Annotated in this window: 34 protein-coding genes and 1 tRNA gene; 17 read left to right on the top strand and 18 right to left on the bottom strand. The window is 29.6% G+C overall.

Going from position 1 to position 41,053, the window contains the following annotated elements:
- The 4 genes from GFU93_RS04945 to GFU93_RS04930 form a co-directional block, all read right to left on the bottom strand.
- A partial coding sequence (locus GFU93_RS04945) for a peptidase domain-containing ABC transporter (RefSeq protein ID WP_160567718.1) occupies nucleotides 1-1,969 on the bottom strand: 1,969 nt, incomplete at its 3' end.
- Entirely contained in the window at nucleotides 1,956-3,281 is a 1,326-nt protein-coding gene (locus GFU93_RS04940) for a radical SAM/SPASM domain-containing protein (protein WP_160567716.1), read from the bottom strand. The genes GFU93_RS04940 and GFU93_RS04945, both read right to left, overlap by 14 nt.
- Nucleotides 3,282-3,697: 416 nt before the next feature.
- Nucleotides 3,698-3,880 (bottom strand): hypothetical protein, encoded by a 183-nt coding sequence (locus GFU93_RS04935; protein WP_160557336.1) that lies wholly within the window; start codon nucleotides 3,878-3,880, stop codon nucleotides 3,698-3,700.
- Between the two features lie 80 nt (nucleotides 3,881-3,960).
- Nucleotides 3,961-6,348: a TonB-dependent receptor domain-containing protein gene (locus GFU93_RS04930; RefSeq protein WP_160567714.1), complete on the bottom strand. Its 2,388-nt coding sequence runs from the start codon at nucleotides 6,346-6,348 to the stop codon at nucleotides 3,961-3,963.
- A 478-nt stretch (nucleotides 6,349-6,826) separates the two neighbouring features.
- Between GFU93_RS04930 and GFU93_RS04925 the strand changes: the two genes are divergently transcribed.
- The 3 genes from GFU93_RS04925 to dtd are packed head-to-tail and all read left to right on the top strand — an operon-like array spanning nucleotide 6,827 to nucleotide 9,018.
- Nucleotides 6,827-7,612 carry an exodeoxyribonuclease III gene (locus tag GFU93_RS04925; protein ID WP_160567712.1) on the top strand — a complete coding sequence of 262 codons (786 nt, stop codon included), beginning with the start codon at nucleotides 6,827-6,829 and terminating at the stop codon, nucleotides 7,610-7,612.
- A 15-nt stretch (nucleotides 7,613-7,627) separates the two neighbouring features.
- A complete protein-coding gene (locus GFU93_RS04920; RefSeq protein WP_160567710.1) occupies nucleotides 7,628-8,548 on the top strand; it encodes an OmpA family protein in 921 nt (306 codons plus the stop codon).
- A gap of 17 nt (nucleotides 8,549-8,565) precedes the next feature.
- Nucleotides 8,566-9,018 carry a D-aminoacyl-tRNA deacylase gene (dtd, locus tag GFU93_RS04915; RefSeq protein WP_105297229.1) on the top strand — a complete coding sequence of 151 codons (453 nt, stop codon included), beginning with the start codon at nucleotides 8,566-8,568 and terminating at the stop codon, nucleotides 9,016-9,018.
- Nucleotides 9,019-9,176: 158 nt separating this feature from the next.
- On the opposite strand, the gene GFU93_RS04910 is transcribed toward dtd, so the two are convergent.
- From GFU93_RS04910 to GFU93_RS04885, 6 genes are all read right to left on the bottom strand, one after another.
- Entirely contained in the window at nucleotides 9,177-10,427 is a 1,251-nt protein-coding gene (locus GFU93_RS04910; protein ID WP_105297230.1) for a pyridoxal phosphate-dependent aminotransferase family protein, read from the bottom strand.
- A gap of 23 nt (nucleotides 10,428-10,450) precedes the next feature.
- Entirely contained in the window at nucleotides 10,451-11,479 is a 1,029-nt protein-coding gene (locus tag GFU93_RS04905; RefSeq protein WP_160567708.1) for a PLP-dependent cysteine synthase family protein, read from the bottom strand.
- Nucleotides 11,480-11,626: 147 nt separating this feature from the next.
- On the bottom strand, nucleotides 11,627-12,787 hold the full coding sequence (locus GFU93_RS04900) for a GlmU family protein (protein ID WP_160567706.1): 1,161 nt from the start codon (nucleotides 12,785-12,787) through the stop codon (nucleotides 11,627-11,629).
- Between the two features lie 145 nt (nucleotides 12,788-12,932).
- Nucleotides 12,933-13,622 (bottom strand): Sir2 family NAD-dependent protein deacetylase, encoded by a 690-nt coding sequence (locus tag GFU93_RS04895; RefSeq protein WP_160567704.1) that lies wholly within the window; start codon nucleotides 13,620-13,622, stop codon nucleotides 12,933-12,935.
- Nucleotides 13,623-13,684: 62 nt separating this feature from the next.
- Nucleotides 13,685-15,748: a thioredoxin family protein gene (locus GFU93_RS04890; RefSeq protein WP_160567702.1), complete on the bottom strand. Its 2,064-nt coding sequence runs from the start codon at nucleotides 15,746-15,748 to the stop codon at nucleotides 13,685-13,687.
- A 275-nt stretch (nucleotides 15,749-16,023) separates the two neighbouring features.
- The gene (locus GFU93_RS04885) at nucleotides 16,024-19,386 is read right to left on the bottom strand and encodes a hypothetical protein (protein ID WP_160567700.1); all 3,363 of its coding nucleotides are present in this window, start codon (nucleotides 19,384-19,386) and stop codon (nucleotides 16,024-16,026) included.
- A 271-nt stretch (nucleotides 19,387-19,657) separates the two neighbouring features.
- Between GFU93_RS04885 and trxA the strand changes: the two genes are divergently transcribed.
- Nucleotides 19,658-19,954 carry a thioredoxin gene (gene trxA / locus GFU93_RS04880; RefSeq protein WP_160567698.1) on the top strand — a complete coding sequence of 99 codons (297 nt, stop codon included), beginning with the start codon at nucleotides 19,658-19,660 and terminating at the stop codon, nucleotides 19,952-19,954.
- Here the strand turns inward: trxA and GFU93_RS04875 are convergent.
- Nucleotides 19,951-20,406 (bottom strand): regulatory protein RecX, encoded by a 456-nt coding sequence (locus tag GFU93_RS04875; RefSeq protein WP_160567696.1) that lies wholly within the window; start codon nucleotides 20,404-20,406, stop codon nucleotides 19,951-19,953. The two genes, trxA and GFU93_RS04875, sit on opposite strands and share 4 nt — an antisense overlap.
- A 104-nt stretch (nucleotides 20,407-20,510) precedes the next feature.
- Between GFU93_RS04875 and GFU93_RS04870 the strand changes: the two genes are divergently transcribed.
- Entirely contained in the window at nucleotides 20,511-20,900 is a 390-nt protein-coding gene (locus GFU93_RS04870; RefSeq protein WP_160567695.1) for a hypothetical protein, read from the top strand.
- A 276-nt stretch (nucleotides 20,901-21,176) separates the two neighbouring features.
- Here GFU93_RS04870 and tssD read toward each other — a convergent pair whose 3' ends face one another.
- Nucleotides 21,177-21,569: a type VI secretion system tube protein TssD gene (tssD, locus tag GFU93_RS04865; protein WP_160567693.1), complete on the bottom strand. Its 393-nt coding sequence runs from the start codon at nucleotides 21,567-21,569 to the stop codon at nucleotides 21,177-21,179.
- A gap of 942 nt (nucleotides 21,570-22,511) precedes the next feature.
- Between tssD and GFU93_RS04860 the strand changes: the two genes are divergently transcribed.
- From GFU93_RS04860 to GFU93_RS04850, 3 genes are all read left to right on the top strand, one after another.
- The gene (locus tag GFU93_RS04860) at nucleotides 22,512-23,354 is read left to right on the top strand and encodes a hypothetical protein (RefSeq protein ID WP_160567691.1); all 843 of its coding nucleotides are present in this window, start codon (nucleotides 22,512-22,514) and stop codon (nucleotides 23,352-23,354) included.
- Nucleotides 23,355-23,978: 624 nt separating this feature from the next.
- Nucleotides 23,979-24,335, top strand: coding sequence for a YciI family protein (locus tag GFU93_RS04855; protein WP_160567689.1), 357 nt, complete (start codon nucleotides 23,979-23,981; stop codon nucleotides 24,333-24,335).
- Entirely contained in the window at nucleotides 24,325-25,530 is a 1,206-nt protein-coding gene (locus tag GFU93_RS04850; RefSeq protein ID WP_160567687.1) for a sigma-70 family RNA polymerase sigma factor, read from the top strand. Before GFU93_RS04855 ends, GFU93_RS04850 begins: the two co-directional genes overlap by 11 nt.
- A 323-nt stretch (nucleotides 25,531-25,853) precedes the next feature.
- Here the strand turns inward: GFU93_RS04850 and GFU93_RS04845 are convergent.
- Nucleotides 25,854-25,927: transfer RNA gene (locus tag GFU93_RS04845), tRNA-Asn, on the bottom strand.
- A gap of 190 nt (nucleotides 25,928-26,117) precedes the next feature.
- Between GFU93_RS04845 and GFU93_RS04840 the strand changes: the two genes are divergently transcribed.
- The 4 genes from GFU93_RS04840 to GFU93_RS04825 are packed head-to-tail and all read left to right on the top strand — an operon-like array spanning nucleotide 26,118 to nucleotide 29,490.
- Nucleotides 26,118-26,627 carry a hypothetical protein gene (locus tag GFU93_RS04840; RefSeq protein WP_160567685.1) on the top strand — a complete coding sequence of 170 codons (510 nt, stop codon included), beginning with the start codon at nucleotides 26,118-26,120 and terminating at the stop codon, nucleotides 26,625-26,627.
- 12 nt (nucleotides 26,628-26,639) lie between these two features.
- Entirely contained in the window at nucleotides 26,640-27,317 is a 678-nt protein-coding gene (gene radC, locus GFU93_RS04835; RefSeq protein ID WP_160567683.1) for a DNA repair protein RadC, read from the top strand.
- Nucleotides 27,318-27,332: 15 nt separating this feature from the next.
- Nucleotides 27,333-28,583, top strand: coding sequence for a polysaccharide deacetylase family protein (locus GFU93_RS04830; protein WP_160567681.1), 1,251 nt, complete (start codon nucleotides 27,333-27,335; stop codon nucleotides 28,581-28,583).
- Nucleotides 28,573-29,490 (top strand): hypothetical protein, encoded by a 918-nt coding sequence (locus GFU93_RS04825; RefSeq protein WP_160567679.1) that lies wholly within the window; start codon nucleotides 28,573-28,575, stop codon nucleotides 29,488-29,490. The genes GFU93_RS04830 and GFU93_RS04825 overlap by 11 nt, the downstream gene beginning before the upstream one ends.
- 135 nt (nucleotides 29,491-29,625) lie before the next feature.
- On the opposite strand, the gene GFU93_RS04820 is transcribed toward GFU93_RS04825, so the two are convergent.
- On the bottom strand, nucleotides 29,626-31,662 hold the full coding sequence (locus GFU93_RS04820) for a M3 family metallopeptidase (protein WP_160567677.1): 2,037 nt from the start codon (nucleotides 31,660-31,662) through the stop codon (nucleotides 29,626-29,628).
- A gap of 79 nt (nucleotides 31,663-31,741) precedes the next feature.
- Nucleotides 31,742-32,434, bottom strand: coding sequence for a metal-dependent hydrolase (locus tag GFU93_RS04815; protein WP_160567676.1), 693 nt, complete (start codon nucleotides 32,432-32,434; stop codon nucleotides 31,742-31,744).
- An 84-nt stretch (nucleotides 32,435-32,518) separates the two neighbouring features.
- On the opposite strand from GFU93_RS04815, the gene GFU93_RS04810 reads away from it, so the two are divergent.
- Together GFU93_RS04810 and GFU93_RS04805 are read left to right on the top strand one after the other, a co-directional pair.
- Nucleotides 32,519-33,121 (top strand): outer membrane beta-barrel protein, encoded by a 603-nt coding sequence (locus tag GFU93_RS04810; protein ID WP_160567674.1) that lies wholly within the window; start codon nucleotides 32,519-32,521, stop codon nucleotides 33,119-33,121.
- A gap of 49 nt (nucleotides 33,122-33,170) precedes the next feature.
- A complete protein-coding gene (locus tag GFU93_RS04805) occupies nucleotides 33,171-34,577 on the top strand; it encodes a hypothetical protein (RefSeq protein WP_160567672.1) in 1,407 nt (468 codons plus the stop codon).
- 123 nt (nucleotides 34,578-34,700) lie between these two features.
- On the opposite strand, the gene GFU93_RS04800 is transcribed toward GFU93_RS04805, so the two are convergent.
- Together GFU93_RS04800 and tilS are read right to left on the bottom strand one after the other, a co-directional pair.
- Nucleotides 34,701-36,017: a YihY/virulence factor BrkB family protein gene (locus GFU93_RS04800; protein ID WP_160567670.1), complete on the bottom strand. Its 1,317-nt coding sequence runs from the start codon at nucleotides 36,015-36,017 to the stop codon at nucleotides 34,701-34,703.
- A gap of 99 nt (nucleotides 36,018-36,116) precedes the next feature.
- Nucleotides 36,117-37,406 (bottom strand): tRNA lysidine(34) synthetase TilS, encoded by a 1,290-nt coding sequence (tilS, locus tag GFU93_RS04795; protein WP_160567668.1) that lies wholly within the window; start codon nucleotides 37,404-37,406, stop codon nucleotides 36,117-36,119.
- A 215-nt stretch (nucleotides 37,407-37,621) separates the two neighbouring features.
- Between tilS and GFU93_RS04790 the strand changes: the two genes are divergently transcribed.
- From GFU93_RS04790 to GFU93_RS04780, 3 genes are read left to right on the top strand one after another with little or no spacing between them, the layout of a single operon-like run.
- Nucleotides 37,622-38,368, top strand: coding sequence for a (Fe-S)-binding protein (locus tag GFU93_RS04790; RefSeq protein ID WP_160567666.1), 747 nt, complete (start codon nucleotides 37,622-37,624; stop codon nucleotides 38,366-38,368).
- Between the two features lie 9 nt (nucleotides 38,369-38,377).
- Nucleotides 38,378-39,775 carry a lactate utilization protein B gene (locus tag GFU93_RS04785; RefSeq protein WP_160567664.1) on the top strand — a complete coding sequence of 466 codons (1,398 nt, stop codon included), beginning with the start codon at nucleotides 38,378-38,380 and terminating at the stop codon, nucleotides 39,773-39,775.
- Complete coding sequence (locus GFU93_RS04780; RefSeq protein ID WP_185150488.1) at nucleotides 39,762-40,349, top strand: LUD domain-containing protein; 588 nt, start codon at nucleotides 39,762-39,764, stop codon at nucleotides 40,347-40,349. The genes GFU93_RS04785 and GFU93_RS04780 overlap by 14 nt, the downstream gene beginning before the upstream one ends.
- An 85-nt stretch (nucleotides 40,350-40,434) precedes the next feature.
- On the opposite strand, the gene GFU93_RS10200 is transcribed toward GFU93_RS04780, so the two are convergent.
- A complete protein-coding gene (locus GFU93_RS10200; protein WP_370456877.1) occupies nucleotides 40,435-40,956 on the bottom strand; it encodes an endonuclease in 522 nt (173 codons plus the stop codon).
- Nucleotides 40,957-41,053: the final 97 nt, after the last annotated feature.

Raw genomic sequence — 41,053 nt, 5'->3', positions numbered from 1 at the left:
ATAAGTATTCAGGATTTTTATAAACAGCCCTCGCTATAAGAATTCTTTGTTTTTGCCCACCCGATAATTCTATCCCGGCATTCCCGACACGAGTGAAATAATGCATCGGTAAATTTTCTATAAAATCTTGTATTCCCGCTATTTTTGCTGCTTTTCTAAGCTTGTCTACATCATAGCTTTTTCCGGACATGGAAATATTACTTGCAATGGTATCACTAAAGATGGTTCCATTTTGAAGCACTGTTCCACATCGCTCTCTCCATTCTTCGGCATTTATATCATTCATGGAACAGGTATCTAAATATATTCCTCCTTTTTTTATAGGATAGTACGATAATAATAATTTCAACAGAGTTGTTTTACCACTACCACTGGCGCCGACAATGGCCGTTATGGAGTTTTTAGGTATTACCATATGTATATCCTTTAGTATAAAGGGATTATGGGTTCCCGGATATTTAAAGGACATATGATCAATATAAATATTTTGAATAACGCAATTTTTTATATGCTTTTTATTTTGAGAATCTTCATCAGGTATTTCATAGATTAGTTCAATTCTTTTATTGGCAATAATGGTATCTTGTGTATCACGAAGAAACATAATTAAATTTTGTAATGGTGTTGAAAGTTGTCCGATGACATAGGATATTCCCATTAAAGTTCCCAAAGACATTTGGTCCTCTATGATAAATGTTGCACAAAATGCTATGGCAATAATTTCTTTTAATTTGGAAAGTGTATCAACTCCAAAAAGCTGATAGGTATTTAAAAGTAACGATTTAATTTCCAATCGGTTTAATTTATCTTGAGTAGAAATAATTCGATCAATAATTTTTTCCTGAGCATTATTAATTTTTATCTCAGGCATATTCATTATGAATTCGTATATATTATTGCTGTTTTCTGATCTTTTTAAAAATGATGCATATTCAATTATATTTCGTTTATTAAAAAAAATAGAAAACCATAATACTGAAATTATTGACAATACCAGATATACACAAAATATGGTTATGCTAAAATATGCCAATACACAGCTAAAAACAACCACATTTAAAAAACTCAATAGTAAAGTAACCCCTTTCCAAGTAAAAAACCGTTGAATGGTTTGCTGATCTTCCAATCGTTGTAGAATTTCCGTATTTATTTGAGTGTCAAAGAAAACTATGGGTAAACGTAATATTTTTAAAAGTAATGTTTTCCGTAATTCAATACTTAATATGAAGTTTAGCTTAGTTAGCACAATTTGACTAAAAAAGTCTGAGGCAAAATTAGACATGAACAAAATAAATTGCGCTAATAAAAGATAATAAACTACTCGTAATGATTTTGAAGAAATTCCTAAATCAATAATGTTCTGAAAAGTAAAAGGAATGAACCAATTCGTCACTAATCCTATGAAAACTAAAAATATAGCAAGGAAATAGTTACGTTTATGATTTTTTAAAAACCCATACGTATATTTTATTATACTGGATTGAAACAAACTTTTATTTTTTACACTATCAATATTTATAGAGCAAAAATTTTCAGAAGGTTCTAAAAATAAAACGATCCCCTTAGTATTGTTTTCTTTCCACTCAGTTATAAAAGATTCTCTATCTAGTACTACCTTACCATAACCGGGATCTGCTAAATGATAATAAACTTGATTTTTCTTTTTAACTATTTTTTCTAAAACTACAAAATGACTTTGTTTCCAATATAAAATATAAGGCGTGGGAATTTCATCTAATTCTTCAACAGTTAATTTTAACGCATGGGCTGTTAATCCTAATTTTTCGGAGACATCCACGAGATCTTGTACAGATACTCCAATACGAGTAAATTCAAAAAAAGATTTAATATAATTAAGTGAAGTTTTTTTGCCAAAATAACTCATGATCATGGCTAGACAGGCTGCTCCGCAATCGCTGCTTTCAAGTTGATTATAAAATTGTAAACGATGCCTTTTATTTATTCGCATTCTCTAAAATTTCACTTATTTTATTTCTTATAACCTTTTCTTTTTCTGTTTCATCCCATGAATACACACAATACTCTCTATTAGCGGCCAGACTTTCCAAGGCAGTTTGAGAACACCCTCCATTACATAAAGGTAAAATTTTACATTCTAAGCATGGACGATTCTTGAACTTTGAATTCATTCGTTTATTTAAAGAGTCATTTTCCCAAAATAATTCTCCGTTTTCCGTTAAATATCCTTCCCTATTTTTAGTAGAGAAATCACGGGCCGTGCATTTAAATATATCTCCGTTATAATTGATAACAACACTATTTTTTTTATCTGCATAGCACGAATTTCGAAGGGTATCCGGGCTATATTCATGGCACGAGGTTTTTCCCCCTTTGCTATTTATTTGATTCATTTCTTCATCAGCAATATCTTGTGTCTGATCTATTTTTTTATTTTGCCATACTCTATGAAAATCGAATTTTAAAAATTGAGTTTTAATATCTTCTTCGATATCTTCAAAATCGTCATAAATTTTGTTTGCATTAAAAATATTTGAATCAGTGAAATTTATTCTAACATTCACATAGAATTTATTTTTTATCAAGTTTTTTATATTTGAAACAATTTTATCATAAGAACCTTTATTTTGACTTATATAGCGCACTTTATTATGTTCTTCTTTATGACCATCTAAAGTGATTTGTAAATTGCATCGGACGTTTTTATCCAAGAAAAAATTTATAAATTCTTGATTTGCTAAATATCCATTAGTAGTGAAAGATGTATAAGCATTTATATTTTTCTCTGTACATCTTTCTAAATAATAGTTAATTATAGGAATTACATTTTTATTAAAATATAATAAAGGTTCTCCGCCAAAAAATGAAATATTCATATTTTTTAAATCCTTATTATTGGTAATGGTATCTATCAACTTTTTGATTTTAGATAGTCCATTTTCATTTAACCTTGAACTTTTTACCAGATTTTCATAACAATACCAACATTTAAAATTGCAATTCATAGTTGGATTGATAGTTAATAAAAACAATGAATTATCTTCATCAATGCTTTTACTTATTTTTTTTATTTCATCCAGCTCATCTATCTCCTCATTAATAATAAATTTTTCTTCTACCATATAATTGAAAAACTCCGGATGGATCTCTTTTAGCTCTGATGTTTTATACATTTCCATTAATTCTTTAAGTTCAGATTGTATAAAAAGTAATCGTTGCTCAAGGGTATTATATAAAACATATTGCTCTCCATAAGGTAAGCATACATTATAATGACTATATTTCATAGAATGTATTTCCATTATATTTATTTAATTTATTTAGTTTTCTTCTATTACTAATTTTGAAAAATATAATCCATTTATTTGATTTATACTTATATTATATTGTATTTACATTAAGACGATCTTTATAATAAATCTTATTATTCGTTATATATTTATAAAAAATGATTGATAGATTAATATTTTAATAATACATAAGAAGTCATGATAATTCATTTGATTATAAACCGAGTGCTCATAGGCAAAACTTAGTTTTGTCTAACTTTGACCTTTATATTTTAACACAGCTATACGTGTATTTAAAATACATCTGTTACCCACTCTAACATATCTATAAAGCTTTATAAAATCCTCCTGACATTTTTTTAAACTTATATATAGTCCATAACAGAGTATTGCTGCTAACAATACTCTGTTAGACTAAAGTAAGATTGTTAACATTTCCATCTACCCGGACCCGTACATTTATTTATACAAATTCCTACATTCATACATCCACCCATTACATCCTTAGCATCAACTGCAGTTAATGATTTTGAAAAACCTCCTTTTAAAACTTCTCCTGACGTTTGTAATGTTTCAAATTTTTTAACGTCAACTTTTTTTGTTGTTTTCATATTTGAATAATTATTATAAATTTTAGAGTAACCTTTTTGTGTCTTGACTCATTTATGGACAACGATTGCAATCTGTATTTTTATTTAATTCTGTTCTGATCTTCTGTATTACTTCCCTCAATATTTTTTTCTTTTACTGTTGAACTTCCTAATTTATAGCTTAACGATATTCGTATTGAAGGAGATTCATAATACCCTCTATATTTAGCACTTATACCGTTATTGGTGCTTTTATTTCTAAATTGATCTGAATTAAATAGGTTAGTAACCTGTAAGGATAATTGCATTTTTTTATCCAACAGTAGAGCTTTAAAAAACATATCCATTTGTGTTAATGAATAATTGGTACTTAAAGCTCCTTGACTGCGCGGGTAATAAGAAATTATCAAGTCTGCTGATAGTGTCTTACTTTTATTAAGGATAAATGTATTATTAGCTTGTATTCTACCCATAAATCCTTCTTGAGATTTATCCGTGATCGGATAAATTTTAGATTTTAAATATAGATATCCCCCGACTAACATTAGATTACTTTGCAACCAATTCAATTTAGTATAGGTAAAAGATTGAATTATCCCTACCCCATAATTATCAAAATAATTCTCCACTTTTGTTGCTTGTATATAACTATCTTTATCCAAATAGGTAACATCGTTAAAGTTATCTTTTTGAATCATAAATTGTAAAATGGTTTGTATAATGTCTTTATAATAATAAGATAATTCAATACTGTTATTAATGACAGGTTTTAAAAAAGGGTTTCCTTCAGAATATTGATAGGGATTAGAATAATTCCTGAACGGATTAACAGAATTGTAATCCGGCCGGTCAATTCTTCTGGAATAGGTAAAAGAATAAGAATTATTCTCGTTTGCTTTATAAAGTACATATAAAGTTGGAAAAAATTTCAAATAATTATTTTTATTACGTTCATTAAGTGAAATGGAATTACCACGAGTTTGCGTATTTTCCATTCTAATCCCTAGTTGAATATCCCATTTTTTCATTTCTTTACTGGCTGAAACATAAAGAGCTTGCGAATTTTCTTTATATATAAAGTCATCTTGATGCGTTTTTTCAATTACACTCTCACCTTTTATCAGGCAATTCTTTAAACTGCTTTTCGTTTTCGTAAAAGATATTTTAGCCCCGTATTGTAAGTTTATATTTATAAAAGAAATGGGGTAATCAATATCAACCTGGCCGCTATAATTATCAATATCTAGCGATCCCTTATTTTCAACTGGGAAATAACGCGTAATTAGATCGTTGTGAGTCTCATAAGAACGGGTTAAATAATTGTATTTTTTCTCAGTATTGTAGTTAAAATAATCAAAATTCAATTTTATTTTTTTACCTAAACTATCAATGGTAAAATGTGAATACCAATTAAGTGAATTCAATCTTTTTGTAGAATTTTCATAGCTGTTAGTCCTGAGTAATGAATCTAATTTATTTTCATATGTATGGAAATTTGTTATATCCTTATATCGAGAATGCGGTTCTGAATAATTGAGCAAATATTGTATTCCTGAATTCCATTTAGAAGTTAATTGATAATCTAACAAAAATTTTGAACTGAGTGTATTTTGATAATTTTTGCCTGTTTCCTTTTCATCCCATAATTGCTCGGGATAATACACCTTACTTTTTTTTAAATTTTTGTAATTGCCGTTCGAGTAATTAGATGATAGGCCTAAGTTTATTTTATTTTTACTGTAAGTAAAGTTTGCTCCAAAATTACCTGATGCGTAATACCCTTGTTTATATGAAGACGTAAGGTTAGATGCCCAAAAATCTTTTTTGATTTTTTTTAAATTTATATTTATAAGACCTGAGTTACCTTCTGCATCATATTGTGAGGGAGGCGTAGTTATAACTTCAATATTCTTTACCTGGTCAGAAGGAATACTTTTTAAATAATTAAATAAATCATCACCATTCAAAGAAACGATCTTATCATCAATCAGCACTTTTACCGAACTTTTACCTGTAAGAAATAATTGATTATTTCGCACCTCTATTCCCGGCATAAGGTGTAAAATATCTAAAACATCCGTTCCGGCGGATCCTATGGAATTTTCAATATTATAAATCGTCCGGTCAACTTTCTTTTCAATTAACCTTTTTTTTCCGGTAACTAATATCTCCTGTAATTCGTTAGGCGTTCTTATGGATAGTATACCTAAATCAGTATCTTCTTTAAGTTCCAAGCTTTGAGCATATAAAACTTCCTCCGATTCTTTAATGATCAAGTTATAATTTCCTAGAGACAAATGATCAAAACGAAATTTACCTTCTTCTTTGACTATAACTTTTCCTACTATCGAATCTCGATTTGCCAGAATTACTTCAGCTAAATGACCGGAATTACCTTTTTCAAATTTTATTTCTCCTTTAATATGAACCTTTTGAGAAAAACTTAGGAAGAACTGAAAGAATAAAACTAATAAAATATTAATCTTCATACAAGCACATTTATATCATTATCCATAGTTTTACAAATACATTTCATAAATGATTATTAATTAAATTACTCTAATTAAAAGAAATTTTTAAATTTTGATTTCCTGATCAGATACAACCTATAAAAACAGAGAACTTATAAAATTTAATACAGATAAATATAATGAATTCATAGTAATTTTGTTTTATTTAAAACACAAATTTATATTATAATAACATTTAAATAAAACTGAATTATATCATATTATACTGCTTCCTAATAAGTACTTATTCTTGAATACAACATTTTAAAATAAAATATCAATATTTTTTAAAATATTTTTTCTCTCTACTTATTAGCCAATGGTAAACTTCTAACTTTTTAAATAGTTACTTTATCCTATAAACTAATGATTTAAATAACATTTCTTTTTTAATTTATTAACAAGTAAAACGTTTTTTTATAAAAATCTGAAATATAAAAAACAGTACTTTTGTAAAATGAAACTATTGAGTTACAACGTTAACGGAATAAGAGCCGCATTAAATAAAGGCTTACTTGATTGGTTGAAATCTGCCAATCCTGATATACTTTGCTTGCAAGAAATAAAAGCACATACTGATCAATTCGACTCGACAGTATTTGAAAGTTTGGGTTATCATTCCTACTGGTTTCCGGCAGAAAAAAAGGGATATAGCGGAGTAGCAATTTTATCTAAAGAAAAACCGGTTTCAGTGAAATATGGTTGTGATGAGCAAGAATACGATCAAGAAGGAAGAGTATTACAAGCAAATTTTGAAAACTTTTCAGTTTTAAGTGTATATGTTCCCTCTGCAACCAATATTTCTCGTTTAGGTTTTAAAATGAAATTTTGCGAATATTTATTAAATTATATTAAAAAATTAGAAAAGGATTTTAAAAACCTTATTATTAATGGCGATATAAATATTTGTCATAAAGCCATAGACATCAATGATCCGGTTCGCAATGCTAAAGTGTCAGGATTTCTTCCAGAAGAAAGAGAATGGATGGACCGTTTCTTTGAACAATGTAATTTGGTAGATACTTTACGAGTTTTTAATCATGAACCCAATCAATATTCGTGGTGGACATACCGTGTAAAAACAGCCAGAAGTAATAATAAAGGATGGCGCATCGATTACACTTTGGTTACCAAGCCTTTGGTAAAACATTTACAAAGAGCTTATATTTTAACTCAAGCAGTACACTCCGACCATGCTCCGGTAGGTATCGATTTCGACTTAAATAAAACACAAAATCTTTAATTAAATTATCTAATTATGAAAAAAGCAACTTGTATTATTTCTCTAGTAATTCTCGCCGCATCGTGTGTACCTCAATCCAGATACGATGAATTGGAAAAAAAATATTATGCTTCATTGCAAGGAGAAAGAAAAAGTCAAAAAGCAATTCAAGAAAAAGAAAACGAATTAAAATCTTTATCCGACCAATATTCATCATTACAAGAACAACAAGACGCCCTGGCTAAAAAGAAAGCGCAACTTGATGCTGAATATTCAGATCTTCAAATAGAATATGCTAAACGACTTAAAGATATGGAAGATCTTAAAGCCAAAAACGCACAAATAGTTGATCAAGTTCAAACTACGGAACAATCCAGAAAAAAAATATTAAATGAATTAGAGCAAACCCAAGGTCAACTTCAAGAAAAAATTAAAAGAATTAATGAGTTGGAAAACTTGATTTCTCAACAAAAAGAATCGGTTTCCAAATTAAAAAACAAACTTCAAATCGCTTTAAAAAATTATTCAGGAAAAGGAATTACTGTTGAAGAAAAAGATGGAAATATATACGTTTCCATGGAGAATAAACTTCTGTTTCCATCAGCAAGTTGGACGGTAGAAACAGAAGGTATAAAAGCCCTTCACGACCTTTCCGAAGTTTTATCTAAAGATAAAAGTTTAAATATAATTATTCAAGGACATACGGATTCCGATAAATATGCCGGTAGCGGAAGCATTAAAGACAATTGGGATTTATCTGTAATGCGTGCAACCGCCATAACTAAAATTCTTCAATCCGAAGGAGTATCGCCTAAGCAAATGACCGCTTCCGGTAAAAGTGAATATGCTCCTCTAGCCAGTAACTCCACAGCTACCGGAAAAGCAGCTAATAGAAGGGTTGACATTATTATAGCTCCTAATTTGAGTGAAATTACTAAAATTTTAAATGATTTATAATTTTAAGATTTTATTTTATGAGAGTGGTTATCCAAAGAGTTTTAGAATCTTCCGTGAAAGTTGATAATAAAATAGTTGGCCAAATTGATCATGGTTTGTTGATACTTTTAGGTATTGAGGAAGCAGACAACCGGGAAGATATAGATTGGTTGTCTAATAAAATTTGTAACCTTCGAATATTTAATGATGAAAATGAAATAATGAATAAATCAATTTTGGATATTGGAGGGGATATTTTATTAGTAAGCCAATTTACCCTTCATGCTTCCACAAAAAAAGGTAATAGGCCGAGTTATATAAAAGCCGCTAAACAAGAATTTGCCAATACTATGTATGAAAAATTTAAAGATCAATTATCCAACATATTATCAAAACCTGTCCAATCCGGGATATTCGGTGCAGATATGAAAGTTTCTTTACTCAATGATGGTCCGGTAACCATTCTCATAGATTCTAAAAATAAAGAATAATAAAAATAGATAGTTATTCAAATTAAAAGAGTTTTTTTTATAAACTTACACCTTTTGATTAATAATTTGAATACTTAAATAAATTGAAAACTTATCGCATAAAAAAACCTGATTATTTAAAATAATCAGGTTTTTATCCTTTTATTTAAACAGAAAGATTAAATATTTAAATTTAAATCTGTCATTTGTTGTTTATATACACCTCCAACCAGCTTGTCTCTAACAGCTTCGAAAGCATCCAAGGTTTTATCAATTTCTTCATCTGTATGTGAAGCCGTTGGTATTAAACGCAAAAGTATCATTCCTTTAGGAATAACCGGATAGACTACAACACTGGTAAAAATTTTATAATTTTCACGAATATCTTTAATTAATAAAGTAGCCTCAATAGGATCTCCCTGCATATATACAGGAGTTACACAAGTATTGGTTTTACCGATATCAAATCCTCTGGCTTTCAACCCCTCTTGAAGTTTTTTTACGTTATGCCATAGTTTATCTTTAAGTTCGGGTTTGCTTCGTAACAATTCCAATCTTTTTAACGCACCAATCACCATAGGCATCGGCAAAGATTTAGCGAAAATTTGAGATCTTAAATTGTATTTTAAATATCTGATTATTTCTTTATTAGAAGCTACAAATGCTCCAATTCCGGCCATAGATTTTGCAAATGTTGAAAAATAAACATCTATACCGTCCTGGCAGCCCTGCTCTTCTCCTGCTCCTGCTCCTGTTTTACCAAGTGTACCGAATCCGTGAGCGTCATCAACTAATAATCTAAAATTGTATTTCTTTTTCAGTTCTACAATTTCTTTTAATTTACCTTGCTCTCCTCTCATTCCGAAAACTCCCTCGGTGATAACTAAAACACCACCTCCTGATTCTGCTGCATTTTTTTCCGCTCTTTTCAGGTTTTTTTCCAAGCTTTCTATATCGTTGTGCTGATAGGTAAATCTTTTTCCAAAATGAAGTCTAACTCCATCAACTATACAAGCATGGCTATCTACATCGTAAACGATTACATCATTTTTGGAAACCAATGTATCTATAATCGATAACATTCCCTGGTATCCAAAATTTAATAAATAAGCTGATTCTTTGTTTGCAAAATTAGCCAATTGTTTTTCCAATTCTTCATGGTAATGAGTCTGACCCGACATGGCTCTCGCTCCCATTGGATAAGCCATACCATATTGAGCTGCTGCATCTGCATCTGCTTTTCGCACTTCAGGATGATTAGCCAATCCTAAATAATCATTAATGCTCCAGATGATCATGTCATTACCCTTAAATTTCATTCTTGGGCTGATTTCTCCTTCTAGAACAGGAAATATATATTCTCCTTCCCCATAGTCCGCATATTTAGCTAGTGGACCGGGATTATTTTTTATTCTTTCAAAAATATCCATTGTTACAATTTAACCAAAGTTAGTTATATTTTTTCTACAGTAGCGTGAGATTCTAACCCATTCAATTTGCTGTTAACAAAACCTTGAGATGACATCCATTCATCACTGAAAACTTTAGTCATATATCTGGAACCGTGATCCGGAAAAATTAAAACAGCCAATGAGTTATCACTAAAAGTATCTGCTATTGTACGTGCTGCTGTTAAGCTTGCTCCACTGGTATATCCTACCATCATTCCTTCTTTAAGAGCTAATTCTCTTGTAGCATAGGCACTGGGCTCATCTGATACTTTAACGTATTGATCGATAACAGAAAAATCTAAAGCACCCGGGATTAAATTTTTACCTAAGCCTTCAATTTGATAAGGTTTGATCTCGTTACGGTCTAATTCTCCTGTTTCAAAATATTTTTTTAATACTGAACCTACTGCATCTACTCCTATTACTTTAATATCAGGATTTTTTTCTTTGAGAAACTGTGCAGCTCCAGTAAGTGTTCCTCCGGTTCCTGTACATCCAATAAGATGGGTAATTTCCCCTTGCGTTTGTTCCCAAATTTCAGGTCCTGTACTTAAATAATGAGATTTTGTGTTTTCTTTATTAAAATATTGATTAATATATAAGGAATTAGGGGTATTTGCTGCTATTCTTTTGGCAACTTCATAATAGGATCTGGGATCATCTGCCGGAACATTAGCCGGACATAAATAAACTTTAGCTCCCATTGCTCTAAGAAAAGAGATTTTTTCAGGTTTTGTTTTATCGCTAACTGCTACTATACATTTATAGCCTTTTACGATACTTACCATAGCTATGGAAAAACCTGTATTTCCTGAAGTTGTTTCAACTATAGTTGCTCCTGGCTTTAATAAACCTTGTTTTTCAGCATTTTCAATAATATGAAGCGCAATTCTGTCTTTAGTTGAGTGTCCGGGATTATAGCATTCTAATTTTGCAAAAAAAGAACCTTTCATTCCTTCTGTTACTCTGTTTAAGCGAACTAACGGCGTATTGTTAATTAACTCAAGAACATTATTATAAGTTCCAGCCATCCTATCTTATTATTAATTTATATAATTAATTCAAGGGGCAAATTTATAATTTTTTTTTCTTACAAAAAATTTAACTGAATGAAATTTAACATATACAAATTGATTAAAAATTTATATCATACTTTATTAGAAAATCCGTATAAATTATTAGTAATTGTTATAGATATATTCTATAATTTTCTTATCCTGTTCTGATAATTCAATTCCCCTTCTTTTCATAGTCCTTTCTGCAACTTCAAATACCTGTTCCAATTTAAAATTAGGACTCTCTGACTTACCACCCCATGAGAAAGATTTTATTATATTAGGTGGAAAACCGGAAGTAAATATATTAGCAGAAACTCCTACTACCGTGCCGGTATTAAATTGTGTGTTTATAGCTGATTTAGAATGATCCCCCATGATCATCCCTGCAAATTGTAATCCTGACTTAATAAACTTTTGTTTTGTATAATTCCAAAGCTTAACTACTGCGTAATTATTTTTTAAGTTTGAGGAGTTGGTATCAGCCCCCAAATTACACCATTCACCTATTACCGAATTTCCTACAAAACCGTCATGTCCTTTATTTGAATATCCTAAGATTATAATATTATTAACTTCTCCGCCCACTTTGGAATACGGTCCGACTGTTGTTCCGTCATATACTTTCGCTCCCATATTTATTTTAGAACCCGTACCTAAGGCAAAGGAACCTCGAATCATCGCTCCTTCCATAATTTCAGAATTTTTTCCTAAATAAATGGGCCCTTCTTTGGTATTGAGTATTGCACATTCGGCTACGGCACCTTCTTCAACAAATAGTTGTGAAGGATCTCCTATAATTTTAACGGTATTTGATAAGGTACATGATTTTCTGCCTTGTGTAATTAATTGGAAATCATAAGTAATGGCATCCGAATTATAAGTAAATAAATCCCAAGGATATTGTATATGAAAGCTTTCAAATATTATATCCAATTTTTTTACAAAATTATTTAATTGGAAATTTTCAAGAGTAGTTTTTGCTGCTACCAACTCTTCCTGATAATAAAAAGCTTCTCCGAATTTTAAATTTTTTAATTGGTAAATAAAATCTTGATTTGGAAAATAGGCGGGATTTATAAATACGTTTTCTTCTTCAATTTGAAGAGTATATTTTTCTGAAAGATATCCTTGAGTTAGATAAGAGATTTTTTCCGTTTGAAAAATATGTTTCCATCTTTCTGCAAATGTTAATATTCCCATCCTTAATTCTGCTACCGGTCGCGTAAACGTTAAGGGTAAAAGATCGGAATACTCTTTACCATCAAAAAGAATAATATTCATAGTATATACTTTATTATTTTTTCAAATATAAAAAATTATATCATAGTTTTTATTCTTTTATTTCAGTTAAAAGTTTTAATTAGTTTACGTATAAAATAGTTAAAATACTGATTCTCTATTTTTTATAATGTCTTATTATTTATTTTTATAAAGTGTTAGCATAATGTTCTTTAAAATATTCTAATCCTTCGGATGCTCCTTTTTGTATGAATATAATATCATTGCGTAATGAGGTTCGGAACGGTTTAGGATCTATGACAAATATTTTTGAAGTAACCGGCACAAAATCAAGTAATGATGCAGCCGGATATACTTGCAGAGAGCTTCCAATGACTAAAAAAATATCGGCATTTTGAGTTATTTCAATAGCATTTTCCATTTCAGGAACCATTTCCCCAAACCATACTATATGGGGACGTAATTGTCCACCATCTTCTGCTAAGTCTCCCATATGAACATCTTGTAGCGTATCATAGATTAGTGATTCATTAGTTTCGCTTCTTACTTTTGTCAGTTCTCCGTGTAAATGAAGTATATGTGTTGATTGAGCTCTTTCGTGAAAATTGTCAACATTTTGAGTTATAATTGAAATATCAAAAATGGATTCTAATTCTTTGAGCAAATGATGCCCCCGATTCGGGTCATGTTTTTGCAACTCGGCTCTTCGCATATTATAAAAATTCTGCACTAATTCCGGGTTTTTATACCATCCTTCTATTGAGGCTACTTCTTGCACTTTATAATTTTCCCATAATCCACCTGAATCTCTGAATGTGCTTAAACCGCTTTCAGCACTCATGCCTGCTCCTGTTAATACAACTAATTTTTTTTTCATATTTTATGCACTCAATTAGTTAACTAATTATTTTTAAAAATAGGTTTTCTCCTTTTAAAATCTTATTTTAACTCATCATAAGTATTATATCCACATAGCAGAAAATTTTTAAATTCTTCTTTATCCATATAACCTGCAACCGGAAAATTTAAAATTCTATTATCCGGTGTTACTAATACGTAGAATGGTTGAGAATTGGAATTAAAGTTCTCCCTTTGAAAAGTAGACCATTTATTTCCTATTGTTTTGATTTTTCTTTTTCTTCCATCTTTTAAATGAAGGATTTGTTGCTCATTATTAGGCAATTCTTCTGAATCATCAACATATAAAGATGAAATTATGAATTTATCGTGTAAGATTTTCCAAATATCCGGTTCACTCCACACATATTCTTCCATTTTTCGGCAATTTTCACATCCATAACCAGTAAAATCAATGAGAATGGGTTTATTTTCCTTTTTTGCCGTTTCCCGTGCTTTCTCATAGTCATGAAAGATGGTCAATCCTAAAACACCATTTTTTTGGTTGTTTGGATATATGCTAATTTGCATAGGTGGAGTAAGTCCACTAAGCAATTTTAAATTAGGCTTTTCTGAAGGAAACAATCCGGGGATCATATAAATTCCAATCAGTCCAAAGAGACAAGCCCCAATTATTCTTCCTACATTGATTTTTACTTTTTTATTATCGTGAGGAAATTTAATTACACCTAATAAGTATAATACAATTGAAATACAAATAAGGATCCAAATCGCAATAAAAATTTCTCTTTTCAACAAGAAAGTTTTAGCTACTAAATCTGCTTTTGATAAAAATTTGAACGCTAAAGCTAATTCTAAAAAACCTAAAACAACTTTAACGGTATTCATCCATCCTCCTGATTTTGGCATCGTATGTAAAAATTGAGGAAACAATGCAAATATTCCAAACATTAGTGCCCAAGCTAATCCACATCCTCCAAATGCCACGGTCAATTGATTCGGGTTTTGAATTGCATTCGCCAGTATGCTTCCTAAAACAGGACCGGTGCATGAGAATGAAACGATTACCAGGGTTAAAGCCATGAAAAAAAGACCTATTATACCTCCCGATTCGGAAGCTTTATCAGATTTATTAGCCATCCATCCGGGTAACGTTATATCGTAATATCCAAAAAAACTAAAAGCAAACAGTATAAAAATCACAAAAAAGATTAGATTCAACCATACATTGGTGGCAATCTGATTAAAAATATCCGGATTTATACCACTTATAAGATGAAAGGGCAGTGTGAATAATACGAAAATTAACACTATGAAAAAAGCGTAAATCAAGGCATCTTTCTTGCCTTCTTTTTTACTTTTAGCATGTTTGGTAAAATAGGATATGGTTAATGGAATCATAGGATATACACATGGGGTTAGCAAAGCTACCAATCCTCCTAAAAAACCAAATGTAAAAATCCATATATAACCTTCTTTTTTAATTATCCTATCTCCGCAATCTTTATTTATGGGTTCAGCTATATTAAAGCCGGGTATAATGATCTGATTTTTATTGCTTTCTGCAATTGTTTTTATTGGTTGAACGGAATCTTTTATTGGAGTTGAAGGAACGGAATCTATTTTTGGTTTCGGTTGAGTCAATTGCTTAATCGTGTCTTTAAGTAAGACCGTTGACTTATCTTGATTTATTGACTTAGGGATCAATTTGAATGAAAAGGTTTCTTCATCAGGTGCTAAACATACTTTATCATTGCATATCTGATATTCAACATCTGCTTCAAATACAACCGGTTTAGAACCTAAAACCTCAACTCGTTGCCTATATTCAACTTTATTGGAATAATAAATCAAAGTTCCTTCAAATACATCGGAATATTCTTCAATTTTTTTACCAATTTCTTTAGTTGGACCAATTAATTTTATTGAGGAATTTTCGGGGTATGAAAATGAAGTTGGAATTGCATTTTCAACCTTTATATCTTTGGAATATACATGCCACCCCGATTCTAAAATTGCAGTGAATACGGCTTCATAGATATTATCTTTTTCATGTTTTATTTCCGATTTCCACTGGATAGGATTCTTAACTTGAGCATTGGCTACTAGGGCAAGAACAAAAAAAATCCAAATCAGTTTTTTCATGATAAGCTTTATGTTAGAATTATTTAGTTTATGAACCAAATGTAATAAATTTCACAAATATAATCGACTGATTTTATCTTAATTTTACTTTGGAAATCCCATCTTTTTTTTCCAAAAATGACAGTAAAATTTAAAATTTTTCTTATTTATTAAATGGTTATTATCTGATTTATAAACACTTCATGATTGAAACAATATATGATTGATTACCAAATTACAATCATTTATTCAAAATTTTTTTGGTATATCTTATCTTTAAGTGTTGAATTTAATGATTAAAACGAAGCTTTTATCTGAACACTTCCCGTATGTATGGTTTTTGAATCTTCACTTTTGCGACCATCATATATAATATTCAATGTAAAAACAGAGCTAAGTTCTCGTTGAAGGTATGCTTTCCATATCATATTTTTTCCACTTAGTAGCCCTTCCATCATCTGACTGGATACCAAGGAAAAATTATTTCCTTTTAATTCATTTTTTATATATGAAAAAGTGCCGGTAAGAGAGGTTCTTTTCTCATCATTCCAATGGCATTCAAATCCGGCTTGTTTCCATTCTAACCGTTCATTTCCTAATTTGTTTTTTTTATGTTGATACTTTAGTAAGGCTCTTAGGCTGATATTTTTTTGAATTTCATAGGTTAATGAAGGATGAAAAGCTGTTGTTTCAATGGTAAATCGTTTGGTAACAAAAAGTTGAGATCTACTTTTATCTGTGATAAAATTATTTTGAAGAGAAAAAATCCATAAATCCCATGGTTTATAATTTACTAAAGTTTGAAAATTGATACTATTTCTTTTGTCTTTTCCGGTAAATATAAATTGTGTAGAGTTATTTTCCATGAATTGAAAAGCTCCGGTCCATTTGTGTACACTGATTCGATTAAATGATAAATTTGTAGTTATATTCTGTGTCTGAGACAAGAGATCTTTATTGGAAAACGGATTAAGTTCAACGGTTTTATTTTTTTTCTTGTAAGATGAAATCGATTGAAAAGCAGATTGTAAGGTTATTCTTTTCCACCAGTCGGAATTAAGAAAACGAGAGGGATGTACATGTATGGTAAACAGTAATTTATTATTATTTGATTTTAAATAGTTTACATTGTCTGTATAAACTCGTATATATTGTGCTTGATCGCTGAATTCTGCCACTTCAAACTCATCAATTTCCTCTATTCCGTTCCCATTATAATCCGTCCATTTATATATGCCTTTTCCATCCGTCACTTTTACATATTTAAATTCTCTTTGGGCTTCCTGACCACTCGACAACTCATATTCAGAATTTAAGACTAATCCGCTTTTAAGTAAAATTTTATTCCAATGAATAGATCCTAATAAGTAATTTTCATCTTTTTGGTTTGTATATATAGCTTTACTGTAATGCACTTTACGATAATGGAAATCAATATTTAAATTATGATTTTGAGATTGTATCAATTGATTGTTTATGATCGTTCCATAGGAAGTGGTAAAATTTTTCAGTTTACCAATACGTACGGAATCATCTGTTCTGGCATAAATTTTTAATTCGGTAAAAAATTTTGCGCTATCTGTGAGTAAGGTTGCATATATTTCATTCCAGTTAAAACTGGATGAGGTATATTTTGACAGTAAATTGTTTTTAACTTTATTGGTTTCTCCTTTTAAACCGATTCCTACTTTCACCTTTCCTATTTGTTGATTAATTTCCGAAATATGCTTTATAAAATTAGAATGGATACTGTCTTGTTGTTTGGAATACAAATAACTAACATTTGTAGATATGGCTGTATTATTAGCAGCATATCCCAGGTGTATATCATTTTTGTATCCTTTATAAAAATTTTCTTCTTCTAAATAATTTAAGGTGTAATTTAACTTCCATTTTTCATATAGTCTGTTTTGCCAACCCAGACTTAATTGGTTCTGATTTATGCCGTTGAATTCTTGTGAAATATTAAAATCCCTATCGAATTCAACTTGGTTAATTCTTTCTAAGATGTGAAAGTTTTTTTGAATAAAAATATGGGATAAATTAAAATTACTATTCCAATATTTTTTATCTATATTCTTATTTAAATATAATTTGCTTGCAAATCCTTTATTTTTGCCATTTCCAATAGACGAAAACGTATTTTCATCATGATCGCTTAGTGCCAAATTAACACCCAAATTACCTTTATTAAACCTATATTCTGCATGAGTTGAAACTATTTGTGTTTTTTGAGGTGGAATCAATTGGGTTACGGGTTCATATTCCCCTTGTAATATCCCGTCAATTGGAGGAATATATTCATATACACGACCATTTACTGGAAGTGATACAATTTTATAATTTCCTTTATTAGCCCCCATATAGGTAAATGAAAGTGTATATAATTCTTCTGAGCTATCGGTTGAATATTGATAAATTAATTCTTGACCCGTATTAATTTTTTTATATAAAATTTTGTTTGGATCATATTCGGTTAATACCGCATTCGGCGCATACATTCGGTCTATTTCGTTTCCTGCTTCACGTAAAACTTCTTTTTGTTTATCTGTCAGTTCCTGATTACTAGCTTTGGTATCATTTTCAGAAAATATATTGGCACTAAAAGTAAATCTTTCTGATTGATATTTTCCACCCGTATATAGTAAAAAACGTGTATAAGTGGTGGTATTATAAATATATTCTACTACTATACGACTATTGGACGAAATATAGGTTTTAGAGGTAAATGTAAGTTCTCCCGTATTATAATTGATCGTATAATCTTGATCTTCGCCCCTTTTTAATAATGCACCGTTCATATAAACTTTTTCTGACCCTGATAATACAATTATAAAAAGTTCTCCTTGTTTTCCTTTTAATTTATAAGGCCCTTGATTCCCTTCTATTCCGGTAAATTTCATTCGATTAAATTCACCTCTGGAAAGTGAACCTAAAGCATATAAATCGGTAAATGAATTTGTACGTTTTATTCGTGTTCCAATTTGCATACCCGTAATCTTTCTCGAGAAATTGGCAAAATAATCTTGTTCTTGAATCAAATCTAAATGTCCCGCTCTTAAGTAAGAATTTTTATTAGAAAGCTCAATATAGATTTTATCATATTCATCCAATCGTTGGGTATATCCGTCGGCTTGTATAGGTATATTATGATCCGATATAGCTGCTTTTATCATAACATCTTTGCTTAAATGACCGGATAGCTCTAAATCCAATGAAGACTGAACGGAAGCACTTTGATTGGTTCCAAAAGTGATTCCTCTAATTAAGGTCCCTGAACTTGTCAAATTTTGAAAAAATTCATTATCTTTCTTTACTTTTTCAGTTATTTCATAAAGTTTTACAGGCTTATTAATTCTCACTATTAGTGACGTATCTTTAGAATAAATTATTTTTTCTTTTTTTTCAGGAAATAGGTAATAACAAATTTTTAATTCTTGACCTATCAATAAAGGATCAATTTTTATCGCATTTAGCAGCGATTGGTATGAGTATAATTTGGAGTTTATTTCTTCATTATTTTTATTCTTTATGGAAATCGGCTCAGGTATAATCGTTAGAGAATCAAGTACTACTAAGGTGTCCTTTATTACAATTTTTTTACACTTGAAATTTGGATTTTTCCAATCAATATCCTGAGCCTGGATATATAATCCCAAGCATATAGTAATTAGTATGAATATTGATCTACTTAGCAATTTTATAAATTAACGAATTTATACTTTTTTTTGATATACCCATTAATTGATAAAACTTTATTTTATTCAATAAATTTTACTCACTACAATTTAGTTTACTACTTTTAATAACATTATCTTAATCTTCAACTAAAAAATTAAAATGACTTTTCAATAATGTAAAAAATCGTAATAATTTACCCAACGGTTTAATTTTTGTATTAAACTATATAAATAATAAATAGGAATATTTATGTCAAATTTTACCGAAATAATTCAAGGAGATAAAACCGTGTTAATTGATTTTTCCGCAGAGTGGTGTCAACCCTGTAAAATGTTAGCACCAATATTGAAAGAGGTTAAAGAAAAAATTGGAGATAAAGCAACAATTATTAAAATTGATATAGATAAAAATCAAAAATTGGCAAATGCATATCATATTCAATCAGTACCCACTCTAATTATTTTTAAAAAAGGAGAAATAAAATGGAGAGAAAGCGGTGTAAGAGCAGCTCAAGAAATTATAGATTTGTTAAATCAATACTCCTAATAATTCTTAAGTATTTCGTTGATTAAATTGTATTCATATCCTTTTTGTAAGAGATAATTATATATTTTTTTCTTTTTTAAATATACTTCAGATTCCCTAATAATATTCCATTTTTTTTCAGTCAACTCCATGAGAGTTGATTTGTAATCATCCTCGTTAATTTCTTCAATCCCTTTATCTATTAAATTAGTTGGAATTCTCTTTTGCTTTAATCCTTGCTTAATTTTAATCTTCCCCCATTTTTTTTGATAAAATTTCCCTCTAGCATATGATTTAGAAAATCTTTCCTCATTCAAAAAGTTATTTTGTATCAACCATATGAGTATTTCTCCCCTCTCATCCTCATTCAAAGTTCTTAATTCTTTCAATTTTTGTTCAACCTCATAATGACAGCGATCCTGATAGACGCAATAATCTGCTAATTTTTTTTTTATTTGGGACAAATCAAGCACGACATCTTATTTATGTACTAAAATATAAAAAAGTTTCAAAATTTTTTGTATTAAGTTTATTAACCCGATTTTTTAAGTATTTTTATAACAATAATTTCTAGAACATGAAATCTTTTAAGAGCTATTTACATATATTTTTAGTTGTAGCTACTTTTTCAATTTCCTATGCGCAAAATAACAATTCTTTTAAGCCAGAAGAAATTACTGAAAAGCAAATCACAACGTTAGATAAAGACCTTATTCTTGACGATTTTCAAAAATTAGAGCTTAAAGAATTCATATTAGAAAAAACTACATATCTAAAAATTGCAATGGATGCAGGCATTGATAATCAAGAGATACGTTTTTTGATAGAAAACAACAACAGGGAAATTGATTTTAAATTAAAAGAAGTGTTATCATCTGAACAGTTTGATAAATATTTAAAACTAAAACGGGAAAATGCGATTAATTCGGATCAGAAAAAAAAGAAAAAAAGAGAAACATCTAAATAAATCTTGCTATCTAATACTATTTTGAGTAAAGTTTAGCATTGATTTCTGTAGGATATTATTTTATATTTTAAAACAAAAAAAGGCGATAAAATTGCCTTTTTTTAACCTTAATTTAATTACATAAAATTTTAAATTTTTGTAATTAAGATTTTATATAGATATACTTAATTATCCAATTTTACACACAGTTTCATAAGCCACATTGCTTATGGAAAGTGATTTTGCTACTATAGGAACTAATGAAATCCAAATTCATTTTATAGGAGGTTATTAACGTTAAGTATTAGGCCATTCATTAACATGTTTACCTGTACCCATTTTAATAGTCCTTGCTGAAATAGTAAACGTTTCAGTTAGAGAATTGGCGCCGAAAGCATCAAAATTTTCTCTGTACTTAACCACATAACCATCTGTAAATGACAATTCTTTCAAAGTATCATCAGAATCTCTTTTTACAAAGATAACTTTACCATCTTTTCTCTCAAAACTATTAGTCATCCATTCGAAGATATCAGATTCTCCTGTTGATTCTACTGTTACTTCAATTCTTCCACCTCTGGTCTGAGAAGATGGACGTCCGGTTGGATCAGTTTCTTGAGCTAAGGAATAATTAACACTCAAAATGTTGTACTTTTTACCCCCTACTTCTAATTTAGATTTAAAAGACATAATAAAAAAACTAATAATTAATAAAATATATTTATACCACAAATATAATTATATTATATAATCTTATCTCAATTCAACACGTTAATTTATTGTTAAAATACCTATTTGTTATTATTCAATTACCTATAGACTTTTAAATCTCTTGTAATAATTTATATATGTCTGCAATAAATTCCCACCTTAAATAGCTTTCTGTTGATAATAATATATATCATGGTTGGAAATATCATTAGAATCAATATATTTCTTTTAATTTCCATTTGATTTACAGACTTTTCCTGATATCTAAATTCATTAATAATCGATGTATTTTCTTTTCTAAGTTCTCAATTTTCTCTCTAAGACAATTGACAATTAAAGAATATTGGTATATCAATAATTATTACTATTAAAGTATATGAAGATATAAAAAGTATGAAAGAAATCCATCTATCTTTTTTATGTAATACTTCCATATTATAAATTTTAAATTGTTTTATTTTCCTTCCTTTCCTTAAAGAATATTCCAGTATCTTTCTTTTTTCGATGTAATTGAGTTTATATAATGTGGCAAACAATTGATCTAACGTTCGCATAAAATTTTTACCTTTTTAATAGTTTATCAACTTGCAAATGATTATATCCGGCACTAACCAGATCTGTGAACAGAACTTCAAAATCGTCTTGCGAAATGGATAATCAGGCTTAATAAATTTTGGTGAGCTTAAATATTTTGATTTTAAATAAAAATTTAATATTTATAATGATCTTAATTCAATACCAATTAATTTACTTAAACTTTAAAATACTTATAAACAATCCAGATATAATATTTACAATAAAACATATTATATCATATTTATTATACAAACCAATCAATTTTCTCATATATTTAAAAATTTTAAATGCTATCTTTAAAATTAACTTTATTATATTTTATTTATAATTATAAAATACAAAAAAATGAAAAAGAAATTTCTACTATTTAGAATTTTATTTATTACTATTAATGGATTAGTATTAATTAATAGTTGTAATAACGACAATGATATCAACCCGATATCGAATAAGAAAGAAAGTATTACAACTTTCGAAAAAAAATATATAAGGTATCTTTATCCGGAATCAAATAATGATTCAATTAAATTAATTGGATTCAAAACGGTCTATTTCAACAAAGATGAAGCACAAGAAATTAAGAATGCACAAGAATTATACAAAAAAGAATTAATTGAAATTAACAAATCAATTTATTATGCTGAAGATTATTCTTTTATTCGAGTATATTTCCCCATGAGTGATGCTATAGTAAACTATAATGGAAAAACGTATGAAGCAAGTAATCGAGGAAGCTTTATTACAGATGCGTTTGTAAATTTAAAAACTACTTCTCGGATACAAGTGATTGGAAGAAAAGCATCCGAACACATTACGGGAACAGATTTTAATAATATTGAAGGAAATCAAATATTACTTGCTGAAAAATTAGAAAAAGCAATGAAAGATCATACTACTGAAAATACCTTTGTATTTAATTTAGGAGAAAGAAGCTTTAATCATCACTCCTTAGAAAATAAAACTGTAACTGCTCGTTCCATTTCCTGTTATCAAAATCATGGAAATTTAAATTGTAGCACAGCTTTCAGTTATAATGGAAAATGTGATCGAGAATTTACAAATTGCATGGATTATAATGGATGGCCTGCAAGATGCTTTGATAAAAGCAAAATTGGTTTTATTGGTAGTGATTGCCAAAGAGCAATGGCTGCCGGAAAATGTTGGAATGAGATTATGAATCGTAATTAAAAACTTCTATTAATTATAAATCAATTAGTTTACTAAAAGATTTTGTTTAGTTAATTTGTCAAAAATATTACCATATAGATAATTTCAGATAAATTATGTGATTATTACATTACTTGTTAAATAAATTATTAAAAAAACTGTTTATTTGTATAAATCTATAATGTATCTGATCATCTAATATATTCTTTGTCACTTGAATTATCACAGTTAATATTTTCTAACTTATTATTTCTAGATTTTAATTTTTTCACTTTTTTATATATTTTCATTCATATACTTAATTCAATAAAAATCTTTTTAATTATTTAAGTTTTTAATTTCTTTAATTCGTTAGTTTAGCTATATTTTTGATATGTCTGAATGAATTTCCCTTAAAAACACTACTTTAGACGCAATAACTTTTATATAAAATCATATAATCCGAAAATTCATCTAAAACAGCCTTAAGGGTGGATTAATTTATATTGTTATTTATAACCAAATCCCCTTTATCAAACATTCTATTTTATTTTATCTTTGTATAGTATTTCTAATACAAGTTTTTTAATTATTTAAAATTTTTATTTCAAAAAATGTCCAAAAATAGCATAATAAAATGTCTTCAAATAAATTAAAACTTTTAAAATGAAACAATTCCTTTTATTATTACATGAAAACAATGAAAAACTAAAAGAATTATCTGAACAAGAAATGCAGGCATTAGCTGATGCTCATATGAAATGGGCTTCAAAATTAGCAAAAACAGGAAATTTAATTTCAGGGGATGGATTACATGAAAAAGGTGTGCTTATTATGGGTAAAGACTGTGTTATTAAAGACGGGCCATACTTGGAATCCAAAGAAATAATTGGAGGCTATTATTTATTACAAAGCGATAATCTAGAAACTATTATCGAGTTAGCTAAAGAGTGCCCGACACATTATTATGGGGGAACGACAGAAATCCGTCCAATCTTGAATATGGAAGATTATGATTCCTAATTTACCTTTTGAAGATAAAATAAATTACAGAACGTTATACGGAAAGCTTTTTTCTGTATTAGTGATTCAGTTTGGCGCTACCCATGTTTCTGAAATTGAAGATGCTATTCAAAATTCTTTTTTGAAGTATCTGAAAATCCGGGAACAAAATAATATACCAAAAAATATAGAAAATTGGCTATTTATGGTAGCTCGTAATGATTTACTAAATATAATAAAACGCAAACAAAAAGAAGATTATAATTTTTCAATAGAACTTACAGAAGATGAAAAAGTAGAACCATATGAAACCGATCTTCGTTTACAAACGATACTATTTATCTCTTCGTTAAACAGCCTATCCACACAATCTAAAATTATTTTTATACTCAAAAATATATTTGGGTTAAGCATGCTTGAAATTCGTGAATCTACTTTAATTAATCAAGAAGCTATTTATAAAAGCATTAACCGAACTAAAAAGAAACTTAATATTGATTTAAATTGCCAAAAAATCGAAATAAATTCCGTTCCGGTTAATCAAAAAACAATATCAATTGTTGAAGAAATCCTTTATGCCGTTTTCAATATTGGCTTTGATTCTTTTAATGAAAAGACTGAAAATATTGTGAATAAAGATTTATGCTTAGAATCATTTGTTTTGACAAGATTATTATATAATAAATTCAATTATACTTCAACCAGTAATTTACTCGCCGTTTTATTTTTTCACATATCAAGAATTCCTGCAAAAATTAATAATGGGAAATTAATTTCCTTTTTTAATCAAAATCGAGACAAATGGAACAAAAAATTGCTTACTATGGCCTTCCATCATATTAAAAAACCCAAAAATAGTAACAAATACTATATTGAAGCAATTATCATCAGTAAGTATATGTCTAAAAAAGATTTTAGCTTAAAAGATTGGACTGAAATATCATTTTTATATGAAATGATGCTTGAAATCTCGCAATCACCAATACTAAGACTTAATTACTCATTTTGCTTAAGCAAAATTGGAAAAACAGATAAAGCCATGAACATTCTTTCAGAAGTTCAAAATCAACTACCAGATCATCATCTATACTTTTCTTTAGTAAAAGCTATAATAACGAAAGAGTCCAATTCTAAAGAGTCACATGAAATAATTCTTACGCTTAGTAATAAAATGAAACAAAAAATAAGAAAAGAATATTTAAAAAGTTTTATTTAAAAAAGCAAAATAAATAATGATTACATTGTTTAATATTTATTTTTTTAGAACAAATAAGTTTAAGTATATACTAAAAAATCAAAATTTATATTTTTTTATACTAATTATTTCAATTTATATAGTTTTAGTATTTTATGCTATGTATATATATTGGAATATTACTCTCCGCCATGTAGATTAATCTTACAAAGATATTAGAACTAAATAGATAAAAACTAATTAACAACTAAAATTTATAAGCAAAAAATTACTATCAATTAATTTTCTTAGTTTTAAGTATACAAAACAAAAAAGAGTTACAAATTATGTAACTCTTTTTTTAGCTCCTCCTGCTGGGCTCGAACCAGCGACCCTCTGATTAACAGTCAGATGCTCTAACCGACTGAGCTAAGGAGGAATTTTGTGAGTGCAAATGTAGAAGAATTTTATATATGCTCCAAATATTTTTTAATCTTTTTTTCATCTTAAATTCTAAGTACATAAGTATCAATGAAAAAAACTTTTATTTTTTTAATATATAGCTCATATAAGATACTTTTTTTAATATAAAATAGTATTTTTGTCTCTGTCTAACTTATATAATTATTATGGACATATCTATATTGCTTGTATTCTTATTGATTTTAGTGCTCTTTATGGGAGGTTTTCTGTTTATGTTAACCCGTTTTTTTCAATCAGAAAGAGAAAGAAGAAGTTTTGAGTTGCGTCTAAAATATTCTGAAAATATTTTACCGAATAAATTACAAGCTTATGAACGTATGACTCTTTTTTTAGAAAGAATACGCCCTTCTTCTTTAATAAGACGAGTAACTCCTACGGATGATAGTAAATCTTATGAATTCACTTTAATAGAAACCATTCAAACAGAATTCGATCACAATTTAGCACAACAACTCTATATAAATCCGAATTCGTGGAAGATTATTTTATCGGCAAAGAATGCAACCCAATTGCTTATAAAAAATACTATTGAAGCTATGAAAGATTCTTCAATACAAGAAATTCAAGAGGAAATCATTAAACAATCGATGGAAGACGCTTCTCCTTCGTCTACGGCAATTTTGTATTTACAAAAAGATATTCAAGACGGAATCTAAAAAATTTTCACTATGAACATCAAATCATTGGCTGAAGAAGAAAGACCCAGAGAAAAATTATTACTGAGAGGAAAACAATCCTTATCAGACGCAGAACTTCTTGCTATAATTTTAGGTAGTGGTTCGAAATCTGAAAGCAGCATTACTCTTGCTCAACGAATTTTATCATCCGTAAATCATAATTGGAATGAATTGGCAAAGCTAACCATACGAGATTTATGCAAATTTAACGGAGTAGGTAAAGTTAAAGCAATTGAAATTATCACTTCTCTTGAAATTGGAAGACGAAAATCCTTACAGCAAGCCTTAAAAAAAGAAAAAATTTCTTCTTCGAAAGATGCCTATAATATTCTTCAACCTATTATTGGTGATTTGATGATAGAGGAATTTTGGGTAATTTATTTAAGCAGATCCAATAAAATATTAAGTAAAGAAAAAATTTCTCAAGGAGGAATAACCGGTACAATGGTTGATAATCGACTAATATTTAAACATGCTATAGAACTTAATGCAGTTTCATTAATCATATCACATAATCATCCTTCAGGAAATATTCAGCCCAGCAATTCTGATATACAAATTACCCATGAAATAAAAAAAGCAGGGAACTTATTAAATATAACTTTGATGGATCATTTAATTGTTACGCAAACCTCTTTTTTCAGTTTTGCCGATGAAAATTTACTGTGAAAGACCACTTTACCTATGATTCTTATATATGTTCCTGAAATCAATGAAAGAATTAAGTATATTTTTACTTTTATTTTCGAACAAATTTTGGGAATTTCTTTCCGGCTTACAGATTGCGTTATTCTCTTCAATAAAGAAACTTTGCCTAAATTTTCTTATTCATTTTCAATAGTAAAAAACGAAATTCATTATTCGGCTTGTAATTTATTATTTGAAACGGATATTAAAACACAAAACTTAAGGGAAGTTTTAAAAGACCCTTTTGCAACTGCTTTTTTTTTACTTTCAAGATATGAAGAATATTTGCCGTATCAAAAAGATATTCATCATCGATTCTCATACAAAGCATCATCAATTAAAAATAAGATTGATCCGTTAGTTCCATGGATTGACACCTTTGCTTATAAACTATTGAGTCAACTAAAAAAAAACTTTCCTTCACTCAATTATAAAGCTCGAAAGTTTACCTGTTTAAATACCATAGATATAGATCATGCTTGGTTATATAAAAATAAATTTTGGTTAAAAAAATGTAATGCATTAGGAAAAAATATTTTAACTTTTCGATGGAAAGATTTTCATCAACAAATTTTAGTTTTATCAGGATTAAAATCGGACCCATATTACATTTATCCTTATATACAAAAATTAAAAATACCTACCATTTATTTTATTTCTTTTGGATTAGGAAGTCAATGGGATACTAATCATGACCCTAAAAATTCAGCTTACCAAGAATTGATACTACAATTATTTAATCAAGAATATACTACTATAGGTCTTCATCCCAGTTATTTTTCCAATAAAGATTTCACAATCTTGAAAAAGGAAAAATTAGCATTGGAAAAACTTGTAAAACAAAAAATTACCATTTCCAGACAGCATTTTATAAAACTTCATTTACCCGAAACTTACAACAACTTGATCCGATTAAATATTACAGCAGATTTTTCCATGGGTTTTCAAGATCATATCGGTTTCAGAGCAGGGACTTGTACCCCTTTTTATTGGTTTGATTTGAAAAATAATCAAATTACAAAATTAAAAGTTTATCCTTTCTGCGTGATGGATGTTACGCTTAAAAATTACATGCAACTATCTATTGAGGATGCTGAAAATAAGCTACTAAATTTATTGCATGCCGTAAAAAAAGTAAACGGAACTTTTATATCTATTTTCCATAATGACAGCTTATCTAATCATGGAGAATGGAAGCTATGGAAAAACGTATATGAAAAATTGATTCGTAAAGCCTATGATCTTTAGATACAATCATAAAACCATTGATAAAACAAAATATTCCGCATGTTTGGATCAATGCCTCAATTACAGAATTTATGCAGAACTGTGGTATTTAAACATTGTTTCTCCCAATGGTTATGATATTTTGGTATTAAACGATTATGAAGCTGTAATGCCTATCCCTTATCAAAAAAAATGGGGATTTAAATTAGTTATTCAACCTATTTTTTGTCAACAATTAGGCATATTTTATAAAGAAATCATATCCGCTAATACCTTCCATCTTTTTATATCTTTCTTAAAAAAATATAAAGTCAGAAGCTATTGTTTTAACGAAGAAAACACCCCATATTTACCTTCCCACTATGTAAAGAGAGATAATCAAATATTGAATTTAAATCGTGAATATTCAACTCTTGTGACTAATTATAATGCAAACAAAAAAAGGGTCCTTAAAAATTATTTATTATCCAATAGCAAAATTGAAGAAAAATATACGGGATCAATTGTATCAGAAAAACCAAGTAATCTGCTCAATAGAATTCTGTCAGCCTCACAGCTCAATATCTTAAACACACTTTTACAAGAATTAAATCGACAAAAAGTGTTAAAACAATATACCCTTTATAATAAAGATAATATTCCTACAGTCTATGTATGGCTTATTATTTCCAAAGGAAGGATCATAAATTTACTGTCAGTAAGAGACAAAGAGTTAGAAATTAAAAATTCGTATGCCTATATGATTGATTTATTGATTAAAAATTATTCCGATCAAAAATTAATTTTAGATTTTGAAGGTTCTATGATACCGGGAATAGCCCATTTCAATAAAAGTTTCGGAGCAGCGACTAATCATTATTTGTTATACAAAAATTTAAAATGGATGGATAATTTGAGCAGCTTAACTATTTTTAAAACTTCTCGTTAACTTTCCTTTTATTAGTGTATTCATTAACCTATTTTTGATAGAGTTGATTTCTCTAAACTTAAAAATATCACCATAAAAAAATGGTTTGAAATTTCAAACCATTTATTATATTATACTATCTAAAAACTCTTTTATTTAATTGGTATTGGCTAGTAAACCGGCACGTTTAAGTAAGGCCTCCGATTGAGGTCTTCTACCCCGAAAACTTATATATAATTCCATAGGATCTTCAGTCCCGCCTTTACTTAATAAACTTTCAAATTTAGAAGCTGTTTCTTTATCAAAAATTCCTCTTTCTTTAAAGTAATCAAAAGCATCAGCGTCTAAAACTTCAGCCCATTTATAGGAATAATAACCAGCAGCATATCCCCCTTGAAATATATGTGAAAAAGATGTACTTATACATGTATTTTTGATATGAGGATACAATTGGGTTTCTTTAATCTTTTCTACTTCAAAATCTTCAATCCCTTGATCTGATGTCAACTCATCGGTATGATAGGCCATATCCAAAAGACCTAAGCCAATTTGTCGAAGAGTTTGATATCCTTGCATAAAGTTAGCAGATGCAACTATTTTATCAATTTTCTCCTCATTCAGCATATCACCTTTTTGGTAATGAAGGGCAAAAGTTTTTAAAAATTCCTTTTCAAAAACATAGTTTTCCATAAATTGAGACGGTAGTTCAACAAAATCCCAATAAACATTCGTACCAGATAATGATTCAAAGGTTGTATTAGCTAAAATACCGTGTAATGCATGGCCAAATTCATGAAATAACGTGGTAACTTCACTAAATGTCAATAAAGAAGGTATTTCTCCGTTAGGACGTGAAAAATTACAAACTATCGAAATATGCGGCCTGATATTATCACTTAAAGTTTTAAATTGCCCCTTATAAGAAGTCATCCATGCTCCTGCCCTTTTCCCTTCTCTGGGAAAAAAGTCGGTATATAACAATGCCTGATGTTTTCCTTTATCATTGATCACTTCATACACTTTAACTTCCGAATGATATTTTTGTATATCTTCTCTTTCAATAAAAGTCAACCCGTATAATTTTTTAGCTACATCAAATGCGGCATTCAAAACCTGATGCAACGGAAAATAAGGTTTTAGTTCTTCTTCTGAAAATGAAAATTTTTCTTGTCTTAATTTTTCAGCATAAAAGGCATGATCATAAGGCATCATTTCAGTTATTCCGTCTCGTGAAGCTATATTTTTTAAGTCTTGAATTTCTTTTTTAGCAAATGGCTTAGCTTTATGCAACAAATCATATAAAAAATCATATACAAGTTTAGGTGCAGAAGCCATTCTTTCTTGCAAAATTAAATCGGCATAAGTTTTAAAACCTAATAATTTAGCTTTCTTGCTCCGTAATTCAACAATTTTATGAATAATATCTTCATTATTATACTCATTATCTTTACATGCTCGTTGCATATAAGCAGTATAAATTTCCTTGCGTAACTCTCGATTTGCCGAATACGTTATAAAAGGCACATAGCTGGGATAATGTAACGTGAAAACCCAACCTTTCAAATTTCTATTTTCCGCTTCTTGTTTTGCCATTTCTTTAATGGATTCCGGAATTCCTTCCATATCCTTACTTTCAGATATATGAAGAAAGTAATCATTGGTTTCTTTTAAAACGTTTTGGCCAAACTTAACGGATAAAATTGCTAATTCATTAGATATTTGTCGAAGATTATTTTTATCCTCCGAAGATAACAAGGCTCCATTTTTTGAGAAATCCTTATACGTTTTATCTAAAAGTCGTACCTCTTCTTGGCTTAATTTTGATTTTAAGGTTGTATCGTAAACGATTTTTATTTTTTCAAATAATTGTTCATTCAGTATGATGTCATTTGCATATTCAGTTAGCATAGGAGATATTTCCTCCGCTAAACTTTGCAAATAATCATTAGTTTCTGCTGAATTTAAATTAAAAAAAGTAGAGGAAATTATGGTAAGTTTTTTTCCGACATTTTCTAAAGCAACTATGGTATTTACAAAATTAGGTGGATCTGTATTTTGAACAATTTCGTTAATTTCGTTCTTAGCATCTTCAATTGCCTGTTCAATCGCTGGTTTAAAATCTTCATGTTTAATGTTTTCGAAAGGAATGCTTTCGTAAGGCGTATTAAATTTTTCCACTAAATTATTACTCATAATTTTTTTGTAAGTATATTCTATCGAATAAAGTTTCCCCTATATACAGTCTATATATTTAATTTATATGTGATTAAAATTATTCAAATTTACTAATATCCATTGATTCTCCAATGGACAAAAAAGTTAACCGTTTTTCTTCGGCTAAGAATAAATGTTTAATCTTATCCTTATTAACTTTTATGGCAGGAAAAGTATCATAATGAGAAGCTATAGCATTTTTTGTTTTAACAAATTTTGCTGCAATAACAGCATCATATCCACCCATCGTATAAGTGTTACCAATAGGTAATATAGCCACGTTAATATATCCATAGATAAATGGAAGTAATTTCATGTCTGTAGTTAGAGCAGTATCACCGGCTACATAAATTACTTTTCCATCCATTTTCATCAAGAAACCACAAGCTAAACCGCCATAGGATCCATCGGGAAAAGAGGAACTGTGGGACGCCGATACCATTTTAATTTTACCAAAATCAAATTTCTTAACTCCTCCTATATTCATGGGTATAACATTTAAACCTAATTTTTCATAGTGAGCAGTAATTTCCGGATTAGCCAATACTTGGGAATTATTATTTTTAGCGATAGTTTCAACATCTAAAATATGATCATAATGGGCGTGAGTCAAAAAAATATAATCTGCTTTAATTCCATTTATATCTATATCTTTTGCTAATTCATTCCCCGAAATAAATGGATCAATTAAGATTGTTGCTGATGAGGTTTTAAAACCAAAACATGCATGTCCGTAATATATAATTTCCATGACTTTATCCTTTAATATTTAATGTTCTTCAAATGTAATAAATAATAATTATCTTTGAAAAAAATTAAGCAAAAATCATTATATATGAAAAGACTCTTTCCGATATTATTTTTACTTTTTATTTCAATCGTTACTTATGCACAACAAGTTGAATTTGGAGCCAAAGCCGGAATGGCTTTCGGTTATAAAGGAACTTTAAAGCAAACTGTAACCAATATTAAAGAAAGTAAAGCCACAGATAATATCGGATGGCATGCGGGTTTTTTTAGTCGAATAAAATTTTTGGAATGGTTTATCCAACCCGAGATTTATTTTTCTTCCATGAAAACTAATTTCGATTATAGGAACGATGGTGAATTTACAGCACATTCCAACCGATTGGATATCCCTATTTTGTTTGGATCTAAATTTTTAGAAGTTACCCGATTGTATGCCGGCCCTGTTTTTTCCACTTCTTTAAATGAAGATGTTTCCTTAAAAGGAATAAGAAAAACAAAAACAGATGATTTTTCACTTGCCGGTCAAGTAGGAGGAGGTTTTGACTTAGCTAAGCTCACTTTTGATGTGCGTTATGAATTCGGATTTAATAAAAGTCAAACAAATTTTATAAAGAAGCGTACCGGTGAAGCATTTAAATTGGAGAAAAGACAAAATTCTCTGGTATTAAGTGTCGGATATAAATTTTAAGGCAAAACGTATTTCTTATTTTAGTGCCCATTATTATGATTTAACTGATATGAAAAAATTATCTCTTTTATTATTTTTATCTTTTTTAGCTCTTTCAATTTTTTCATGCAGAGATGATTATAATTATGATTCTGCTTCTAAACCGCTTCGTTTTTCTAAAGATACGGTTATGCTGGATACTGTATTTTCAACGGTTCGATCAGAAACCTATGTACTTAAAGTTTATAACCAACAAAACGATGATGTTGTAATTCCGAGGATTTATCTTAAAAAAGGCTCGTCCTCTCAATTTAAAATTAATGTAGACGGAACTCCCGGCAATGCAACCAATCAAAATAGTTTTCAAAACATACCTATACGGTCTAAAGATAGTTTATTCATTTTTATTGAAGTTACTCCTCAAGCCATTAATGCATCCGAAGCGTTAGCAGATGAGGACTTATTGTTTACCACCGTCGGATCTACACAAAAAGTTAAGTTACTTTCTTTAATTGAAGATGCAGAATTTTACTATTCTAAATCAGGGACTAAAGAAATAGCAAAAGATCTGGCTTGGAACAATACTAAATCCAAAGTTATTTATGGAAATTTAAAAATTACGAATGGTGCCAAGTTATCCGTGTCGGAAGGAACCAAAATATACCTTCATAAGAATGCAAATATAATTATTGATTCGGGCAGCCAACTTACTATAGACGGTTCTTTGGAACATGAAGTATTAATTCGAGGAGATCGACACGAAACCAAATACGATTCACTTCCGGGTAATTGGAATCAAATTCATCTCGCTACCAATGCCTCCGCAACAATTAACCATTTAGTTATAAAAGGGGGTAATAATGCATTTTATTTAGAGGAAAATGCTCATTTGAACATCTTCAATTCCAAAATTTATAATTTTTTGTATGGAGGAATCTACTCTGTGGGAGGAAATGTGGAGGGTAAGAATCTTGCCATAAATAATTGTGGCACTTCCGATCTTATAGCAGAATATGGTGGAAACTATGATTTCACTCATTGTACTTTTGCCAATTATTGGAATTTAAATGCTGGTGCAGGATATTCTGCCTATTTATCTAATGCTTATCAGAAATCAGGACAAACAAAATACAATTCGCTTACGGCTTCTTTTAAAAATTGTATTTTCTGGATTAAAAATTATAACAGCTTATATTTAGATAAAAATGAGCATGCCCCTTTTAATTATATTTTTGATACTAATCTGATTAAAAATACTTCCAATAATTTATCTATAGAAACGGACAAACATTTTGTAAATACCATTCTTAATAAAGATCCTGAATTTTATAAAACAGGATATTCGGATTGTTTACTTCTTCTTAACATAGGTTCTCCAGCTTTAGGTAAAGGCAATTTAAGTTATGCAAAGGAGGTTCCTGAAGATATGAACGGTATATCGAGAATTAAAGATCCTGCTTTAGGAGCATATCAATGATTTAAAATTATATTTAAATCAGAATTTATAAATTAATGGAATGGCCGGATTATTTTTCAAAACAATTTTACATGGAAACCTTCAGGAAAATTTAAAAGGCTTAATAAAACTATCGATTAGCTTTTAAATATCTTTAAGTAAAACTCCGCTTTCATGCTTATAAATCATATTTCGTATTTCTAAAGTCTTATCCCAAATATTTTTAATATCTCCTTCCATATCGATCTTGAAGTTTTCAGATCCATATTGATCCAATTTATTGAAAAAATAATTTATCGTAATGTGATTGATATCGATTCCGGGAATATACGCAACCTCCATGTCATTTTCTGTTAGTGTTTCTACAATTAATCCTACTTGTAATAAATAGTATAAAGAATCACTAGTTAATCGGGTGGGTATTTTATAAGTTTCAGATAATTCATCTGCCGTGTAGGGCTTTTCGCCAGCTTCAAATCGTTTTATGATGAGTGTAGTGATCATTAAAAGTATAAAATCCTTATATCTTCTGCTTATGTTGCTAATATCTTTTTCAAAACTAAACTTATTTACATTTTGATAGGAAAAAGATAATTGAACCCCGAACAAGCAAATAAACCAGCTCAATTGCAGCCACAGCATTAACAAAGGCAATGCGGCAAAACTCCCGTAAATAGCATTATATTTTGCTATCCAAAATTGTCCGGATATATACAGCATTTGAAAGATTTGAAAACAACTCCCGCTCACTATACCTGCTAAAAAGGCAGCACTAAATTTGACTTTTGTATTAGGAATGTAAATATATATAAATGTAAAAAGTAAGATGATTATAACGTAGGGAATAAACTTTATGATCGGACTAATGACCATACCGATTATATTGATATTGGTGGTTGAGTTCAAAAAAATTGACAATCCGGCATTGCAAATTAAAAATAAGGGAGCTATAAGAATTAAGGCTAAATAATCCGTAAATTGTCGAGAAAATTTCCTTCCTTTTTTAATTCTCCAAATAGTATTAAAATTATCTTCAATACTTACTAATAAAGTTATAACCGTGTAAAAGAGAATGATTATTCCTAAACCTAAAAATACGCCACCTTGAGCATAATCAATCGAACCGTCTATAAATTGCATAGCCTTGGAAAGAGCAACTTTCTGACCCGTAAAATATTGAAACAGTTGTGTTTCCACTAAATTTTGAAAACCAAATCCACGGGCTATAGCAAATAATACTGCCAATAAAGGCACTATAGACAAAAGAGAATTATATGTTAAGGCGGCTGCACGAGTATTGATCTGTGAGCCATTACTATTTCTAAAAGTTAATAAAAAAGCTTTGGTAATATTGATGAAAAAAGTTTTTATATGAGGACCATCGCTTCCGTTCACCCGCCATATATCATAGGTTAAAAAATGTATAATATTTTTGATTTTTTCCTTTATCTTAGAATACATAAGATATTTTTCAAATTATTATTAAAAGATACAAACATGATACCTACTAGCTTTAAATAAGAAAAAATTTACTTTATAATAGTTTATTATCCTTAACTCTTATGCTTTATAATTTAAATGAAGAAATTTTTGAGTGGAAGGTGATATTTTGAAACGATCATCTAAACGAAACCCTACCAACCAAATAATTTCTCCTGAATTATTACATAAAACCAATACTTTCTCTTTTTGAAAATTAGATACCTTATGATCCTTTAAAAATTTACTTACCTTCTTTTTACCTAATCCATTAATAGGGTAAAAAAAATCCCCTTCCTTCCAATTTCTTAAAACCAAAGGAAATTCAACTTTTTCAAAGTCAACACTTTCCCCTTCCTTAAATATAGCTTTATCAACTATACAACAAGTAAATTCAAACGGTTGCTTACATATCCACGGAACCGATGGAATTAAAAAATTGACAGTTGAAAATTCCGTTATACTTCTATTAGCTAACAACAATGTTCCCCTATCCACCCAAGCTTTATACTCTTGTGATTCAAATAAACTTCCTGTATGAGCATTTAAGATATTTTCACAATCTTTTTTATTAGTAAAACCATATTTGGAAAGTAAATGGTAAGATAAAAGAAAATCAGCTTGTAGGAGTTTCTCTAATGAATAAGCCTTCACCCCTGCCTCAGTAAAAACTTCTGCTTTTTTTTGTAATTCTTGCACCTGTGATTCTAAAAAAGATTGAGTTTCATGTAAAATACTCATACTTTTTTCTACTTGATGTAAAAAACCGGGTGATATATCTTGAAATTCAGGAATAACCTGATGACGAATTTTATTTCTCAAATAATCCAACGTTTGATTGGAAGCATCTTCTCTCCAAGTGATTGAATGATTCAAAGCAAAATTAACGATTTCATTTCGGGTAAAAGGCAATAAAGGTCTTACAATATAATTTGCAATCATTTGCATTCCCGATAGTCCCTTAATGCCTGAACCTCTCAATAGATTTATAAAAAAAGTTTCTACATTATCATTAAGATGGTGTGCAGTAACAAGATAATCAAAAGAGTGCTTTTTTATTAATTCTTGAAAATAATCATACCTTAAGTTCCTGGCAACCATTTCAATAGATTCTCTATTTTTCTTAATTTTTAAGGTATCAAAGGTTTTAACGAAAAGCTCAATATCATGACCATCACAAAAGTCCTTTACTAATTTTTCGTCTAAATCTGAATCCTCCCCTCTAAGCCGGAAATTACAATGAACAACACTAAAACGGTAAGGAGAATTATAAAATAAATGCAACAATACCATACTATCGACTCCTCCACTAACTGCTAATAAATATTTTTTTTCAACAGGTAAGTTACTCAATGAATCCGTTAACCTCATACGTTTTATTTATCCGAAAAAATTGGTAAATATCAGAATTTTAATTTTTAACAAAGATAACTGAAAAAATTTTTGAGTAAAACCTTTCATTAAGCACAATCTTTGCTATCACTATAAATTGTACAATAAAATGCTAAAATAATATAAATACCTAGATTTATTTACTTTAGAATGATTATAAATAACAAAATTATCTATAAAATTAAAAATCTATTATGAAAATTGGTTTATTTATTCCATGTTATATTGATGCTATTTACCCGGAAGTAGGAATAGCAACGTTGGAATTATTAGAAAAATTAGGGTTGGATGTAGAATATCCAATGGAGCAAACTTGTTGCGGCCAACCCATGTCCAATGAGGGCGATTACAAAAGTGCAGAAACTGCACAAAAATTATTTATTCAAAATTTTAAGGATTATGAGTACATCGTTGGTCCTGCCGGAAGTTGTGTAAAGCAAGTCCGTTTACATTTTGATAATTTAGACCAAACCGATGAGGTAAAGCAAGTGAGAAAAAATACCTATGAATTGGTTGAGTTTTTACACGATATCCTACAAGTAAAAAGTTTTCCGGGTGTTGAATTCAAACATAAAGTTGCTCTACACAATAGTTGCAGCTCTATCCGAGGATTGGGTATTGCCAAACCTTCGGAAATCATAGGAACTCCCTATAATAAATCTGCTGATTTATTAAAAATGATTGATGGACTGGAAATAGCAGAGATGAGCAGACCGGACGAATGTTGCGGTTTTGGAGGCACTTTTTGTGTAACTGATGAAGTAGTGAGCGGAAAAATGGGTAAAGACAAAATTTCAGATTACGTAACTAGTGGAGCAGAATATGTAGTTTCTCCCGATATGTCTTGCTTAATGCACCAAAAGGGAGTTGCTTTAAAAAATGGAATCACCCATTTACCTTTTCTTCATATTGCCCAAGTTCTTAACGGAGGACCATTTTAAACTTTGAAAATGAAAAAGAAGATTGTCAACATTGAAAAAAATTCTGCTGATTTTATAAATCAAGATAACATACACGAAAAGGAACACGATAAAAATCTTTGGAATGCCCGAGTAAAAAGAGATCGAATAGCCCAATCCATACCGGAATGGGAAGAACTTAAGGATTTAGCATCTAAAATAAAGGAACACACTTTGTCTAACCTGGACGAATATGTATCCACTTTTGCAGAAAATGCCTCCAAAAGAGGTGCAGTGGTTCACTGGGCTAGAGACGCGCAGGAACATAACGAAATCGTTTATAATATCTTACAAGAAAGAAAAGTAACTGAAATTATAAAAAGTAAATCCATGCTTCAAGAAGAGTGTGAAATGACAAGCTTTTTAGAATCTAAGGGAATTGAGGTTACCGAGTCTGATTTGGGCGAAAGAATACAGCAGCTTTCTCATCAACCACCGGCTCATATTGTTATGCCCGCTATTGAAAAAACCACGGAAGATATCGCCCAACTCTTTGCGAAAACCATTGGTACTGATCCTAATGATACGGATCCGCATTCTTTAAACGAAGCGATGAGGAATAATGCCAGACCTAAATTTTTACGAGCAGGGGCAGGAATGACCGGTGCCAATTTCGCCATAGCTGAAACAGGAACTTTTGTTGTCTGCACTAATGAAGGTAATGCGGATATTGGAGCAGCCGTACCTCCTCTTCATATTGCTAGCATAGGTATTGAAAAAATAATTCCAAAGGTGGAAGATTTAGGAATTTTTATACGCCTCTTATCCAGGAGTGCATTAGGAACACCGGCAACCCAATATACTTCGCATTTCACCGGACCTCGAAAAAATGGAGAACTTCATATTATTATAACTGATAATGGAAGATCTACCCGTTTAGGCATGGAAGATTTTTGGACTTCTCTTAAATGTATCCGTTGCGGCGCATGTATGAATACTTGTCCGGTTTACAGAAGAAGTGGTGGATTATCTTATGAATCAACCTATTCCGGTCCGATAGGAATTATATTAAGCCCGACTTTCGATCTAGAAAAATATAAAGAGCTTCCGTATCATTCCACTTTATGCGGCTCATGTTCAGATGTTTGCCCCGTAAAAATTGACATATCCGATCAAATCTACAAATGGAGGAAATTGGTTGTCGACAAAGGATATATGCCTTCAAATCGAAAATATGCGCTGAAAGCAGCCGGTGCTGTTTTAGGTCATCCGCATCTATTTAGAACAACGGAAGCTTTTGCAGAAAAAGCACTGCCCTTAGTGCCCGATTTTCTTATATACAGCAGTTTAAATCCATGGACTCAAGAACGTAAAATGTTTTCCATGGCAAAAAATACATTTAGAGATTGGTATATTAAAAACAGAAAAGAAAAAAATGATAAGTACTAAAGAACATATATTAGAAGCTATTCGTAAAAATAAGCCTCAAGGAACACAATATCCCTATCCTGTCATTCCTTCATTTCCCAAAAGCACAAAAGATATTGTGGAAGAATTTAAGGAAAATTTAATCTTAAATGCCGGTACTTGCTTCACCATAAATTCCATTGAGGAGGGCGAAAACAAAATTAAAGAATTACATCCGCAAGCTAAAGTAATTTGTTCTTCTGCCATCGAATTTCCGGGAAATAAAGATTTATCCAAAGTAACTGATCCTCATCAATTGGATGATGTGGATGTTGGAATTATTCGTGCGGAATTTGGTGTTTCAGAAAACGGTATGGTCTGGTTGACGGAAAAAGGTATGATGGTTACCTCTTTAGGTTTTCTTTCTCAACATTTAATTATTTTGTTAAAGCCGCAAGATATAGTCAGAGACATGTATGAAGCGTATGCGAGAATAAATCTTCGTGATAATAATTACGGTTGTTTTATGTTAGGTCCTTCTGCTACAGCTGATATAGGGGCTGTTATGGTTAGAGGAGCACAAGGAGCCAGAAGCTTATCGGTATTTTTTATGTAGTTTTATACGTTACCGAAATATAAACAAGTGAAAAGTAAAAAAGAGGAGAAAATTAATTTCTCCTCTTTTAAATTCTATCCTATTTTTATTGGATTATAACTTTTCTGTTTACTTCAAAATCATTTCCCATTACTTTTATTATGTAACTACCTGATTTTTGAATAGTAATCGTCAATAAATCGCTGTTATAGGAATTGACAACGGTTTGTAATAAAATTCCGTTTAAAGAAAAAACCATCACTTTTTTAATTGCGGATTTATAATCGTTGGATTTTATATAAACAGTTCCCGAAGAAAGAGTAGGATAAATTTCTAAAAAATCTCTGGGTTGATATTCAAAACTTTCCACTTTTAAATTATTCCCCCAAACCATTTCCACCCACTCGGGATGGTCTATATAGGGATTACGATTTTTTTGTTTACTATAAATAGCTTCATTCATGGCTATTTCTCGGTCACTGACAGGATCCATTACATGCCAAGTCAGCAATATATTTCTAAAGGTATCGGTAAACACTTGATTTTTTGTTCTATTAAACATATCAAAACTCCAAGAACTAATTTCATCTTCATATCGGGTTGCAAAATAAAAGAATGCTCGAGCTATATCGCCCTTAAATTCATCAATGGGTTCAAAAACGATTCCTCTCTGCTAATAAACCCGCTTAAATAGCGGGTTTTGTTGTGTTTACGCGGTTTATAGC

Origin of the sequence: Apibacter sp. B3546, assembly GCF_009827885.1 — a bacterium.
Lineage (GTDB): Bacteria > Bacteroidota > Bacteroidia > Flavobacteriales > Weeksellaceae > Apibacter.
This window is presented reverse-complemented; position numbering and strand designations above follow the sequence as displayed.

Coding starts and splice junctions, on each gene's coding strand:
- GFU93_RS04900 (WP_160567706.1), bottom strand. CDS start 12,787: ATGAATATTATTCTTTTTGATGGTAAAGAGTATTCCGATCTTTTACCC.
- GFU93_RS04805 (WP_160567672.1), top strand. CDS start 33,171: ATGAAAAAATTATCTCTTTTATTATTTTTATCTTTTTTAGCTCTTTCA.
- GFU93_RS04780 (WP_185150488.1), top strand. CDS start 39,762: ATGATAAGTACTAAAGAACATATATTAGAAGCTATTCGTAAAAATAAG.
- GFU93_RS04910 (WP_105297230.1), bottom strand. CDS start 10,427: ATGGATATTTTTGAAAGAATAAAAAATAATCCCGGTCCACTAGCTAAA.
- GFU93_RS04830 (WP_160567681.1), top strand. CDS start 27,333: ATGATTCTTATATATGTTCCTGAAATCAATGAAAGAATTAAGTATATT.
- GFU93_RS04870 (WP_160567695.1), top strand. CDS start 20,511: ATGAAATCTTTTAAGAGCTATTTACATATATTTTTAGTTGTAGCTACT.
- GFU93_RS04920 (WP_160567710.1), top strand. CDS start 7,628: ATGAAAAAAGCAACTTGTATTATTTCTCTAGTAATTCTCGCCGCATCG.
- GFU93_RS04810 (WP_160567674.1), top strand. CDS start 32,519: ATGAAAAGACTCTTTCCGATATTATTTTTACTTTTTATTTCAATCGTT.
- GFU93_RS04840 (WP_160567685.1), top strand. CDS start 26,118: ATGGACATATCTATATTGCTTGTATTCTTATTGATTTTAGTGCTCTTT.
- GFU93_RS04860 (WP_160567691.1), top strand. CDS start 22,512: ATGAAAAAGAAATTTCTACTATTTAGAATTTTATTTATTACTATTAAT.
- GFU93_RS04925 (WP_160567712.1), top strand. CDS start 6,827: ATGAAACTATTGAGTTACAACGTTAACGGAATAAGAGCCGCATTAAAT.
- dtd (WP_105297229.1), top strand. CDS start 8,566: ATGAGAGTGGTTATCCAAAGAGTTTTAGAATCTTCCGTGAAAGTTGAT.
- tssD (WP_160567693.1), bottom strand. CDS start 21,569: ATGTCTTTTAAATCTAAATTAGAAGTAGGGGGTAAAAAGTACAACATT.
- GFU93_RS04790 (WP_160567666.1), top strand. CDS start 37,622: ATGAAAATTGGTTTATTTATTCCATGTTATATTGATGCTATTTACCCG.
- GFU93_RS04785 (WP_160567664.1), top strand. CDS start 38,378: ATGAAAAAGAAGATTGTCAACATTGAAAAAAATTCTGCTGATTTTATA.
- GFU93_RS04800 (WP_160567670.1), bottom strand. CDS start 36,017: ATGTATTCTAAGATAAAGGAAAAAATCAAAAATATTATACATTTTTTA.
- tilS (WP_160567668.1), bottom strand. CDS start 37,406: ATGAGGTTAACGGATTCATTGAGTAACTTACCTGTTGAAAAAAAATAT.
- GFU93_RS04935 (WP_160557336.1), bottom strand. CDS start 3,880: ATGAAAACAACAAAAAAAGTTGACGTTAAAAAATTTGAAACATTACAA.
- GFU93_RS04930 (WP_160567714.1), bottom strand. CDS start 6,348: ATGAAGATTAATATTTTATTAGTTTTATTCTTTCAGTTCTTCCTAAGT.
- GFU93_RS04820 (WP_160567677.1), bottom strand. CDS start 31,662: ATGAGTAATAATTTAGTGGAAAAATTTAATACGCCTTACGAAAGCATT.
- GFU93_RS04855 (WP_160567689.1), top strand. CDS start 23,979: ATGAAACAATTCCTTTTATTATTACATGAAAACAATGAAAAACTAAAA.
- trxA (WP_160567698.1), top strand. CDS start 19,658: ATGTCAAATTTTACCGAAATAATTCAAGGAGATAAAACCGTGTTAATT.
- GFU93_RS04825 (WP_160567679.1), top strand. CDS start 28,573: ATGATCTTTAGATACAATCATAAAACCATTGATAAAACAAAATATTCC.
- GFU93_RS04895 (WP_160567704.1), bottom strand. CDS start 13,622: ATGAAAAAAAAATTAGTTGTATTAACAGGAGCAGGCATGAGTGCTGAA.
- GFU93_RS04815 (WP_160567676.1), bottom strand. CDS start 32,434: ATGGAAATTATATATTACGGACATGCATGTTTTGGTTTTAAAACCTCA.
- GFU93_RS04850 (WP_160567687.1), top strand. CDS start 24,325: ATGATTCCTAATTTACCTTTTGAAGATAAAATAAATTACAGAACGTTA.
- GFU93_RS04905 (WP_160567708.1), bottom strand. CDS start 11,479: ATGGCTGGAACTTATAATAATGTTCTTGAGTTAATTAACAATACGCCG.
- GFU93_RS04940 (WP_160567716.1), bottom strand. CDS start 3,281: ATGGAAATACATTCTATGAAATATAGTCATTATAATGTATGCTTACCT.
- radC (WP_160567683.1), top strand. CDS start 26,640: ATGAACATCAAATCATTGGCTGAAGAAGAAAGACCCAGAGAAAAATTA.
- GFU93_RS04890 (WP_160567702.1), bottom strand. CDS start 15,748: ATGAAAAAACTGATTTGGATTTTTTTTGTTCTTGCCCTAGTAGCCAAT.